At 57.2% G+C, this 56,728-nt stretch carries 52 protein-coding genes and 3 tRNA genes (1 of these 55 running past the window's edge); 25 read left to right on the top strand and 30 right to left on the bottom strand.

Annotation, left to right across the window (positions count from 1 at the left end):
- Positions 1-201: 201 nt before the first annotated feature.
- The 4 genes from DC3_RS16250 to DC3_RS16235 all read left to right on the top strand — a co-directional run bounded on the left by DC3_RS16250 (position 202) and on the right by DC3_RS16235 (position 3,836).
- A complete protein-coding gene (locus DC3_RS16250; RefSeq protein WP_146886106.1) occupies positions 202-1,764 on the top strand; it encodes an ABC transporter permease in 1,563 nt (520 codons plus the stop codon).
- Positions 1,739-2,683: an ABC transporter ATP-binding protein gene (locus DC3_RS16245; protein ID WP_146886104.1), complete on the top strand. Its 945-nt coding sequence runs from the start codon at positions 1,739-1,741 to the stop codon at positions 2,681-2,683. Before DC3_RS16250 ends, DC3_RS16245 begins: the two co-directional genes overlap by 26 nt.
- On the top strand, positions 2,680-3,312 hold the full coding sequence (locus tag DC3_RS16240) for a thiamine diphosphokinase (RefSeq protein ID WP_146886102.1): 633 nt from the start codon (positions 2,680-2,682) through the stop codon (positions 3,310-3,312). Before DC3_RS16245 ends, DC3_RS16240 begins: the two co-directional genes overlap by 4 nt.
- A gap of 101 nt (positions 3,313-3,413) precedes the next feature.
- Complete coding sequence (locus DC3_RS16235; RefSeq protein ID WP_146886100.1) at positions 3,414-3,836, top strand: hypothetical protein; 423 nt, start codon at positions 3,414-3,416, stop codon at positions 3,834-3,836.
- Between the two features lie 73 nt (positions 3,837-3,909).
- Here DC3_RS16235 and DC3_RS16230 read toward each other — a convergent pair whose 3' ends face one another.
- Positions 3,910-4,389: a GreA/GreB family elongation factor gene (locus tag DC3_RS16230; RefSeq protein WP_146886098.1), complete on the bottom strand. Its 480-nt coding sequence runs from the start codon at positions 4,387-4,389 to the stop codon at positions 3,910-3,912.
- Positions 4,390-4,564: 175 nt separating this feature from the next.
- Positions 4,565-4,933 carry a hypothetical protein gene (locus DC3_RS16225; protein ID WP_146886096.1) on the bottom strand — a complete coding sequence of 123 codons (369 nt, stop codon included), beginning with the start codon at positions 4,931-4,933 and terminating at the stop codon, positions 4,565-4,567.
- A 127-nt stretch (positions 4,934-5,060) separates the two neighbouring features.
- Here DC3_RS16225 and recO point away from each other — a divergent pair, with 127 nt between their 5' ends.
- A complete protein-coding gene (gene recO / locus DC3_RS16220) occupies positions 5,061-5,750 on the top strand; it encodes a DNA repair protein RecO (protein ID WP_146886094.1) in 690 nt (229 codons plus the stop codon).
- Positions 5,751-5,963: 213 nt separating this feature from the next.
- Here the strand turns inward: recO and DC3_RS16215 are convergent, their stop codons facing one another.
- From DC3_RS16215 to DC3_RS16205, 3 genes are read right to left on the bottom strand one after another with little or no spacing between them, the layout of a single operon-like run.
- Positions 5,964-6,641 (bottom strand): Type 1 glutamine amidotransferase-like domain-containing protein, encoded by a 678-nt coding sequence (locus DC3_RS16215; RefSeq protein ID WP_146886092.1) that lies wholly within the window; start codon positions 6,639-6,641, stop codon positions 5,964-5,966.
- A gap of 19 nt (positions 6,642-6,660) precedes the next feature.
- Positions 6,661-8,004, bottom strand: a complete 1,344-nt coding sequence (locus DC3_RS16210) for a phytoene desaturase family protein (protein ID WP_146886091.1) — start codon at positions 8,002-8,004, stop codon at positions 6,661-6,663.
- A 1-nt stretch (position 8,005) separates the two neighbouring features.
- Positions 8,006-8,845 carry a UbiA family prenyltransferase gene (locus DC3_RS16205; RefSeq protein WP_222594783.1) on the bottom strand — a complete coding sequence of 280 codons (840 nt, stop codon included), beginning with the start codon at positions 8,843-8,845 and terminating at the stop codon, positions 8,006-8,008.
- A 102-nt stretch (positions 8,846-8,947) separates the two neighbouring features.
- Between DC3_RS16205 and DC3_RS16200 the strand changes: the two genes are divergently transcribed.
- Positions 8,948-9,181, top strand: coding sequence for a hypothetical protein (locus DC3_RS16200; RefSeq protein WP_146886090.1), 234 nt, complete (start codon positions 8,948-8,950; stop codon positions 9,179-9,181).
- Positions 9,182-9,290: 109 nt separating this feature from the next.
- Here the strand turns inward: DC3_RS16200 and gatA are convergent, their stop codons facing one another.
- A complete protein-coding gene (gene gatA, locus DC3_RS16195; protein WP_146886088.1) occupies positions 9,291-10,742 on the bottom strand; it encodes an Asp-tRNA(Asn)/Glu-tRNA(Gln) amidotransferase subunit GatA in 1,452 nt (483 codons plus the stop codon).
- Between the two features lie 313 nt (positions 10,743-11,055).
- Here gatA and DC3_RS16190 point away from each other — a divergent pair, with 313 nt between their 5' ends.
- Positions 11,056-11,724: an SDR family NAD(P)-dependent oxidoreductase gene (locus tag DC3_RS16190; RefSeq protein WP_186816077.1), complete on the top strand. Its 669-nt coding sequence runs from the start codon at positions 11,056-11,058 to the stop codon at positions 11,722-11,724.
- Between the two features lie 3 nt (positions 11,725-11,727).
- On the opposite strand, the gene scpB is transcribed toward DC3_RS16190, so the two are convergent.
- Complete coding sequence (scpB, locus tag DC3_RS16185; protein ID WP_146886084.1) at positions 11,728-12,240, bottom strand: SMC-Scp complex subunit ScpB; 513 nt, start codon at positions 12,238-12,240, stop codon at positions 11,728-11,730.
- Positions 12,233-12,817: an L-threonylcarbamoyladenylate synthase gene (locus DC3_RS16180; RefSeq protein ID WP_186816076.1), complete on the bottom strand. Its 585-nt coding sequence runs from the start codon at positions 12,815-12,817 to the stop codon at positions 12,233-12,235. The genes scpB and DC3_RS16180 overlap by 8 nt, the downstream gene beginning before the upstream one ends.
- A gap of 23 nt (positions 12,818-12,840) precedes the next feature.
- Between DC3_RS16180 and pilC the strand changes: the two genes are divergently transcribed.
- Complete coding sequence (gene pilC, locus DC3_RS16175) at positions 12,841-14,064, top strand: type IV pilus assembly protein PilC (protein WP_146886081.1); 1,224 nt, start codon at positions 12,841-12,843, stop codon at positions 14,062-14,064.
- Positions 14,065-14,109: 45 nt separating this feature from the next.
- On the opposite strand, the gene DC3_RS16170 is transcribed toward pilC, so the two are convergent.
- The 3 genes from DC3_RS16170 to DC3_RS16160 are packed head-to-tail and all read right to left on the bottom strand — an operon-like array spanning position 14,110 to position 17,647.
- Positions 14,110-15,861, bottom strand: a complete 1,752-nt coding sequence (locus DC3_RS16170; RefSeq protein WP_146886079.1) for a tetratricopeptide repeat-containing diguanylate cyclase — start codon at positions 15,859-15,861, stop codon at positions 14,110-14,112.
- Between the two features lie 47 nt (positions 15,862-15,908).
- A complete protein-coding gene (gene pxpB, locus DC3_RS16165) occupies positions 15,909-16,550 on the bottom strand; it encodes a 5-oxoprolinase subunit PxpB (RefSeq protein ID WP_146886077.1) in 642 nt (213 codons plus the stop codon).
- A 2-nt stretch (positions 16,551-16,552) separates the two neighbouring features.
- A complete protein-coding gene (locus DC3_RS16160; protein ID WP_186816075.1) occupies positions 16,553-17,647 on the bottom strand; it encodes a prepilin peptidase in 1,095 nt (364 codons plus the stop codon).
- Between the two features lie 360 nt (positions 17,648-18,007).
- Between DC3_RS16160 and cysK the strand changes: the two genes are divergently transcribed.
- The 4 genes from cysK to DC3_RS16140 all read left to right on the top strand — a co-directional run bounded on the left by cysK (position 18,008) and on the right by DC3_RS16140 (position 21,142).
- The gene (cysK, locus tag DC3_RS16155) at positions 18,008-18,958 is read left to right on the top strand and encodes a cysteine synthase A (RefSeq protein ID WP_146886073.1); all 951 of its coding nucleotides are present in this window, start codon (positions 18,008-18,010) and stop codon (positions 18,956-18,958) included.
- A 450-nt stretch (positions 18,959-19,408) separates the two neighbouring features.
- Positions 19,409-20,140, top strand: coding sequence for a 5'-methylthioadenosine/adenosylhomocysteine nucleosidase (locus DC3_RS16150; RefSeq protein WP_146886071.1), 732 nt, complete (start codon positions 19,409-19,411; stop codon positions 20,138-20,140).
- Positions 20,137-20,475: a CidA/LrgA family protein gene (locus tag DC3_RS16145; protein WP_246130702.1), complete on the top strand. Its 339-nt coding sequence runs from the start codon at positions 20,137-20,139 to the stop codon at positions 20,473-20,475. The genes DC3_RS16150 and DC3_RS16145 overlap by 4 nt, the downstream gene beginning before the upstream one ends.
- Entirely contained in the window at positions 20,468-21,142 is a 675-nt protein-coding gene (locus tag DC3_RS16140; protein ID WP_146886069.1) for an LrgB family protein, read from the top strand. Before DC3_RS16145 ends, DC3_RS16140 begins: the two co-directional genes overlap by 8 nt.
- A 1-nt stretch (position 21,143) precedes the next feature.
- Here DC3_RS16140 and DC3_RS16135 read toward each other — a convergent pair whose 3' ends face one another.
- On the bottom strand, positions 21,144-22,145 hold the full coding sequence (locus DC3_RS16135) for a LacI family DNA-binding transcriptional regulator (RefSeq protein WP_146886067.1): 1,002 nt from the start codon (positions 22,143-22,145) through the stop codon (positions 21,144-21,146).
- A 121-nt stretch (positions 22,146-22,266) separates the two neighbouring features.
- Here DC3_RS16135 and DC3_RS16130 point away from each other — a divergent pair, with 121 nt between their 5' ends.
- Together DC3_RS16130 and DC3_RS16125 are read left to right on the top strand one after the other, a co-directional pair.
- Positions 22,267-23,217: an ABC transporter ATP-binding protein gene (locus DC3_RS16130; protein ID WP_246130701.1), complete on the top strand. Its 951-nt coding sequence runs from the start codon at positions 22,267-22,269 to the stop codon at positions 23,215-23,217.
- Positions 23,214-24,035 carry an ABC transporter permease subunit gene (locus tag DC3_RS16125; RefSeq protein ID WP_146886065.1) on the top strand — a complete coding sequence of 274 codons (822 nt, stop codon included), beginning with the start codon at positions 23,214-23,216 and terminating at the stop codon, positions 24,033-24,035. The genes DC3_RS16130 and DC3_RS16125 overlap by 4 nt, the downstream gene beginning before the upstream one ends.
- Before the next feature lie 255 nt (positions 24,036-24,290).
- Here DC3_RS16125 and DC3_RS16120 read toward each other — a convergent pair whose 3' ends face one another.
- On the bottom strand, positions 24,291-26,153 hold the full coding sequence (locus DC3_RS16120; RefSeq protein WP_186816074.1) for a primary-amine oxidase: 1,863 nt from the start codon (positions 26,151-26,153) through the stop codon (positions 24,291-24,293).
- A 212-nt stretch (positions 26,154-26,365) separates the two neighbouring features.
- On the opposite strand from DC3_RS16120, the gene DC3_RS16115 reads away from it, so the two are divergent.
- Together DC3_RS16115 and DC3_RS16110 are read left to right on the top strand one after the other, a co-directional pair.
- Positions 26,366-27,928 carry a histidine kinase N-terminal 7TM domain-containing diguanylate cyclase gene (locus tag DC3_RS16115; RefSeq protein WP_146886061.1) on the top strand — a complete coding sequence of 521 codons (1,563 nt, stop codon included), beginning with the start codon at positions 26,366-26,368 and terminating at the stop codon, positions 27,926-27,928.
- A 245-nt stretch (positions 27,929-28,173) separates the two neighbouring features.
- On the top strand, positions 28,174-28,887 hold the full coding sequence (locus DC3_RS16110) for a hypothetical protein (protein ID WP_146886059.1): 714 nt from the start codon (positions 28,174-28,176) through the stop codon (positions 28,885-28,887).
- A gap of 801 nt (positions 28,888-29,688) precedes the next feature.
- Here the strand turns inward: DC3_RS16110 and gcvP are convergent.
- The 6 genes from gcvP to clpS form a co-directional block, all read right to left on the bottom strand.
- Positions 29,689-32,571 (bottom strand): aminomethyl-transferring glycine dehydrogenase, encoded by a 2,883-nt coding sequence (gcvP, locus tag DC3_RS16105; RefSeq protein WP_146886057.1) that lies wholly within the window; start codon positions 32,569-32,571, stop codon positions 29,689-29,691.
- A gap of 239 nt (positions 32,572-32,810) precedes the next feature.
- Positions 32,811-33,329: an SMI1/KNR4 family protein gene (locus tag DC3_RS16100; protein WP_146886055.1), complete on the bottom strand. Its 519-nt coding sequence runs from the start codon at positions 33,327-33,329 to the stop codon at positions 32,811-32,813.
- 1 nt (position 33,330) lies between these two features.
- Positions 33,331-34,506, bottom strand: a complete 1,176-nt coding sequence (locus DC3_RS16095; protein ID WP_146886053.1) for a trans-sulfuration enzyme family protein — start codon at positions 34,504-34,506, stop codon at positions 33,331-33,333.
- A gap of 22 nt (positions 34,507-34,528) precedes the next feature.
- A complete protein-coding gene (locus DC3_RS16090; protein WP_146886052.1) occupies positions 34,529-34,933 on the bottom strand; it encodes a hypothetical protein in 405 nt (134 codons plus the stop codon).
- Positions 34,934-34,946: 13 nt separating this feature from the next.
- Complete coding sequence (gene clpA / locus DC3_RS16085; protein ID WP_146886049.1) at positions 34,947-37,193, bottom strand: ATP-dependent Clp protease ATP-binding subunit ClpA; 2,247 nt, start codon at positions 37,191-37,193, stop codon at positions 34,947-34,949.
- A complete protein-coding gene (gene clpS / locus DC3_RS16080; protein ID WP_146886047.1) occupies positions 37,190-37,480 on the bottom strand; it encodes an ATP-dependent Clp protease adapter ClpS in 291 nt (96 codons plus the stop codon). The genes clpA and clpS overlap by 4 nt, the downstream gene beginning before the upstream one ends.
- A gap of 212 nt (positions 37,481-37,692) precedes the next feature.
- On the opposite strand from clpS, the gene DC3_RS16075 reads away from it, so the two are divergent.
- The 3 genes from DC3_RS16075 (at position 37,693) to DC3_RS16065 (ending at position 41,217) form a co-directional block, all read left to right on the top strand.
- Complete coding sequence (locus tag DC3_RS16075; protein ID WP_222594782.1) at positions 37,693-38,685, top strand: HD-GYP domain-containing protein; 993 nt, start codon at positions 37,693-37,695, stop codon at positions 38,683-38,685.
- A gap of 183 nt (positions 38,686-38,868) precedes the next feature.
- Positions 38,869-40,506, top strand: coding sequence for an acyl-CoA carboxylase subunit beta (locus DC3_RS16070; protein ID WP_146886045.1), 1,638 nt, complete (start codon positions 38,869-38,871; stop codon positions 40,504-40,506).
- A gap of 261 nt (positions 40,507-40,767) precedes the next feature.
- On the top strand, positions 40,768-41,217 hold the full coding sequence (locus DC3_RS16065; protein WP_146886044.1) for a M15 family metallopeptidase domain-containing protein: 450 nt from the start codon (positions 40,768-40,770) through the stop codon (positions 41,215-41,217).
- A gap of 59 nt (positions 41,218-41,276) precedes the next feature.
- On the opposite strand, the gene DC3_RS16060 is transcribed toward DC3_RS16065, so the two are convergent.
- On the bottom strand, positions 41,277-42,458 hold the full coding sequence (locus DC3_RS16060; RefSeq protein ID WP_146886042.1) for a cytochrome P450 family protein: 1,182 nt from the start codon (positions 42,456-42,458) through the stop codon (positions 41,277-41,279).
- Positions 42,459-42,738: 280 nt separating this feature from the next.
- On the opposite strand from DC3_RS16060, the gene DC3_RS29990 reads away from it, so the two are divergent.
- From DC3_RS29990 to DC3_RS16050, 3 genes are all read left to right on the top strand, one after another.
- Complete coding sequence (locus DC3_RS29990; protein ID WP_281292542.1) at positions 42,739-42,867, top strand: hypothetical protein; 129 nt, start codon at positions 42,739-42,741, stop codon at positions 42,865-42,867.
- Between the two features lie 116 nt (positions 42,868-42,983).
- A complete protein-coding gene (locus tag DC3_RS16055; RefSeq protein WP_146886040.1) occupies positions 42,984-43,871 on the top strand; it encodes a helix-turn-helix domain-containing protein in 888 nt (295 codons plus the stop codon).
- An 84-nt stretch (positions 43,872-43,955) separates the two neighbouring features.
- Positions 43,956-45,197, top strand: coding sequence for an MFS transporter (locus DC3_RS16050; RefSeq protein WP_146886038.1), 1,242 nt, complete (start codon positions 43,956-43,958; stop codon positions 45,195-45,197).
- A 12-nt stretch (positions 45,198-45,209) separates the two neighbouring features.
- Here the strand turns inward: DC3_RS16050 and DC3_RS16045 are convergent, their stop codons facing one another.
- Positions 45,210-45,437: a hypothetical protein gene (locus DC3_RS16045; protein WP_146886036.1), complete on the bottom strand. Its 228-nt coding sequence runs from the start codon at positions 45,435-45,437 to the stop codon at positions 45,210-45,212.
- Between the two features lie 147 nt (positions 45,438-45,584).
- On the opposite strand from DC3_RS16045, the gene DC3_RS16040 reads away from it, so the two are divergent.
- Positions 45,585-45,896 carry a hypothetical protein gene (locus DC3_RS16040; protein ID WP_146886034.1) on the top strand — a complete coding sequence of 104 codons (312 nt, stop codon included), beginning with the start codon at positions 45,585-45,587 and terminating at the stop codon, positions 45,894-45,896.
- 12 nt (positions 45,897-45,908) lie between these two features.
- On the opposite strand, the gene DC3_RS16035 is transcribed toward DC3_RS16040, so the two are convergent.
- Positions 45,909-46,265, bottom strand: a complete 357-nt coding sequence (locus DC3_RS16035) for a glyoxalase superfamily protein (RefSeq protein ID WP_146886033.1) — start codon at positions 46,263-46,265, stop codon at positions 45,909-45,911.
- 50 nt (positions 46,266-46,315) lie between these two features.
- Here DC3_RS16035 and DC3_RS30235 point away from each other — a divergent pair, with 50 nt between their 5' ends.
- Positions 46,316-46,561: a sunset domain-containing protein gene (locus tag DC3_RS30235; protein WP_443090023.1), complete on the top strand. Its 246-nt coding sequence runs from the start codon at positions 46,316-46,318 to the stop codon at positions 46,559-46,561.
- Between the two features lie 406 nt (positions 46,562-46,967).
- Here the strand turns inward: DC3_RS30235 and DC3_RS16030 are convergent.
- Positions 46,968-47,042, bottom strand: a tRNA-Thr gene (locus DC3_RS16030).
- Between the two features lie 419 nt (positions 47,043-47,461).
- Here DC3_RS16030 and DC3_RS29785 point away from each other — a divergent pair.
- Entirely contained in the window at positions 47,462-50,950 is a 3,489-nt protein-coding gene (locus tag DC3_RS29785) for an Ig-like domain-containing protein (RefSeq protein ID WP_186816073.1), read from the top strand.
- Positions 50,951-51,091: 141 nt separating this feature from the next.
- On the opposite strand, the gene DC3_RS16020 is transcribed toward DC3_RS29785, so the two are convergent.
- From DC3_RS16020 to DC3_RS15990, 7 genes are all read right to left on the bottom strand, one after another.
- Positions 51,092-51,167, bottom strand: a tRNA-Phe gene (locus DC3_RS16020).
- 4 nt (positions 51,168-51,171) lie between these two features.
- Positions 51,172-51,247 (bottom strand) — tRNA-Asp (locus DC3_RS16015).
- Between the two features lie 71 nt (positions 51,248-51,318).
- Positions 51,319-52,083 carry a metallophosphoesterase gene (locus tag DC3_RS16010; RefSeq protein WP_146886029.1) on the bottom strand — a complete coding sequence of 255 codons (765 nt, stop codon included), beginning with the start codon at positions 52,081-52,083 and terminating at the stop codon, positions 51,319-51,321.
- Positions 52,076-52,567: a hypothetical protein gene (locus DC3_RS16005; RefSeq protein WP_146886027.1), complete on the bottom strand. Its 492-nt coding sequence runs from the start codon at positions 52,565-52,567 to the stop codon at positions 52,076-52,078. Before DC3_RS16005 ends, DC3_RS16010 begins: the two co-directional genes overlap by 8 nt.
- A gap of 131 nt (positions 52,568-52,698) precedes the next feature.
- On the bottom strand, positions 52,699-53,841 hold the full coding sequence (locus DC3_RS16000) for an ARPP-2 domain-containing protein (RefSeq protein WP_146886026.1): 1,143 nt from the start codon (positions 53,839-53,841) through the stop codon (positions 52,699-52,701).
- Complete coding sequence (locus tag DC3_RS15995) at positions 53,838-55,238, bottom strand: hypothetical protein (RefSeq protein ID WP_146886024.1); 1,401 nt, start codon at positions 55,236-55,238, stop codon at positions 53,838-53,840. Before DC3_RS15995 ends, DC3_RS16000 begins: the two co-directional genes overlap by 4 nt.
- 289 nt (positions 55,239-55,527) lie before the next feature.
- Positions 55,528-56,728, bottom strand: the 3' portion of a protein-coding gene (locus DC3_RS15990) for an HD domain-containing phosphohydrolase (RefSeq protein ID WP_146886022.1). Its footprint extends 602 nt past the window's final position; the window shows 1,201 of its 1,803 coding nt (coding positions 603-1,803); the start codon falls outside the window, past its right edge; the stop codon is at positions 55,528-55,530.

Genomic DNA, 56,728 nt, shown 5'->3' with positions numbered 1-56,728 from the left:
CTGGATTGAAAAGCATGCCAGGCGCACATCCAGTCCTCCTTCCTTAAGGGGGACAGCTTCAAGCAGAATGCGATAAGCAGGGGGATCTGGCCCCAAGCCCTCTCAAACGCCCACACCGTCCCCCAAAGCTGGCGGGGACCGTCCCGAGTGAAACGAGGGACAGGGGGATCTGGCCTCAGCAACCCCAGACAAGGAAACCTCATGCAGCGTCCCATGACCACCTTCCTCCTGGCCCTGATCCCTGTGGGATTTCTGGGCTTTTTTCTGGTGTATCCCTTTGTCCGGGCCATTCTCGCAGGGGTGGAGGCTGGTTTTGTGGAGCAGTTGCGCTCTGTGCTGGGGGAAAAGTACTACTGGGAACGGATCGGCTGGTCCCTGCAGCAGGCCACGTATTCCAGCGTTCTTTCTGCGCTGCTGGGGGTTCCGGCAGCACTGACGCTGGCAAAATACAATTTTCCTTTCAAAAGAGGCCTGATGCGTGTTCTGATGCTGCCCCTGGTGACTCCGGGCATTGTGGCTGCGATGGGGATTCTCAGTCTGGTGGGGGCCAGAGGGCTCACGGGCCTGCACCTGCAGGACACGGCTTTTCTGGTGATTCTGGGGAATGTCTTTTACAACCAGTCCCTGATTGTGCGTTTTGTGCATGCGGGCCTCATGCGCATTCCTGCAAATGCCGTGCAGGCTGCGCAGGTGCTGGGGGCAAGCCGCTTCAGGGTGCTCCTGAGGGTGATTTTGCCTCTGGTGCTGCCCCATCTGCTGGGGGCGTTCAGTCTGGTGTTCCTGTACTGTTTCAGCAGTTTCTCCCTGGCCTTGCTGCTTGGAGGACAGAAGTACAGCACGCTGGAAGTGGAGATCTACACCCTGACCCTGTATCAGCTGGACCTGTCGAGGGCGGGCATTCTGGTGCTGATTCAGTTTCTGATCACTGGACTGGCTGCCCTGGTTTACACGGCCCTGCAGAAACGCACATCCACCACCGGAGAATTTCGGGCCAGGGTCCTGCCTGCGCCCCGTGGAGTGCAGTGGCTGGAAGTGGCTTTCTGGGTGGGCCTGACCGGGGTGATTGCTCTGGCTCCTCTGCTGAGTGTGTTTCTCAAAAGTGTGCTTGGACAGGAGGGGTTCACCTGGCAGTTTTATCAGGGCATCCTCACTTCAGACACGCTGAAGGCCCTGTGGAACACCCTGCGTTTTTCGGTGGCTGCCATGCTGCTGTCTCTGGTTGTGGGTGGCTTGCAGGCCGTTGTGACCTTCAGGAGGGCCAGTCCTGCCGTGGATGCCCTGAGCATGCTGCCCTTTCTGGTGTCGATGGTCAGTGTCAGTGTGGGGTACCTGCTGGCCTACCCTGGCCTCAGTGGAAGCCTGACCCTGCTGATTGGTGCATACACGCTGCTGGCCTATCCTTTCGTGACCCGCACGGTTCTTGCAGGCCTCAGGACCCTCAGCCCTGCCATGGTGCAGAGTGCCAGGGTGCTGGGGGCAAGCCCCATTCGGGTCTGGATGCGTGTCACTCTGCCGCTTTTGAAAGGCAGCATCCGCACTGGCGCGGCTTTTGCCCTGGCAAGCGCCATCGGGGAGTTTGCAGCCACCCTGATTCTGCAGCGGCCAGAGTGGACGACCCTCAGCACCCTGATCTACCAGACCCTGGGGAGGCCCGGAGCACAGAACCTGGGGCAGGCTGCAGCATTATCCAGTATGCTTTTAGGCATCACCTATCTGGCGTTCCGGGTGCTTGAGGAAGATGCTGCAGGTCAGAACAGTTTCTAAACAATATGGTCAGACGCTGGCCCTCTCAAAGGTCAGTTTCAACATGCAGGACGGAGAGACCCTGGCCATCCTGGGTCCTTCTGGCTGCGGAAAGTCCACCTTGCTGCGTGTGCTGGCAGGGCTGGAGCACCCAGATCAGGGGGATGTTCTGTGGGACGATCAGGAGATCACCCACCTGCCTCCAGAAAAGAGACTGTTTTCGCTGGTGTTTCAGGACTACGCCCTGTTTCCGCACCTGAATGTGCTTGCCAACGTGATGTTCGGCCTGATTGAGCGCAAAACACCCAGGAAACAGGCCGGGCAGGTGGCCCTGGATTGGCTGGAAAAAGTCAATCTGCAGGGCCTGGAGCGCCGCAGAGTCACTGAACTTTCTGGAGGGCAACAGCAGCGTGTGGCGGTTGCCAGAGCCCTCGCCGTGAACCCCAGGCTCCTGCTCCTTGATGAACCTTTTTCGAACCTGGACCAGCAACTGCGGGAGGAGGTGCAGAACGAACTCCTCGCCACCCTCAGGGAAACCCGCAGCAGCACCATTCTGGTCACCCACGACCAGCAGGAGGCGTTCAAACTGGCTTCCCGGGTGATCGTGATGCGGGAAGGAAAAATCGAGCAGGTGGGCACCCCCAGCGACCTGTACCACCATCCTGAAAGCAGGTGGGTGGCGAACTTTCTGGGCCATGACAACGTGTTCGATGATTTTTTCATTCCCCAGTACGCTTTCAAGCTCGATGCCACCGAAAAAGCAGCCAGGGTGCTCTCCATCGAGCGTCTGGGCCGTGAAATTGCGGCCCAGGTGGACCTGCAAAACACCCAGTACACCATCCATTTCAGTGAGCGTGAGGCCTTTGACTGGCAGATCAGAGCGGGCTCAAGCCTGCCCCTGAGAATTGACCGGCAACTGGTGCAGAGGTTCCGGCCATGATCTGCTACGTGCTGATCAACGGCGAACTGCACCCCACAGCGCACATGCAGCACATCCTTGAAACCTCCCCCCCGGACCTGGTGGTGGTTGCCGATGGAGGCATCCAGCATGTTGAAACCCTGGGAGTGAAACCCGACGTATGGATGGGCGATTTTGATTCCACACCGGAAGAAGCCCTGCACAGGTACCCCGATCTGGAGCGCATCCCCTACCCCGCAGACAAAGACCTGCTGGATTCAGAAATTGCCCTGGAGTACGCCCTGGAGCGAGGTGCAAAAACCGTCATTGTCTGGGGCGCACTGGGAGGCAGGACAGACCACACGCTGGCTGCCATCCTGCTCGCCACCCGCTTTCCCCAGATCCAGCTCATGCTGCACAGTGGAACAGAGAGTGTCCATCCCCTGCACCCACACCAGCCTTTGATCCTCAGCACTGTCCTGGAGCAGACCCTCAGTGTGCTGTCCATCCTGCCCCTCCACCACCTGAACATCCGGGGGGTGCGCTGGGAACTTTTTGACGCGAATGTGGAACGCGGCTCAGGCTGGACCATGAGCAATGTGGCGGTGGGAGATCAGGTCAACATCTGGATTGAACAGGGGCTGGGCGTGGTGATTGTGCAACATGAATGATCTGATGCTCTGACATTCATGCAATCGCGACAATTTCAATAGGCCAAAATCCTCTGATCTGACATCATGGCTTTCTCTATGATGGAAATCAGGAGATATGTATGACCAGAGAAATGATTTTGAGTGGACACCGAACTGTAACTGTGATTCTTGGCCTGATTCTTTTGATCCATGTGCTCACGATCATTTCCAGTCTGCTGCAGGGAAATTTTGGGCTTCCCCAGTTGATTCGGGTGGGACTCACCTTCTGGCTGGCCTGGAGTGTTTATCGCGGGAGTGCTGTGGCCCGATGGATCATGGTGGTCCTGCTGGTGTTTGCAGCCATCACCACCTTCAATGGAGGCATGCACCTGACGGAATTGAGTGCCAGGGTCTCTGAAACCCTGCAAAACCCAGGGGCGCTGAAGGGCGTCATTTTCATGGCTTACGGGATGGCCACCGCTTATGGTCTGTCAGCCATTGCCCTGGCTTTCATGCCCAATGTGAAGGCCTATTTTGCTTACGTCCAGGGGCAGGCTTCCTGACGCCAGCCCCTTTGTGGGCACTCAACATGAAAAATCCCTCTCCAGCTGGAGAGGGATTTCAAACAGATGAAATTCAGTACTCGATCCCGAGCACCTTGTACTTCAGCTGGCGTTTGCCTTCGTCGAGGTTCACGACAAAGGAATCGCCGGTTCTGCGTCCAAGCAGCTGGGTGCCGACCGGGCTGTCTTCGGAGACGATGGCCCGACCGAGCACTTTGGCTTCGGAGGCACTGACCAGTTGCACTTTGAGCTGCTTGCCGGTCTTTTCGTCTTCGAGGGTGACGTAGGCTCCGAGGTTGACGCTTTCTTCCTTGAGATCCGCAGGAGAAATGATCTTGGCCCGAAGGAGCATGTCCTCAAGTTCTTCAATGCGGGTTTCAATGTTCAGTTTTTCGCGTTTGGCCTCTTCGAGACCATTGTCTTCCAGGTCATCGGCGGCTTCCATCTGCTCGCTGAGAATGCGAGTGGCTTCTGCGAGGCGCTCTTGTTCTTGTTCCAGCGTCCTTTTCAGGCGCTCAAAACCTTCCTGAGTGAGTTTTACTTCGCGGCTCACCGTTACCTCCGAGAGTGGGGTTCAGATTGATGCCCGACATTGTGCCACAGTTTTTGCAAATACACAATACACATTTGTCTGGTGCGGGTGAAAATTCGTGCGGGCGAAGGATCGTTTTCAGACCTTCACCCGCTTTGAGGGCTTCGCTGCTGGCTGTGCCACAGGAAGGAGAGGACTATTCGATGAGGCCCAGACGCTCAATCAGATGCTGCAATTTGGCCCTGGTGGTGCGGTTCAGACAGGCCGAGGTGCGCTCACACAGGCTGACGTACTGGAACAGGCCGTCACTGAGGCGGGCCCGGTAGAACACAGCATCCAGACGGCTCAGGGTGGTGTTGCACAGGTCACACATCACTGCGTGTTTGGCGTGTTTTTCCAGGGGTTCGAGTTCCAGCAGGCGGTCTCCGTAGACCACGGCCAGTTTCCCGCCATCTACAGCGTACAGGCCGAGGGTCGGGGCCGAGGGGCCCTCCTCCGGGTACAGTTTGCGGGCTGTGTCCGGGAAGAGTTCAAACAACAAATCTCGCTCGGTGTGGTCTGGCACCCTTCAATTATAGAGAATGCACCCGGTCAAAATAAGTGAGAAAATGAGGTATTTCTGGCTTCAGAACAGGGTAAAATAGACGTTGGAGTTTTGGTTTCTGCTCCCGGAGAGGACACCTGACAGACCCATGCGTGAACGCTACAAGAACATCTCGGGGATCATTCTGCGGCGCACCACCACCCCGAGCGGGGACATGATTGTCTCGCTGCTCACGCCCAGAGGCAAATTCAAGGGTGTGAGCCGCAAGGCCGCCCCCTCCCCCAGCACCCTCAAACTGAACCTCTTTCAGCACGTCACCGTGCAGATGTACAACAGGCAACAGGAAGACCTCGGCCTGCTCACCCAGGTGAAACTGGAAGGGGCCCTCTCGCAACTGGTGAAACCCGAAGTCTACCCCCTGGCCAGTTTTCTGTGTGAACTGGTGGACCATGTGGTGGAAGGGGAAATGGACATCCCCCAGACCTATGACCTGCTGGCCGGAGCCCTGCGCGGCCTGAATTCCCACCCTGATCCTGAATGGGTTTCGCTGGTGATGGGGTTCAAACTGCTGGGCAGTCTGGGCATGGCCCACCGCACCGAAGATGCAGATGGACCATTCTTTGATGCAGATCGGGGCGTGATCACCCGCAAAACCGGAGGTCTGCGCCTCTCTCCAGACAGTGCAGCTTTCATGACCTCGGTCCATCAGCGCAGTGTGCGGGACCTGATGGAGCATCCCCTCACCGACCGCAAGGACATCTGGATGGCCCTCGAAAAATTCATTGTGATCCACGCCGGAGTGCTGAAGTCTTTTGATGTGCTGCGCTCGGTGCAGTAGATCTTTCAGCGGTCAGCCATCAGCTTTCAGCAAAAGAAATCCCCATGCTTTTGCAACAGGCCATAAAAAGTTGATCCTGAGCTGGAAAAGCGTCTGTGATGTCTGGCTGAAGTAAAAGCGTACATGTGTTTTTGTGCTGACCGCTGAAAGCTGATGGCTGACGGCTTGCTGCAGGGACAACGACCCATCAGCGACTTTTCACTGTCCCTGACCCTACCCCAGCAGGATGGGGGCTTCAACTTTCAGCAGTTCGGGCTCCCCTTCAGGTCCGACCTTCCAGACCCCTTCACCGTAAGTGTGGACCAGTTCCCCGTCCTGGAAGCAGGCAGCGGCGTTCTCATCGAGGCCCCATGCTTCCTGCACGTACAGTTCCTGGGCGGCGGCCTGCAGTTCAGCCTGCCCTTCCCACTCGCTGAAATGGGGGAAAACCAGGGTGGTGAGAAATCCGAAACCTGGCAGGTAACGGGGCTGTTCAGGGCCTGAGCGGTCCTCTTCGGGAATCAGGCAGGTCAGGCAACTGAGGATGGCTCCAGCGGAAATCCCGATGTAGGGCACACCAGAGCGAACTTTCTCACGGATCAGGTCAGCGAGGTTTGAGACCACATAATGCTGCTGGTACAGGTAGGTGTCGCCCCCTGCAACCAGAATCCCGGTGGCAGACTGCAGGATCTCTGTGGCCTGCTCCAGGTTCAGCACCCCGTCTTCCTCACCGATGAAGCGCACTTCCTGGGCTCCGGCCTCCAGAAAAGTCTGCAAATAATGGGGAGCGTATCTGGGCCAATTCGCCCCTGCACACAGCACAGCAATCCGGGCTTCATTTCCGGCCAGTGCCATAAAATCCTGGACCACCCTTGGCAGGGCCGGGGTGTTTCCAAGCAGAAAAAGATGCATCAAAAATCCTCCTGTATGTTCATTTCATGCGCTGGTGCAGAATCAGGGCCCCGCCCAGTGTGGCTGGAATCCCTCCGCCCGGGTGCACGCTTGTTCCGGCAAGCCAGACGCCCCGGTAACGGTGTCCCGGCACATGAAACGGGCCAGCACGCCATGCAGAATTCAGCCGACCGTAAATCGCCCCTCCCCATGCCCCCCATCTGGAAAGCTGGAAGGGGTCCAGCAAAGCAACATCCTGCATTTTATCCTGAATGGAAACCTGAAGAACAGACTCCACCCTGTGGAGTTGCTCCTGCAGCCAGGGATGCCCGGCATCGAAACGCTGTCCATCTGGAGCTGCGGTCAGACCAATGGACAGCACAGGCAATCTGTTCTCTGGATAGATGTGGTGGGGTCGGTAATGGTTGACAAAAACCATCGGAGAGGCCGTCTGCCTGAGGTTTTGCAGGTCCCGGGCCAGTGCGCGGGTGCTTTCTGGAAGGATCACACTGTGAAAAGGCAGCTCCAGTTCTTCCTGCAGCACCGCGTACAGCACCACCCCACTGCAGCTCAGGCGTGCAGGTTTTTGCACCTGTTCACCCATCAGGACCCTCAGGCGTTCGAAGTCCAGGGTGGAGATGACTGTGCCAGAAAAAAAGCCTGCTGTGGTGTCAATGCGGTCTGGTTTCACTTTTGTGACCGGGGTGTGCTCCAGAATCTGCACCCCCAGATGCACACAGGCCGCCTTGAGGCGCAGCACAAGCTCATGGATGCCTCCCACGGGGACCCGCAGGTCCTGCAGCATGGCATGGGGCACCAGGGCGTGCAGGGCACTGGCCTCTTCCGGGGATGCCCCTGTGTTCAGTGCGTAAACGGCCAGGGCCTCTTCAAGGTCAGACTCAAGCTGCAGAGCACGCAAATAGGCACGAGCCGTCAGTTGCCCGCGCAGTTCTGAAAAAAGGTGTGCTCCAAGCTGGCGAAACTTTGCTGACTGCAAATCAGGAGGGGTATAGAGCAGTGCTTCAATGGTGGAGGTCAGCCTGGAAGCCCGCTTTTCGTAGTGGTCCCAGTCTTCACGAGGCTCAACAGGAGGCAGAGAAAGCGGTTCTTTGCCATGATGCACCCCCAGCGAGTCCAGCTGAACAAAAGGCAATGCAGCCCACTCTGGCAGACCAGCAGTCTGAAAAAGCCTGTCCCACACCCCAGGGAAACTCCAGACCGCAGGACCCGTGTCGATCCTCTGGCCCTGCAGATGGATGCGGGCACTCTTGCCGCCACAGGTTTCTGCTTCAAACAGGGTGACTTTGCGGCCTCTGGAAGCAGCAAGAAGGGCAGAAGCCAGGCCGGACAGCCCTCCTCCCAGGACAAGCACCTCTTTTGTCATCTCAGCGCACCAGGGAGGCCACCAGCAGCACTCCGGCCACCGTTCCAATCCACAGAGGGCTCAGCATGCTGCTGGGATAGAGTTTGCGGGCCTGAGCAGGGGTGGGGTTCAGGTGGAGTTTGTAGAGCAGGCGACCATTCACCAGCATGACGGCCAGGGCGACCAGCAGACTCAACTGACCGAAACACAGAAAAGCCACCGTGTACCACGCTGCACTCCAGAACATGGTTCCTTCCACGCCCAGTTTCACGGCGGTGTTCACAATGCCCACCTTCCGGTCATGGGGGATGTCCTGAATGGCATCAAAAGCCTGCTTGCCCACACTCCAGGCCATGGTCCCGCACAATGCCCACCAGGGCACCTCTGAACCCATCAAGAGCGGCACAAAAGCCATTGGAAAAGCGTAAGCTGCGTTGGAAATGGCATCCAGATAAGGTCTGGCCTTGAAACGAATGGGTCTTGCAGAATAGGCCACAAAAATCAGGGCGTAAAACAGCATCCACAGCAGGGCCTGCCAGGGCAGGACGAAGCAGAAATACACCACAAAAGGCACATTCAGCAACACCACCGCCCACAGGATCAGCTTCACATCCTCCGGGTAGATTCTGGCCCCCTGAAGCCCACCCTTGCGGGGGTTGAGGGCATCTTCCGCCTGATCGTAGATGTCATTGATGCCGTAAATCAGCAGGTTGAAAGGCAGGGTCAGCCAGAGCATCACCCACCAGAACCGCAGGTCCAGCGTGTAGAGGTGACCCCCGAGCCACAATCCGGTGACCGCCACCCCCAGCGTGTTGATCCACAGGGCCGGGCGCGACACCCAAAACAAATGCAACAGCTTCACTCGAGATCACTCCACCTGCAGTCCAAAATACCAGAAATTACGCCACACACCTGAAGGCAGGCTGAGTGCTTTAGTGGGCAGCAAAATGCTAAGCTGAAACCCATGGATCAAGTGAGATTTGTTGCTGATGCGCAGTTGTTCGAAGGTAACCGTGTGCAATTTGACGAACTCCCCGAAGCGGTACAGTCCAGCCTGAAAGCCCAGCTCGGCAGCTTCGAACTCTCCACCTACGACGTGGTGATCCTGGAAAACGCCACCATCAACGGCAGACCCCAGCCCAGCCCCTATGTGGCGGTCCGGCTGTCCAGCATCCATGCCATCAACCTTGAACCCTGATCCCCCTGCCTGTCCCCCTGTTTCTTGTCTCACTCAAAGCTGTCCCCCTAGAAGGGGGACAGTGCAAATGAAATGAGCACAGGGGGAACCTCTGCAGAACGCTGGGGGATTAAGGCGCAACCTTCAGATACGCCCCTGCAGTGGCTCTCTCAAAAGCGTCACTGACCGAGATCAGGCGCTCATCTTTGAGGGCCGGAGCAATGAACTGGATGCCGATGGGGAGTTCCCTGCCATCCACAGTTTCATACCCGGCGGGGACACTGATGGCCGGAACCCCTGCGAGGTTGATGCTGACGGTGTCCACGTCGCTCTGGTACATGGCGACTGGATCTGCAGATTTCTCGCCAAACTTGAAGGCCGGGAAGGGACTGGTGGGTGTGACCAGCACATCGAACTCCTGGAAGGCCCGGTGGAAGTCCTGGGCAATGAGCTTGCGGACCTTCATGGCCTTGGAGTAGTAGGCGTCGTAATACCCGCTGGAAAGGGCGTAGGTGCCCATCAGGATGCGGCGTTTGACTTCATGCCCGAAGAATTCACCCCGGGTGCGGCTCATGCTGGTGTTGAATTCATCTGCAGCAACGCGGCCAGAGTACACCATGCCGTCGTAGCGGGCCAGGTTGGAGGAGGCCTCACTGGTGCAGATCAGGTAGTAGGCGGCGATGCCGTATTCCAGCGTTGGCAGGGAGACTTCGCTGAAGGTGGCCCCCAGGCTTTCCAGCACTTCGCGGGTGCGGTCCAGTGCAGCCTGCACACCAGGGGTGTTTCCTGCCCCAAGGCTTTCTTTGATGTACGCAAAGCGCATGCCTTTGATGTCCTGACCGAGGGCAGAAACAAAGTCAGGTTTCACATCCAGGCTGGTGGAATCCAGGGGGTCTCTGCCACTGGTGGCATCCATGACCAGGGCGAGATCGCGGGTGGAAAGGGCAAAAGGTCCAATCTGGTCGAGGGAACTGGCAAAAGCCACCAGACCATAACGGCTCATGCGGCCATAGGTGGGCTTGAGGGCCAGGGTTCCCGTGAAAGCCGCCGGCAGACGCACGCTGCCGCCAGTGTCGCTTCCCAGGGAGATGGGGGTGAAACCGGCAGACACCGCAGCAGCACTGCCGCCAGAAGACCCACCCGGCACACGCTCAGGGTCCCAGGGGTTCACGGTACGCTTCAGGGCGCTGTTCTCGGTGCTGGACCCCATGGCGAATTCATCCATGTTCACCTTGCCCACAGGGATGGCTCCTGCCGACAGCAGGCGGTCCACCACCGTGGCGGTGTACGGGCTCCGGTAATTTTCAAGGATTCGGGAGGCACAGGTGGTGATGGTGCCTTTCAAATTCATGTTGTCCTTGATGGCCACCGGCACCCCGGCCAGCGGTCCAACAGGACTGCCCAGACGCACTGCTTCATCAATCTGGGCAGCTTTCTCAAGGGCAATGTCTTCTGTGAGGCTCAAAAAAGCCTGAATTTCTGGGTCTTTTTCCCGGATGGTTTGCAGGGTGCTCTGAGCCACCTCAACAGCACTCAGCTCTCCAGCACGAATTTTCTGGGCAATTTCAGCAGCCGTTCGCATACCTGAACACTATATCACCCGCGTTTATGGGGGTTTCGGGCACGTACAGAAGGGTTGTTGCCGAGGGCCGAGGGCGAAAAGCAGGCTGCAAGCCACACTGAAGCAAGCCGACAGCAGCAGTGACTTCGTGACTTCTCAACCAGCGAATTCAAGCATGGATTGGGGATCAGTCAGATCACAGCCCTCACAAAGCAAAAGGCTGTGGCTAAAGCATGGGTTGCTCTCGGCCCTCGGCCCTTTAGCATTCCTTGCCTTTCTTTGTCCTGTGTCCCTTCATGCAATCCCAGCGCAGGTGAAACGCTACGTTGAAACCATGAAACTTGCAGTGATCATTGGTGTCGGAGACGGCATCGGGCAGGCGGTGGCCACCAAATTTGCCCGGGCCGGGTATCAGGTGGCGATGGTGGCCAGACATGCCGAAAAGCTGGAGCAGTACAGCCAGCGCATTCAGGGCTCGGGGTACCAGGCCAGAGGCTATTCTGCCGATGCAGGAGATCCCCAGTCCCTGAAGGAAACCCTGAAGCAGATCCAGCAGGAACTCGGACCGGTGGACACGCTGGTGTACAACGCGGCGTCTCACCATCCGGGGGAACTGGTGACCCTTTCAGATGAGGCTTTTCTGGAGGATTACAGGATCAATGTGCTGGGTGCATTTGTGGCCGTGCGTGCTGTGCTCGAGGGCATGCGCACTCTAGGGGGTGGGACCGTACTGCTGACTGGAGGCGGCCTCGCCCTGCGGCCTCAGGTGGGTCTTGGGTCCCTGTCCATGGGCAAAGCAGGCCTGAGAGGGCTGGCTTTTCTGCTGGCAGAGGAGCTGAGGCCTTACAACATTCAGGTCAGCACCATCACGGTGATGGGGCATGTGAGTCCCACCACCCCCTTCTCTCCAGACCGCATTGCCGATAAATTCTGGGAGATTCACCAGATGCCTGTGCTGCCTGTTGAGGTGCAGATGGCCCCTGATCCAGAACCTGCCACCTGAACCTCATCCGCGCAGGAATTCTGTGAGGCCCTCGAGTTCCAGCGCAGGCAACTCGGAGAGGTCCTTGAGGCCGAATTCCAGCAGGAATTTCTCGGTGGTGCCGTACAGAAGGGGCTTGCCGATCACATCCTTGCGGCCCACCACCTTGATGAGTTCACGCTCCTGCAGGGTGATCAGGCTGCTGGCACTGCTGCCCCGCATCAGTTCGATGTCTGCGCGGGTGATGGGCTGTTTGTACGCCACAATCGCAAGCACTTCCAGGGCGGCCTGAGAGAGGGCAGGAAGAGGTGGAGGGGCCATCAGGGGCTCCAAGGCAGGAACGAGTTCTGGAGCCACAATCAGGCGGTACCCTCCAGCGACAGCTTCCACAGCAAGGCCCACCTGGCGCAGGGGTCCACTGAGCTCCTGCATGCTGCGGTGCACGGCCTCCTCGGGCACCCCCAGCAATCTGGAGAGTTCCTGGGGGCCCACCGGGCGTCCTGCAGCGAGCAGGGCTGCACCAATCACATCAAGCATCACGGACCTCCTCGATCTCCTGCAAAGCAATGGGGCCTTCCCGCAAAATGCGGCGTGCCACAAAATCATAAACGGTGCTGGATTGCCCTTTGCTGATCTCACCGGGAACAATCACATCGTAGAGCTCGTGCAGTTCCAGGGCCCTCTGGTAACTGAGGGCAGGAGGCTCCTGACTGCGGTTCAGTGAACTGGCCAGCAGGTATCCTCCGCACTGCTCCAGAAAGGCCAGGGTGACCCCATGGTCCGGCACCCGCACCCCGACTTTTCCTGCAGGAGCGACCCACTCTGGAAGCGTGGAGACTGCAGGCACCACCACCGTGAGGGAGCCCGGAAAAAACCTCTCACAGAGCTGTCTAAACTGCTGCTGATCGTTTCCCTGCAAAGCACACAGCTTGAGTGCATGCTCCCTTGAGGCACACAGCACCTGTGAGGGCTTGGAAGGGTCTCTGCCCTTCACCTGATAGAAGCGCTGCACCGCTGCAGCATTGAAAGGGTCGCAAGCCAGCCCCCACACGGTTTCCGTGGGGATGGCCACCAGACCGCCACCCTGGACGGTTACAAAAGCTTGATGATTCACTGTGCCCTGATCCATACTGAGATATGCCGACTTTCCAGTATAAGGTACGCTCGAACAATGGTCAGGTGATCACCTCCACCATCGAAGCGGAATCCATCGATCAGGTTCGCAATGCCTTGCGGCAGCGTGGGTTTTTCATCGTCGACATCAAGGCTCCGGCGACGGGTCTCAATGCGGACATCAAAATCCCCGGAATGGACCGTCCCCCCGGGCTCAAGGAAGTGGCCATTTTCGCCCGCCAGATTGCCACCATGATCCAGGCCGGTGTGCCCCTGATTCAGTCTCTGGTGATCTTGCAGAAACAAACCACCCACAAGGGCATGCAGGAAACCATCCGCAAGGTCCGTGGGGATGTGGAAGGGGGGCTCTCCTTCTCTGAGGCCCTGACCAAGTACCCGAAAGTGTTCAACCGCCTTTTTCTGAACCTGGTGCGTTCCGGTGAGGTTTCAGGAAACCTGGAAGTGGTGCTGGACCGGGTGAGCGGCTTTTATGAAAAAGAACTGGAGTTGCGCGGCAAAATCAAAAATGCCCTCACCTACCCGGCCATCGTGCTGGTGTTCGCCATCGGGATCACCTACTTCCTGCTGACCACCATCGTGCCGCAATTCGCCGGAATTCTGGATGAACTGGGGGCCGAGCAGCCACCCCTGACGCTGGCCCTGGTGGCCATTTCCAACTTTCTGCAACACCAGCTCTGGCTGCTGGTCCTGATCATTGCAGCCATCACTGTGGGTCTGCGGGCCTATTACCAGACCAAACAGGGCCGTGTGGTCATCGATACTTTAAAGTTGAAAGTGCCCGTGTTCGGGGCGCTGATTCAGCGTTCCACCATTGCAACCTTCAGCCGCACTTTCGGTCTTTTGATGTCCAGTGGTGTGAACATCATTGAATCTCTGGACATCACCAAGGGAACGGCCAACAACGTGGTTGTGGAGTCTGCCATCTCGAACGCCCAGTTGAGTGTGATGTCCGGGGACCCCATGTCAAACGCACTTGCCACCTCTCCTGTGTTCCCACCCATGGTGATCTCCATGATCAACATCGGTGAAGAATCGGGGGCGCTCGACCAGATGCTCAACAAAATTGCGGATTACTATGACCGCGAAGTGGAAGAGGCCATCAACTCCCTGACAGCCGCCATTGAACCCATCATGATCGTGGTGCTGGGTGGCATTGTGGGCTGCATTGTGGCCGGGATGTTCCTCCCCATGTTCCAGATCATCAACGCCCTCAGCAACAACGCATGATTTTGCCATGTTCCAGAACAGACCACTCAAAGTGGTCTGTTCTTTTTATTGTTGGGGCTCCCAGTCTGCTTCCGACAGCGGACTCACCGTCACCCGATTCTTGCCTGTGCGTTTGGAATGGTAGAGGGCTTCATCTGCAACGTGAATCATGTGCTCTGCACTGTCCACATTGAGGTTGTTCGCCACCCCAAGGGACAGGGTGACTTTCAGGTCCTCGTAAACCTGTGACCAGGGATGGTTGGCAACCGTGGTGCGGATGCGTTCAGCGACCATCTTGGCATTGTGGATGCCTGTGTGGGGCATCACCACCACAAACTCCTCTCCTCCGTAACGGGCGATGGTGTCACTGGTGCGCAGGGCCTGCTGCAGCAGGCTTGCCAGGGTCTTCAATACCACATCTCCAATCTGGTGGGAGAAGCGGTCATTGATGCTCTTGAAGTTGTCAATGTCCATGATCAGCACACTGAATTCCTGATCCTGCTGGCGCATGGAGGCAAAGACCTTTTCACAGTTCTCGTTCAGGTAGCGGCGGTTGTATACGCCGGTGAGGCCGTCTTTCTCTGAGAGTTCACGCATGCGCAGATTTGCCTCTTCGAGGTGTCGTTTCTTTTCAAGCAGAGCCTGCACTTCTTCCATGCGTTCCATCACCAGTTGCTCCAGTTCGGCGCTGCGGATGCGTTCCAGTTCTGCTTCGTGCTGCATGCGCTCCATTTTGCGCTGGTAGGCCATGACTTCAAGCTGTCGGTTCGCCTCTTCACTGCGGATCTCCCGGTCCAGCAGGAACATTTCCTCCATGTGCTCCAGGGCCTCCTGGTAACGCTCAAGTTGCCTGAGGGTCCTGACCGTCCATTCAAGGACCTCCAGCACATTTTCCTTGAAGCCCAGTCCTTCAAAGCCCTGTCGTGCAGTCTGGAAATGCGCCAGGGCTTTCAGAGGGCAATTGCGGGCCAGTTCAATCTCTCCCAGGGTGAGTTCGCTGTGGAAAAGCGTGTCCTCACTTTGCAGGTCTACAGTGTCCTGAATGGCCTGCAGTGCATGGTGCTGCGCTTCATCCAGCAGGCCCTGTTTCAGCAGCACCCGGGCCAGCAGATCATGCACAAGGCATTGCAGCAAAGGGTTGGGGTGAACTTTCAAGAGAAATTGCGTCTGTTCCAGTTTATCTGTGGCTTGCTGCAATGTCTGCGCTGTTTCTGGGCCCGATTTGAGCTGGGCCTCACTGAAAAGCAACTCGGCCTGATTGATCCACACACGACACAGTTCTGTGCTGTTCTGCTGTTCCTGGTGCAACTTCTCCGCTTCCTGCAACAGTTCCAGCGCCTGTGGGTAGCGGTGTTGCTGTTGCAGCAGCAGGGACATGTTGTTCAGGAGTTTTCCCCGGAACACTCCATCCTGGGAACGGCGCGTCATTTGCAGGGCCGCCTCATAAAAGGCGTAAGCAGCCGTGAGGTCCCCCAGCATTTGATGGATGCCTCCCTTCAGGTTCAGGGTCCTGCGCTGCTCGGCAACGGAAGCCTGGGAGAGTTCCTGCTGGTGTGCATCCAGGGTCTCCAGCGCCTCGTACATCTGGTTGCTCTGAAACAGCAGGGTGGCAAGGTTGTTGATGGCCTCTGGAAGGTCTTCAGGGCGTCCATTGTCCCGAATTTCCGTGATCACGTCCCGGGCAAGCTGGATGGCTCGCGGGTTGGACTGTCCAAGCTGGAGTTCCTGGGAGGTGATTTCCAGGGCGCATGCAATCCAGTCTTCTGGCACCACCACGGTCTGCAGCCGCATGTACAGCTCAGGGAGAGGCTCGCTCATGCCTCATTGTGCCACGCTGAACTTTGCAGAATTCTGAAGAGAAAATTTCAGAGCTGGTCCACCGGAATGAACTGGATGTGGTCTCCAGCGGAAAGCAGTACAGGAGGGTCCCTTTGCAGGTCAAAGAGCTTCACAGCAGTCCGTCCAATGATCTGCCAGCCTCCAGGGAGGTCCAGTGGGTAAACTCCGGTCTGGTTTCCGGCCAGCCCAACGCTGCCTGCAGGAACTTTCAGACGGGGGCTGGACCTGCGGGGCACCTGCAGGCGGGGGTCCAGGCCAGTCAGGTAAGGGAAACCCGGCATGAACCCCAGCATCTGCACGGTGTACAGACCTGAGCTGTGGAGCCCGATGACTTCAGAGGGGGTGAGGCCTGTGTGCCTGCTGACCTCCACCAGATCAAACCCATATTCAGGTGCGTAACAGACAGGAATCTCAATGGTTCTGGCTGAAGGGAGAGCAGACACATCCAGATCTCTTCCCAGAGCCATGACCCTGTCCAGCATCTGGTGGTAAGACCCTGTGAAAAACACGGTCAGGGTCAGGTAGGCAGGCACACACTCCTGGAAACCCTCAATGGAGTGGGCTTCCAGGCGGTCTTTGAGGGCACGGATCTGCCGGGTCACCACTTCGGAGGGCTGGTTGGCAAAACGCACCTCCAGTACGTGTTCGGCAATGCGCTGGATGTGCATCTTCAGTACCAGTGCATCACATAGGTGACCAGAATTCCGGCGGTGATGAAGGGGGCCAGAGGAATCTGTTTTTCCTTGAACACCACCCTGGAGAAAATCCCGAAAAAGATGCCCAGCACACCCATGACAATCAGGCCTTTCCAGAGCCCTGCAAGCCCAAGGAATGCGCCCATCAGGGCAGCAAGCATGACGTCTCCAAATCCCACAGCGATGGGGTCATACTGGTCATCGTCAACAAGTTTCTGTGTGGACCAGTACAGGGCCTGCAAGAGGACCACAATGCCCGCACTGAGCAGCGCATTGAAGATGGCATCTGGATAACGGAAATAATTGTTTTCCAGCGACAGCACAACGACCACCAGCAGTCCAATCAGGGTCAGGAAGTCAGGGATGCGCACCACCCTTTTGAAGATCAGGTTGAGGGCCACCGCCAGCAGTGCTGCACCCACTCCCCACCAGACCCCGAATGCTGCTCCAACCAGTGCCCCGATGTTGACGGTCATGAAGCCAATGGGGTACTCGGGATACCTGGGTTCACGGAACATGCGCATGATCCAGCTTCCATAGTTGTTGGCCAACACAAATCCACCAGCAGCCATGGCCGTGGCTTTAAGCACATTGGAAACAGGGGGCAATTTCAGGTCAGGATAGAGCAACCCTCCCATCCACACGGTCAGGATGCCCAGCGGAATCAGCAGCAGCACATGTTTGAATTCGATGGTGCGGTGCTCAAAGTCGATCCCACTGAACACCACCAGAATGGCCATGATCAGGCAGCTCAAAAGGGTCATGACCGGATGGAGGTCCAGGGGAAAAGCGTAAGCCAGTGCAGCAAAACTGACTGCAGTGAAGAGCTCCACCCAGAAGTACCGGGGAGGGATGCGTTTTCCACAGTGCCTGCATTTTCCACCCTGAGACAGATAAGAAATCAGCGGAATCTGTTCTGACAGGCCAAGGGGGTGCTTGCAAGACTCGTGCAGGCAGTGGGATGGCCCTCCCAGCGCTTCACCCCTGGGAATCCGGTGGATCAGGCGGTTCAGGTGTCCTCCCACAAAAGCGCCCAGCACAAAAAACAACACAACATAGAAGTATGGCATTCTGCTGACCATTCTACCCACTCTGTCTGCAAGCATAAGAACAGGTCGTGTGGATTGCCAGGGTGAACGCAAAAGTCGCTGATGGGTCGATGTCCTTGCTGAAAGCCATCAGCCCTCAGCTTTCAGCCGTCAGCACCAAAACACAGGAGTGCTTTCACTTCGGCCAGACCAGACAACGGATTTCTTCTCCAGCACAGTGCAAACCTTTCTGGGGCCTGTTGCCAAAGCATCAAGAGGTCTTTTGCTGACCGCTGAAGGCCATTGAAAGTGGCACCAACCCATCCGTGACTTTGCGCTCACCCTGCAACCGGAAGCCTTCTTCCCTTTTCTTTCAGGGTTAACCTTTAAAATACCTCTGACATGATTGACCGTCTGATCGGAAACACCCCCATCTTGCAACTGCGACACCACATCACCCCCGACATGGCAGAGGTGTTCGTGAAGCTTGAAGGCCTCAATCCCGGAGGGTCCATCAAGGACCGCACGGCACTGGGCATGGTGCTCGATGCCGAAGAACGTGGCCTCTTGAAAACCGGAGGCCGCATTGTGGAGCCCACCAGTGGGAACACAGGCATTGGCCTGGCACAGGTGGCTGCTGCACGGGGGTACCACCTGACCCTGACCATGCCTGCCCAGATGTCCGAGGAGCGCAAACGCACCCTGAGGGCTTACGGAGCAGAACTGGTGCTCACCCCGGCAGAGCTTCGCATGCAGGGGGCCATTCAGGAAGCAGAGCGCATTGCTCAGGATACCGGAGCCTGGATGCCCAACCAGTTCAACAACCCTGCCAATCCCCTGACCCACTACCGCACCACCGGGCCTGAGATCTGGGAGCAGATGGAGGGCCGCATCGATGCTTTTGTGTATGGCTCCGGAACAGGAGGCACCATCATGGGCACGGGGCGCTTTCTGAAGGAAAAAAATCCAGCTCTGCTGTTGATCGCTGCAGAGCCTGCCCGCAGCAACGTCCTGTCTGGTGGAGAGCGCGGTGAGCATGGCTTCCAGGGCATGGGCCCGGGGTTCATTCCTGGCAACATGGACCTGACCTTGCTGGACGACATCATCCAGGTGTGGGAAGAGGACGCTTTCCCCCTTGCCCGTGAACTGGCCCAGCATGAGGGGCTTTTTGTGGGCATGTCCTCGGGTGGGATGGTGCTTGCTGCGCTGGAGGTGGCCCGCAGGCTTGGCCCGGGGAAACGGGTGGTGACCATCGCCTGTGACACAGGTGCCCGTTACCTGAGCACAGTGCTGTTCTCCGAAAGTGGGGACACTCCTGCAGGTTACAAATACCGCAGCCGTGAACGGGTGTGATGGTCCTGGGTGTAAACGTTATGCCTGCCGCTTTCAGCAAAGCTGAAATGTTCATGAAGATGGCATATTTACAGTAAAGCTGTCCAGCTGAGTGTTTTTGATTTTTTCGCACAACGTGAATGAGTGTGTTACACATCTTGCTGTATAGATCCCATTGAAACCGCTTCCAGAGCTGTTGTATACTAAACTCAGTTCGGTACTCCTTCACAGCAACCTCTTCACCGTGCTGACAACTTCTCTTCGTCTTGCTAGCGATGTGCATCGTCTTGCCAACATCTTCCTTACGGTACCGGCAAAGCAATCCCCCCAATCGGGGGGCTTCTTTTTGGAATGGGGCGTCCAGAAATGATCCGTAAACACCACCTTTCTTTCGGCAGCTTCTGAAGGAAAGGTGTACCGCATGGGTGACGTGTCTCCGTGGGCCCTGCAGTTTTCGCTATCATCTTAGGCATGACGGTTCAAAACACCTCCCTTTCCGGCCAGCCCACTGCCACAGCCACCATCGGCATCATTGGCGCAATGGACGAAGAAATCCACCAGCTCACCGCAGACCTGCTCGACGGGCAGACTTTTCAGCACCAGGGCAGCACCTTCCACCAGGGCAGGCTCTTCGGCCAGCAGGTGCTGATCACCAAGTGCGGAATTGGCAAGGTGAATGCTGCCATGACCACCCAGGCCCTGCTGTCTCTGGGGATACAGAAGATCATCTTCACGGGTGTGGCCGGAGGGGTGACCCCAGGCCTGCAGGTGGGCGACATCGTGATCAGCACCGACCTGATCCAGCACGATGTGGATGTGACCCCACTGGGCTACCAGCTTGGCCTGATCCCCGACGAGCAGTTCAGCTGGAATGCCGACGAACAGTTGCAGGCACTGGCCCTGGAAAGCGCCCAGCAGATTGAGGGGATTCATGCTGTGAAGGGCCGCATTGCCAGCGGAGACCAGTTCATTGCCAGCAAGGACAGGGTGCGCTGGATGCACGATACCTTCCAGGTTGCAGCCGCAGAGATGGAAGGTGCTGCCGTGGCCCAGGTCGCCAGCAAGTGGGGGGTGCCTTTCGTGGTGATCCGCAGCCTGAGTGACACCGCCGACGGCGAGGCCAACGTGGATTACCGCTCTTTCATGCCTCTGGTGGCCATCCGCGCCAAAAGCGTGGTGCGGGGCATGCTGCAACGCATGTGATCCCATTGCTGAGGGGGTTCTGCATTCTGCTGGGGTTCAATGCCCTCGGAGAAATGCTCACCCGCCTGCTGCACCTCCCCATTCCTGGCCCGGTGGTGGGCATGCTGCTGCTCTGGGCTGCCCTCAACCTGAAACTGGTCCGTCTGGAGTGGGTACAGAAAACCAGCGAGCACCTGCTTTCCATTCTGGGTTTGCTTTTTGTGCCCGCAGGGGCAGGCATTGTGCTGTACCTGCAGGAGGGGCAGACCCTGCTCCTGCTGCTGATTTCTATGACAGGGGTCCTGTTTCTGGCCTCTTTCGTGATGACCCGCATTGCCGGGAGAGGTCATGACTGAAGTTTCGCTGCTCATCACCCTGATCGGATTTCTGCTGGGGATGGAACTTCAGAAGCGCTTTCCCCACCCCCTGGTCAACCCGACCCTGATCAGCATTCTGGGGGTGGCCCTCTATCTGGGCCTCACCCATGTGCCTTACGCCCAGTACAGGTTGCATACAGAGGCCCTGCAATTTCTGCTGGGGCCAGCGGTGGTTGCACTTGCTGTCCCACTGTACCAGCAGCGGGACCTGTTGAAAGCCCATCTGATGTCCATCCTGCTGGGGTTCCTGACTGGAGGGCTGACTGTGCTGCTGGTGTCCTTCTGGCTCGGAAAACTCCTGGACCTGCCCCCGGAAGCCCACCTGTCCCTGAGCACCATGAGCAGCACCTCCCCCATCTCTCTGGCGGTGGCCCAGAAGCTGGGTTTTTCCGGCAGCCTGTCTGCCATGGTCAGCATCTGGACCGGAATTCTGGGTGCCTTGCTGCTGCCCCCATGGCTGACCCGCCTTGGGGTGCGCTCTCCCCTGCTGCGGGGCCTGACCCTGGGCACCCTTTCACACGGAATTGGGACCGCCAGAATGGTCCAGGAGGGAGCCGTCAGCACAGCAGCGAGCAGCCTGGGCATGGGCCTGAATGGGGCCCTGACCGCCCTGCTGATGCCTCTGGTATGGCACTGGCTGCGCTAGATCAGCGCCTCAGAACCGAGCGGCGGATGATCAGCTCAGCCTCCAGAGGTGCAGGAAAAACCTCCTGTCCTTCAATGTTTCCGATCAGGATCTGGGCTGCCACACGGCCCATGCTGCGGATCGGGACCTGCACGGTGGTCAGTGGGGGGTGCATGTACTGGGCAAAGGAGATGTTGTCAAAGCCCACAACAGACACGTCTTCAGGGATCTGCTTGTTAAACTCCCTGAGCGCCTGATATGCACCAATCGCCATCTGGTCATTGCCACAGAACAGGGCGGTGAAATCCACTGCGCGGCCCAGCAGGTGCTGCAGGCCACGGTACCCTCCCTGCTCGCTGTAATCGGCATGGACGATCAGGTGGGGATCAAAGGGGATTCCAGCCTGATCCAGCGCACGGCGGTACCCTGAAAGCCTGGACGCTGTGACGTGCTGCTGTGCATCTCCGGTGAGGTGGGCGATCTGGCGGTGCCCGTTGTCAATCAGGTAACGGGTGGCGAGGAACGCCCCGACCTCATCGTCAATGGCCACACAGGGATAACTGTCCGTGACGGGCTGTCCGAGCAGCACCACAGGTTTACCGAGTGGGTTGATTTCCGCAATGTCTTCAGGGCGCAGGGAGTCTCCGTAGTAGATGACCCCATCGGCGTCGTTTTCGAGCAGATAAGCAAGCGCCTCTGCTTCCTTTTCCTTCACGGCCTGTTCGCTGGAGATCACCATGCGAAAGGGGGTGTCCCGCACCACATCCTGCACGCCCTCCAGAAAACTGCAGAAGTAGGGGCCACCCAGCCAGGGGATCAGCACCCCGACCCCTCCAAGCTGGTTTTTCACCAGGCCCCTGGCAAGTGGGTTGGGCTGGTACTTGAGGTCGGAGGCGGCCTGCATCACCACCTTGCGGGTTTCCTCGGAGATCGGGCCACTGGCATTCAGCACCCGGGAGACGGTGGAGACGGAGACCCCTGCAAGCGCAGAGACATCTTTGATGGTGATTCGGCGTCTGGTCATCAATCATCCTTGCTGAAGGCCACCAGGGTGCAAGAGGGACACCTTTCTGGCGTGGCTCGAATATACTGGCCTTGCTGAAAACGATTCTAGCGTGTCTCGCTGCCCCTGTGCCTGATCTCACATGGGCAGGTCCTGGGAGGATCTTCTGAACATCGTCACCACCACACACCTTGGCAAGCGCTTTGCAGAGAAGCAGGCGGTGCAGGACCTCAACCTGCATTTGAAACAGGGGGAGATTTTTGGTCTGCTGGGCCACAACGGGGCCGGAAAAACCACCACCGTGAGGCTGCTCAATGGCCTTCTGCATCCCACCGAAGGAGAAGTGCGGGTCTTTGGCATGGACCCCCTGAAAGAAGGAGAGGCCATCCGCAAACGGGTGGGGGTCCTCACCGAAACCCCTGCCCTGGAAGAACGCCTGACCGCCAGAGAGAACCTGCAGCTTTTCGCGGACCTCTATGACGTGCCTGTTCAGCAGGTTTCTGCGAAGATTGAGCAGGCCCTCAGGATTGTGGACCTGCTGGATCAGGCGGACCTCAAGGCAGGCACCTTCAGCAAGGGGATGAAACAGCGTCTGGCGATTGCCCGCGCCATCTTGCATGAGCCGGAACTCCTGTACCTCGATGAACCGACCTCCGGCCTGGACCCGGTCAGCAGCCAGCACATCAGTGATCTGGTGCTCACCCTGACGCGTGAAAAAGGCACCACGGTGGTGCTGTGCACCCACGACCTGAAAGACGCCCAGAAGCTCTGTGACCGGGTGGCGATTCTGGAGCACGGGCAGGTGAAGCTCAGCGGTCCTCCGGCAGAACTGGCCACCGGTCTGGGAGCAGGTGGAGCCCTGGATCTGGAGGTGGGTCCATCCCAGCAGGATCAGGCCCTGGAAATTTGCAGGACTTTTGCCAGTGCAGCCCGCAGTGGGGCAGGATCACTCAGGCTGGAGCGCATCCAGCGCAGTCAGGTTCCAGACCTGGTCCAGATGCTGGTGCATCGGGGCATTCTGGTTTATGGGGTGACCCCCCATCAGGCCACACTTGAGGACGTGTACTTCGCACTGCACAGGGAGGGCCAGTGAACACCCGCGCCATTCGGGCCGTGGTCCGCAAGGACCTGAAGGTCGCCATGCAAAGCAAACCCGTGATGCTGCCCCTGATCATCATTCCATTGATCTTTGTGGTGGTTTTCCCCACTGCGCTCTGCCTGCTGGCCCCGGTGGCTGCCACAGAAGCAGGGAGCCGCATGAACAACATGCAAGAACTCCTCGCCCAGGTCTCCCCTGCCCTGAAAAACATCCTGCTGGGCCTGGACCCTGCCCAGCAGATCGTGGTCTTCGGAACGGTGTACATGCTGGCCCCGATGTTTCTGCTGCTTCCCCTGATGGTCGCCAGTGTCTTCTCTGCCGACAGTTTCGCTGGAGAGAAGGAACGCAAGACCCTGGAAGCCCTGGCCTACTCACCCATCAGCGACCGGGACCTGTTTGTGGCCAAGGTGCTGGGGTCATGGATTCCAGCCGTTGCGGTCAGTGTTCTCGGGTTTGTGGTGTACACCCTGGTGGTGAATCTGGCCGGATACCCAGTGATGCAGCGCATTTTCTTTCCGAACATCTCCTGGCTGCTGCTGGTCTTCTGGGTCAGCCCTGCGGTGGCTGCGGCCAGTCTGGGGGCCACCGTGCTGGTCTCGGCAAAGGTGAGCACCTTTCAGGAGGCCTACCAGCTGGGAGGCGTGGTGGTCCTTCCGGTGATCATGCTGATGATCGGTCAGCTGACCGGGGTGCTGTACTTCAGCAGCTGGTTTGTGGCCCTGCTGGGTCTGGTTCTGTGGGGCATCGCTGCCCTGCTGATCCGGTACGGAGGCCAGTCTTTCCAGCGCAGCAAAATGCTCGGGAGCCAGTGAGGGTCAGCGCAAAGTCGCTGATGGGGCGTTGTCGCTGCTGAAAGCCGTCAGCCATCAGCTTTCAGCCGTCAGCAACAAAACACAACTTCGCTTTCACTTCAGCCAAATCAAGCAGCTGATTTGTCCTACAGCACAGTGCAAATCTTTCTTGCCATCAGCGAAAGCATCAAGCCATCTTTTGCTGATCGCTGAAAGCTGACGGCTGATCCTGTCGGCATGGCCAGACTTTGCGCTCACCCTGGGAGCCAGTGAAGCTCAGGGAATCATCGGATTTCTGGAGAAAAAGCCCACGGGTTCCAGTGTGAACCCCACCACATGGGCATTCATGACAGGCCACTCCTCCGGTCTGGGGATGTGGGTGACCCCCAGTGTGTACCACAAGACCACATCCTGATTCTGCAGGGGTTCGTCGTTCTGAACGTAATCCTGGACCCCTCCAGGAGCGGGGTTGTTGGTGGGGTGATCTCCGGCAGCGTACCGTTCCAGCGGGCTGAAACGGGTCATCCAGACGCTGTGTTCCACAAAGCCTGCTCTGGTGCGAAAAGGGGCATCTGGCGCAGCAATCAGGGGAGAACTTTTGCCGGGAACCAGGGCATACCCTGTCAGGTCTCCCAGGGCATTTATTCTTCCGCTCTGGACCACCCAGATGCGGGCCATTTCGGCACTGGCATCCTGCACCCCGGACTGCTCGCTCTCGATGGGTTCCAGCATGGCATGCATGGCGTTCCCCTGGGGGTTTTCCTCACCGGAGTCCAGGGGCATGGTGTTCAGGGCAGAGGGGCTGTTTTTCAGACCATCCACATCGAGGTCCAGCCGGAACGAGAAGAAATGCTGGTGGTGGAGCGCAACCAGATTCGGGGCCACTTTCATGCCTGCGGGATCTGCTGTGCTGCCCTTGGTTGCCATGATGCCGGTCAGGTGGACTTCTGCCCTGATGGTGCCGTCCTGGCGGAACACCCAGGTCAGCAGGTAATCGTAATTTCCCACTGTGGAAACAGAAGAGATGCAGAGTTCTCTGGCCCGTCTGGAAATCACCTTGCGGCTTGCGGGGTCCATGTGCCTGAAGAGCACCCCTCCATCCCGCTCATAGATGCCCACTGCTCTGGGCATCTGCTGTGGAGCTCCGTGCTGGGAGAACAGGATTTCGTTGCGCAGAAGGGCATGTTCAGGCACGTCTCCTCCTGCCGTCAGGGGGGAGGAGGTCAGGCCCAGACCGTACTCGGAAGCGTCAAAGGGTTGTCTCCAGTCGTGGTTGGGATCGGGGTCCCCATAAGGCACCACCATTTCGGACATCGACCCCCGGTACAGGATGGATCGGAAGGTCTTCCCTTCCATCCACCCGGCCTGATGGATCACCAATCCCTCTCTGGCATTCAGGGAATAGTTGAATTTCCAGCGGTCCCAGGTGATCTGGTGCCCCTCCAGGGTAATGTTGCTCCCGGAAGGTTGCCTTACGGTGAGGGGTTTGAGTTTTGAGGGGTCATTTCCCACAGATCCAGTGCCCTGCTCAATGGGCACCACACCCGAATCCGTTACAGAGAGAACCATGCGGGTTGCCACATCCACCCGGGCGACCACACCCTCAATCGGACGGGCATACCCATTCCAGGCCCCTGCCCGCAGGTAGGAGGTGACCACCAGCACCCTTGCCCCCTCCTCTCCCTCCTGAAAGCGACCCCCGGCGGTTTCCAGCATCACCTGATTCGGTGAGATACCCCGTTTTCGCATGGCCTCCAGCCATCTGGGGTCCCGTCCAACCAGTTGCTGGGCCAGCACGAAATCATCGGTCATGAAACCCGGTTGCACCCCCGGAAGGTCTTTGAAGCTGAGGATGATTTTCTTCTGGAGGTCGATGGTGGCCTCACTGGTCAGGTTCTTGCTGCGCTCATAGAGCACCACCCTGGCCTGTCTGCCTGTGGCCTTGCCCTGATGGACAAGCACCTTGTCCGGTTCACTCAGCGTGATCAGCGAAAAACGGGTGCTGGAATACGCCTTGCCATACAGCTTCAAGACATTCACAGCAGTGGTGATCTCACTGCTGCTGAGGGGCTCAAGGGGACCTGCGGCCAGGGCTGCACCACACAGCGAGAACATCAGCATCCACAGCGTTCGGGGCATACCAGAGATCATATCGGGTCTGGGTGTGCACAGACGGGCAGAAACACCAACCTCTGCAAATTCGGGTTCTGGAGCTGTTGTTCTCTTTGTTACCTGTTATCGAGTTGTTAAACTTAACCAAAAAATTGTGGGGAGTGCTACCATGGATCATCGTTCAGGGGAACGCTGCGCCTTCCGACACCTGTCCCCCAGAGCAAAAACAAGAGGTGGACATGCAGCTGGAATTTACCCCTTACATCCTCCCCTTTGTGGTCTCTCTGGTCACCACCATTGGCCTTGCGCTCTATGCCCTGCGGCATTACAACCCGGCGGCCAGGGTCTTTGTGCTGGTGATGACCTCCCTGAGCATCTGGACCTTCTGTTACATCATGGAGCTCTCCAGTGTCACCCTGCAGGCCAAGATCATGTGGGTGCAGATCAAGTACCTCGGGAGCACGCCTGGTCCGATTTTGTGGTTTGTGTTCTCCCTGTACATGACCAACAACCAGCACCTCCTGAAAGGTCCCCTCAAAACCGTCATGGTTGCTGCTGTGCTGACCACCTGGGCGGTGGTTTTCACCCACGGCCTGCACAACTGGATGTGGACCGACATCCAGCTCAAACCCGGCTTTCCGGAAACCCAGTCCGGGCACGGCTTCTACTTCTGGATTTATGCGGCGACCCTGTACCTGAGCATTCTGGGCAGTGTGGTGGTGTACGCCAACTTCTACCGCACCACCTCCCGTTTTTTCAAACAGCAGGCCCTGTGGCTCCTGCTGGGCGGCTTCATCCCTCTGGCAGGCCGCATGACTGAGGATGTTCTCGGCATGGACCTGATCCCCAAAGTGGATGAGGTGATCTTCTTCTTCCTGTTCTCGGGGATTTTCTTTGCCCTGGCGCTTTTCCGTTACGGTGCCCTCAAACTGGTCCCCATTGCCCACCACCTGGTGGTGAAAAACATCAACGCAGCAATTGTGGTGCTGGACCTGATGGGCCGCATTGTGGACCTCAACCCTTACGCACAGCGCATTCTGGGGTCCGAAGAGCAGACAGGCAGCATTGGCAAAACCCCCCAGGAGGTGCTGGGAGACAGCCTGAAATTGGCCACTTTTGACCAGGTTCCGCAGGAACTGTCCCTGGTGCGAGGGGAACAGGAAAGCTGCTTCTCGGTGCAGTACTCCCCCATCCGGGAACAGCGTGGTCAGGTCGCAGGACACGTGCTGGTGCTCTTTGACATCACCGAACGCAAGCAGGCCGAGATGCAACTGGCCCACATTGCCCGCACCGACGCCCTCACGCAGGTCACCAACCGCCGTTACTTCTATGAACTCGCAGAACCCGAATTTCAGCGGGTCAAAGGCAGTGATGGTCAGCTGGGCGTGGTCATGCTGGACGTGGATTACTTCAAGAAGATCAATGACACCTACGGCCACCAGATCGGCGATGAGGTTTTGAAGCACGTTGCGAAAGTCTGCAAGGGCAGCCTGCGCCAGACCGACCTCTTTGCCCGTTACGGCGGTGAGGAATTCATCTGTCTGGTCAGCGGAGCCAGTGCAGAAGACACCCAGAGCATTGCCGAAAAACTCCGTCAGGCCCTGGCGGACACCCCTCTGGAACTGCCCGAGCAGAAGATCTCCATCACGGCCAGTCTTGGGGTCGCTGTCCTGCATAACGCGGCAAAATCACTGGATGAATTGATCGGCAAAGCAGACGAGGCGCTTTACACCTCCAAGAAGGAAGGGCGCAATCGGGTGACCCTCTCGACGGTGCTGGGGACAGCGGAGATTTACACGTGAGCAGGTTTCTCTTCTGGGTTCAAACGTCTGGGCATCCCGGCGGCTTTCCCTGCCGTTCCAGGGGAACACCCGAATTGTAACAAATTTCATGATTTGAGGTTACAATTTAGACACAGAGGTGACAACTTCAGTGGAGGTATCTATTCATGAAAAAGTATTGTGTTCTCCTTGGTTTGATGGTTTCTCTGGTCGCCTGCAGACAGGACCCCACTCCACCCCCCATGTCACAGGCAGAATTGAAAGGGATGGCCACCTCAATGACGCCCCAGGTCCAGCAGATGGCCAATCTCGCAGCAACCCTCCAGTTTGGTGGCCTTCCCATGAGCCTGATGCCAATGGGCATTCAAAAGCAGGAGGACAGTTGCATTGTCACCACTGGAAACACTGCAGACACTGACAAAGATGGCATACCCAGCAATGTCACCTACACTTACAACTGCACCTTTGGCAGCAATGAAGTCAAAGGGACCGCTGTCCTGAAAGACAAAAACGATGCGGATGCCAAAAGCGGGGCCACCTACACCATTGACATGAACCTCAAGATGAGTGCCAGTGATCAGCAGGGAAATTTCACCCTCACGCAGGCCATCAAGGGCAGCATGGATTACACCCCCAAAGCCAACGGGGGGATCAAGTTTGAATACAGAACAAGCAACAAGATCAGTGCCACCGGGACCCACAACAACCAGACGGTCAATTACACGGGTGAGTACAGTTACAATCTGAACAGTGAAACCACACCTGACGCCACAGGTGTGAAATTGGTCTTCTCAGGCGACGCTTCTGGCAGCAGCAACCAGCAGGGTCACAGTTTCAGTGGAAGCACCACTTTCTCTGGTGATGTTCACTACAGCAACGGACACAACGGTTGCTATGGCATTGACAGTGGCAGCATCACTTTCAAGAGCGGCAACAACACCTACACCCTCAACTACACAGGCTGCAACATCACCCAGTAAGCTTCAAACATCAAAGAAGCCTCCCAGAGATGTTGGGAGGCTTCTTTGATGTTTGAAGCGGTTTACAGAACTCACACCAGTTCGGCTTCTTCTTACTCGCTGACCGGAGGGCAGGCGCACCCAAGGCAGAGGTCCTGCTCTACGTTCCGATTCCCATTGTTGGGTCATCCATACAAGACACCCTGCATGGTGGATGGTTCAAAATTCCAGGATACAGGTGATGGATTCTGCTTTCTTTTGACCATCCTCCTGGGTCTGTGTTTTTGTGCCTGTCCCCTGCAGAACGGTTTTTCTGGGCAAATCCGCATCACTCACTTCACAGGTGTATCTGGTTTTCTGGTCTGCAGTGTTGACCGTCAAGCTCAGGAATTTGTGTCTGGATGGGTCGTTTGCAGGTGTGGTTGCCGAAGCAGGAAGGATGTCCCCGTGTGTGTAATAAGAGGCTGTGAAACCTGAGGTTGTCAAATCAACCGCAAAAAAACTGGCAGGCGTAATGGTCTTTGGTGTTGCCCTCAAAGCATCTTTTTCTTTTCTGGCTGTCCCCTGCAGTGTCAGCACTGTTCCAGAGGCCTCTTTAAGGGTGATTTTGACGGCAGATCCCCCCGCATTTGTTGCCGATGGTGCACAGGCCATGAGTCCGATCATTGGAAAAATCAACAGAAGTTTTTTCATACTGCCCCATTCTAATCAGAAACTGCCGAAGCATGTTGTTTCAACAGTGGTCTTTTGCCCTCAGATGTGGGTTCAACGTCTCAAAAGGAAAAACCCCGCAAATGCTGCGGGGTCTCCTCTATTGCTGGTTTATACCAGTTCAGCTTCTTCGTACTCGCTCACCGGAGGGCAGGCACACACGAAGTTGCGGTCCCCGTACACGTTGTCCACCCGGTTCACGGTGGGCCAGTACTTGCTGACACGGGCGTGACGGCTGGGGAACACAGCGGTTTCGCGGGTGTAAGCACGGTCCCAGTTTGCGTCCGTCAGGTCGGCCATGGTGTGGGGGGCGTTGTGCAGGGCGGTGTCCTCTGCCTTGATCAGGCCGTCTTCCACTTCGCGGATTTCCTGGCGGATGCTGACCATCGCCTCGATGAAACGGTCAAGTTCGGCCTTGGGTTCGGACTCGGTGGGTTCGATCATCAGGGTGCCAGGGACAGGGAAGCTCATGGTGGGGGCGTGGAAGCCGTAGTCCATCAGGCGCTTGGCGATGTCCTCCTCGGTGATGCCAGTGGCTTCCTTGAGGGGCCGGATGTCGATGATGCACTCGTGGGCCACCCGGTCATGGCGTCCGGTGTAGAGCACGGGGTAGTGACCAGAGAGTTTGTTCGCAATGTAGTTGGCATTCAGGAGGGCAACCTCGGTGGATTTTTTGAGGCCTTCGTTGCCAAGCAGACGGATGTACATCCAGCTGATGGGCAAAATGGCACCACTGCCATAAGGGGCGGCACTCACTGCACCTGTGCTGCTCTCGTTCACAGGGCGCACCTTGTGGTTGGGCAGGTATGGGGCAAGGTGGGCTTTCACGCCGATGGGTCCCATGCCAGGGCCGCCGCCCCCGTGGGGAATGGCGAAGGTTTTGTGCAGGTTCAGGTGGCTCACGTCCGACCCGATCAGGCCGGGTTTGGCGAGGCCCACCTGGGCGTTCATGTTGGCCCCGTCCATGTACACCTGACCGCCGTGCTCATGGATCAGGTCGCAGATCTGGGTGATGGCTTCTTCGTACACGCCGTGGGTTGAGGGGTAGGTGACCATCAGGGCAGCGAGGTTTGCGCTGTGCTTCTCGGCCTTGGTTTTCAGGTCTTCGAGGTCCACGTTGCCGTTCTCGTCGCACTTCACGACCACCACGTCCAGGCCCATCATGCTGGCGGTGGCGGGGTTGGTGCCGTGGGCACTTGAGGGAATCAGGCAGATGTTGCGGTGGCCCTCTCCTCTGGCTTCGTGGTACTTCTTGATGACCAGGAGGCCTGCATATTCGCCCTGTGCACCACTGTTGGGCTGCATGGAAACAGCATCATAGCCGGTGATGTCTGCCAGCCAGTTTTCGAGTTCGGTGATCATCTCCAGGTAGCCTTCGGTCTGGTCGGCAGGCGCAAAGGGGTGGATGTTGCCGAATTCAGGCCAGGTGACCGGGATCATTTCTGCGGTGGCGTTCAGTTTCATGGTGCAGGAACCCAGCGGAATCATGCCGTGCACCAGGCTGTAGTCCTTGTTTTCAAGGTGCTTGAGGTAACGCAGCATGCCGTGTTCGCTGTGGTGGGTGTTGAACACGGGGTGCTGCAGGAAGGCACTGGTGCGTTCCAGACCTGCAGGAATGCCGGAGATGTCTCCATCCACAACCTTCTGGTCGAGCGTTCCCAGATCTGTGGTTTTGCCAGTCAGCACCTCGATCAGGGTCACCACATCGTTCAGGGTGGTGCTTTCATCCAGAGACAGGCCCACTTTGCCCTCTTCATAACGCAGGTTGATTTCTGCGGCCAGAGCACGGCTGCGGATCTCTTCCACGTTCCCTTCGAAAGTGAGGGTGTCGAAATAAGCCGTGTTGGGTTTGAAGCCTGCATCTTCCAGAGCAACCCGCACCAGACTGGTCAGGCGCTCGATGCGCTCTGCAATGGTCCTCAGGGTTTCAGGACCATGGTAAACAGCGTAAGCAGCGGCCATGTTGGCCAGCAATGCCTGTGCAGTGCAGATGTTGCTGGTGGCCTTCTCGCGGCGGATGTGCTGCTCGCGGGTCTGCATGGCCATGCGGTAGGCGATGTTGCCCCGGGTGTCTTTAGAGACCCCGATGATGCGCCCGGCAGCACTGCGCTTGTACTCGTCGCGGCAGGCAAAGAAGGCAGCGTGAGGCCCACCGAAGCCCATGGGCACCCCAAAACGCTGGGAGTTGCCGATCACCACGTCTGCCCCCATTTCGCCAGGAGCCTTCAGAACGGTCAGGGCAAGCAGGTCGGTGGCGACAGACACCAGTGCACCTTTGGCATGTGCAGTGTCAATGACGCTGGTGAGGTCTTTCACTTCACCGTAGGTGTTGGGGTACTGCAGTTGCACCCCGAACACGTCTGCATCTTTCAGGTCGGTTTCGGGGTTGCCCACCACCACTTCGAAGCCGAAGTACTGGGCACGGGTCTGGATCACATCCAGGGTCTGTGGATGCACGTCACTGGCAACGAAGTATTTGTTGCTCTTGCTCTTCTTGTTGGATCGCTTGGCCAGGGTCATGGCTTCTGCGGCAGCGGTGGCCTCGTCCAGCAGACTGGCGTTTGCCACTTCCATGCCAGTCAGGTCCATCACCATCTGCTGGAAATTGAGGAGCATTTCCAGTCGGCCCTGGGAGATCTCAGCCTGGTAAGGGGTGTAGGCAGTGTACCAGCCGGGGTTTTCCAGCACGTTTCTGAGGATCACGTGGGGAACCAGGGTCCCGTAATAGCCCATCCCGATGTAACTTTTGAAGACCTTGTTCTTGCTGGCCTTGCCTTTCAGTTCTGCAAGGGCCTCCACTTCGGTGTAGGTGCGGCCCACCTTGAGTTCACCCTCAAAACGGATGCTTTCAGGGAGGGTGGAGTCAACAAGTTCATCCAGGCTGTTCACCCCGAGGGTGTGCAGCATGTCTACAATGTCTTGCTCACTCGGACCGATGTGGCGCGAGATGAAGTCGTCTTGCTGGGTCAGGCTGTGCAGGGATTTCCGGGTCATGGTTCCTCCAGGGAAGCTCAGGTTCTAATATAATCGTATACGATTATTCGGCAAGAAGTGTGAACTCGGGAGGGGACAGGGGAGCGGAAGGCAGAAGGCTATTTCCATGATGCTTCAGCTTTCGTTTTGTGCAACAATCCAAATCAACAGAACCACCAGAAGGTGTTGCTTAAGCGGACAGGGCGTAGCGCGCTACGCCCCTCCATTGGTGGTGACAAAGCCTTCTGCCTTCTGCCAACTCAATAAATCGCATCCTCGTCCCACTCCACCTCAACATTGTCATACGCATCCCCATATCCCCTGAATTCCCGGTTCAACCAGTAATAATCTGGACGTGAACCGAGACTGCGCTCCAGAAATTCACTGAAGGACAGGGCAATGATCGGGGTGTATCCTTCCAGGGCATGGTTCACATGGTTGGTGTCGTAAATGCGACCCAGACGCTTTGGGTGCAGGTCGATGGAGAGGTATTCGCCGTCTGCATCCTGCGCAAAAACGTACCAGTATGAAGAGATGTCGTATTCATAATCCCTGCCCACAATCTTCTTGTTTGCTGGAACCAGATTGCGGGGTTCAAAAACCGACAGGTACCGTTCCTGCTTGTAGTACAGGCGGGTTTCGCCGCACTGGTTGTAGAACCACCTGAGGTCAAACGGCAGGACCTCGCCCCGGAGCAGGAAAAGCTCGTACATTCGGGGGCGAGACACCTTGTGTTCGGGGGCAGTTCGCATCTGCCGGATCAGGCGGTCTATCAGCATGTCACAGGTTTAGGGCGTCCTCCAGGTCGTTCAGAATGTCTTCAATGTCCTCAATTCCCACAGAGAGGCGCAACAACGTGGGACGGATGCCCAGTTCCAGTTTGCGCTTTTCATCAAGAGAACGGTGTGACGTGGTCCATGGATAACTGAGGGTCGTATTCACATCTGCCAGCGAAGGGGCCAGCGGGATCTTTCCGTGAAGCCTGCGGATGAAGGCATTGAGGTCTCCTCTGAGCTCAAAAGAGAGCATCCCTCCGAAACCGTCCGGGAAGAGGTCTCCAGCCAGATCGAATTGCGGGTGGTCACTGAGCCCTGGATGGTACACCGCTGCAACCCTGGGATGGTTGGAGAGCACATCGGCAACGGCCTGGGCATTCTGGGTGTGGGCCCGCATCCGGAGCCCCAGGGTTTTGAGCCCTTGCAGGGTGATCCAGGCATCAAAGGCACTGAGGGTGGCCCCCTGGCGGATCAGGCGCATCCTGGCCTGAGAGATCAAATCTTTTCGGCCTGCCAGCGCACCCCCCAGAGCATTGCTGTGGCCTGAAAGGTACTTGCTGAGGGAATGACTCACCAGATCTGCACCATGCTCCGCGGGTCGGAACAGGGCAGGGGTCGCAAAAGTGTTGTCCACACTGACCAGAACCCCTTTTGCATGGGCCATTTCAATCAGGGCAGGCAGGTTCACCGTGGTCATCAGGGGGTTGGTGAGGCTCTCCAGATGGATCAGGCGCGTTCTGGGGGTGATGGCCCGTTCCACAGCTTCCAGATCGGTGATGTCCAGCAGGGTCACCTCAATGCCCCATCTGGGAAGTTCCTGGGTCAGCAGGGTGTAGGTGCCACCGTAAGCCTGCTGGTCGGCAATCAGGTGGTCCCCCTGTCCCAGCACAGCCTGAAAAGCAGCAGCAATGGCCGCCATTCCACTGGCTGCGCACACGGCATCCTCCGTTTTTTCCAGCGCAGCGAGCGCCCCCTCGAGGGTCAGGTGGTTGGGGGTGTTGAAGCGGTAGTAGATTCCCCCATTGGAAGGGGTCTGTTCGGAAAAAACCTCTTCCATGTGGTCCAGGTCATCGAAGGCAAAAACAGTGTTCTGGTAGATGGGCTCCACCAGTGGACGGCTGGGGGTCTCTTTGGCATGCTCACCGGCACGGGCGGCAAGGGTGGTGGGTTTGTAGTTCATCTTTTACCAGTCTTTCAGAAACTCAGCGGATGTAGAAGATGTCCCGATACACTTCCGGGATCACCTGATGCTGAATCAGGTCATTGAGGACAGTTTTGCTCTTGACGGTGTAGGGCGTAAAAAGAAGGCCTTTTGGGAAACTTCGCGTCTGGAAAGACACGAGGAGCCCTTCACCACTCCCCACAGGGTAGGGCATGCGGCTCACAACCACATTGGGCACCTGAAAAACCATCCACAGGCACCGAAGGGTCAGGTGGGTCTCTGTGCATGCAGACACGTACAGCCAGAAACGCAGGGTCAGACCCATCCCACTGAAAAGCAGGAGAAACACTGCCACCGCAGGTTTCTCCTGAAAAATGAGTGGGAATCCCAGCACAAAGACAAGGGGGCCCACCATGAACACCAGTTCGTTGATCAGGCGCTTCATTGCAGCGAACAGGTCACGCTTTCTGAACCGGTGCCTGAGGCATCACCAGCTGCAGTTTGCCCTCATGCACCATCACACTGACCTCTCCTCCCCTGTTCAGTTTCCCGAACAATATGGCGTCTGCCAGGGGTTTTTTGAGGTGCTCCTGAATCACGCGGGCCAGAGGGCGGGCACCCATCGCCGGATCGTAGCCTTTTTCGGAGAGCCAGCCAATGGCAGTGTCGTCCACGTGCAAGATGACGTTTTTGGATTTCAGCTGCCCTTCGAGTTCACGCAGGAACTTGCTGACCACCAGATGCATGGTGTCTCTGGCAAGCGGTTTGAAGGCCACGATTCCATCCAGACGGTTTCTGAATTCGGGGGTGAAGGTGCGTTTGATGGCCTCGATGTCCTCGCCCACCCGCACGGTGCGTCCGAAACCCACCGGGCTTTTTGCGCTTTCTTCCGCTCCAGCGTTGGTGGTCATGATCAGCACCACGCCCCGGAAGTCGATCTGTTTGCCATTGTGGTCGGTGAGTCTGCCGTAGTCCATCACCTGCAAGAGGATGTTGTACACGTCCGGGTGGGCTTTTTCGATCTCGTCGAGCAAAACCACACTCTGGGGGTGCCTCAGGACCTGATCGGTGAGGAGGCCTCCCTGGTCAAATCCCACGTATCCGGGAGGGGCCCCGATCAGGCGGGAGACACTGTGTTTTTCCATGTACTCGGACATGTCGAAACGCAGGAATTCAGCCCCGAGCACACGGGCAAGCTGTTTTGCCAGTTCGGTTTTGCCCACCCCGGTGGGTCCTGCAAACAGGAAAGCTCCCACGGGTTTCCCTTCCTGCCTGAGGCCTGCACGGGCCAGTTTCACCGTGTCTGCAACCTCTTTGACGGCCTGATCCTGACCATAAACCACCTGCAGAAGTTCGGCTTCAAGGTCCTGCAGTTTGGTCTGTTCGGTCTTCTGGATGGCTCCGAGGGGCAGTCTGGCGATCTTGGCGACCACAGCCTCTATGTGTTTTGGGGTCAGGGTTCTGGCCCGTTTGGATGGGGGCTTGAGGATTTCCAGGGCTCCAGCCTCATCGATCACGTCGATGGCCTTGTCTGGCAGCCTGCGGTCGGTGATGTACTGGGCACTGAGTTCCACAGCAGCCTTTAAGGCAGGTTTGGTGAATTTGAGGTTGTGGTGCTCCTCGTAGTAAGGCGCAATGCCTTCCAGAATTTTGATGGCATCTGCCTGGGAGGGCTCTGGTACGTCAATTTTCTGGAAGCGGCGACCCAGGGCACGGTCTTTCTCCAGGTGCTTGTATTCCTCGTAGGTGGTTGCCCCGATGGTTCTGAGGTGGCCTTTGCTGAGGGCAGGTTTCAGCAGGTTTCCTGCATCCATTGCCCCTCCTTCCACCGCCCCTGCCCGCACAATGGTGTGGATCTCATCGATGAAGAGGATCACCTTGCGGCCTTCTAAAGCAGCAATCACCGCTTTCAGGCGTTCCTCGAAGTCCCCTCGGTAACGGGTTCCGGCCAGCAGTGCGCCCATGTCCAGCGAGTAAAGGGTCATGTCGGAGAGCAGTTCTGGCACCTCTCCCAGGGCAATCTTGCGGGCCAGACCCTCCACGATGGCGGTTTTGCCCACGCCAGGCTCACCCACCAGCACCGGGTTGTTCTTGGTGCGCCTTGCCAGAACCTGCATGGTGCGCTCAAGCTCCGACTCCCGGCCAATCATGGGGTCGATCTGTCCGGCCCTGGCCCGGTCGGTCAGGTCCACACAGAAGAGTTTGAGCGGGTCGTTTTCAGCGTTTCCAGGCTGGGCTGTGAGATCTGCAGAACCCATGCTGGCCCCTGCATCTGGAGTCACCTGGTACTTGCGTTTGCCATGTGAGATGAACTCGATGGCATCCAGGCGGGTCATGCCCTGTTCTTCGAGCAGGAATCGGGCCGTTGAGGTGTCCTCTTCCAGAATGGACACCAGCACCTGTGCTCCGGTCACCTGCTCCTGTGCCGCTGCACGCATCTGCCTGAGGGCACGCTGCAACACCCGGTCAAAAGCCAGCGTGGAGGTGGGACGGGCATCGTCATACCCTTCCATGCTGTCGAATTCGTTTTCCAGGGCCTCTTCCAGGATGCTGAGGTCCACACCGCAGGCCTGCAGGACCGGACGGGCATCCTCATCGTCCATCAGGGCGTAAAGCATGTGCTCCAGGGTGATGTACTCGTGCCCGTAACTGTGGGCAAGTTGCACGGCACGCTGGATGCTCTGCTCGAGGGTTTCGGTGATCATTCCGCCTCCATGATGCATTTCAGGGGAAAGCCGTGCTGTCTGGCATCGCTGTTCACCTGGTGAACTTTGGTTTCAGCCACTTCGAAGGGGTACACGCCGCACACCCCGGAGCCTTCCTGGTGCACGGCCATCATGATGCGGGTGGCCTGGGCCGGACTCTTGCGGAAGAAGTCCACGAGCACCCGCACCACATAGTCCATGGGGGTGTAGTCATCGTTGAGCAAGATGACCTTGTAGAGGGGCGGACGCTGCGTCTGGGTCCGCGTTTCAGTGCGAGCCTCTGTCATAGGCAGAGTCTAACCCATTGCCCCGTTCTGCACGGTGAGGCTTGTTAGAATGAGGGCTTCTGGGAGCAGAGCAAGTCTTCATTTTGGAATCGGTTCAAGAATCTGTGACGGGGGTGTACAGGGCAAGGGGTTAGGATGGAATGGGGAAACCCAGGTCCGGTCACAAGGGCCTTGCAGCATCGATGCCTGATCCAGACAGAGCGATGACACCCATGACCCCAGCAGAACCTTCCGAAACCACCATGCTCACCCCTGCCCAGAACGCCTCTACAGACCTGAAAACCCAGCGCTCAGGGGCTGCTTTTCGCCCTGCACTGCTGATTGCAGGAATTTATCTGGCCCTGTCGGTGACGTGGATTCTGGTCACGGACCGTCTGCTCTACACACAGCCTGTCGCGGGGTCCCTCCTTGAACGCATCAGCAGTGCCAAGGGCATCCTGTTCGTGATGTTTTCTGCCCTGTTGATCTACACCCTGGTGCGCCAGGCCACCAGGCAACTCATCCAGGCCAACCGTGCCCTTCAGGAACAGGCCCGCCGTCTGGAGGAACTCAATGCAGAGCTCACCCGGTCCCTCCAGACCCTGAAACAGCAGCAAGAAGAGTTGCAGATCACCCATGATGCAGCAGTTGAAGGCTGGACGGAGGCCATGGCCCTGCGGGACGATGAAACCCACGAACACACCCGCCGTGTGGCGGCCCTCAGCGTCAAACTGGGCCGTGTGATGGGCATGCAGGACCACGAATTGCGTGAGATCCACTGGGGAGGCCTGCTGCACGACATTGGCAAAATGGCAGTCCCAGACAGTGTGCTGCTCAAACCCGGCAAACTGACCCGGGAAGAATATGCACTGATGCAGGAACACCCCGTCTACGCCCGACGCTGGCTGGAACACGTGCATTTTCTGGGTCAGGCCCGCGACATTCCCTATTTTCACCATGAAAAATGGGACGGAACGGGATACCCGCATGGTCTGAAAGGTGAGGAGATTCCCCTCTACGCAAGGATTTTCGCCATTGTGGATGTGTATGACGCCCTGACCAGTGACCGCCCCTACCGCAAGGCCATGCCACAGGAGGAAGCCCTCGGGATCATTGAACAGGGCGTTGGAACGCACTTTGATCCTGAAGTGGCCCACCATTTTCTGCAGATGGTGAGGGAGCCGTCAGCTTTCAGCCGTCAGCCATCAGCAAAAGACCAGATGTGAAGCTCTGGTTTCTTTAAAACAGCATCCTTAAAGCTTTGCCTGCTTCTGCATGGTCAATCTTTTTTTGTTCTTGACCTCCTGACCCTTCCAGACCTCTATACTGAACGCTGTTCGCTGACGGCTGACCGCTTTAAAGCATGACGTTTTATTCACGACAGACATAAAATCTGTCATACTTTAAACATGAGTTCACAACCGAAGAGCTGGCCAGACGCCCTGGAAACACTGCAGACCACAGTGGCCCAAACCCATCTGGGAGGGGGCAAAAAAGCCATTGAGCGGCAACACCAGAAAAACCGACTGACCGCCAGAGAGCGCATCTCCCACCTCATTGATGAGGGCAGCACCTTTGATGAACTGATGACCCTTGCAGGCTTTGAAATGTATCAGGATGTGGGCGGATGCCCCTCAGGCGGAACCGTTGCAGGCATCGGGCAGATTCAGGGTCGTCCATGGATGATCATTGCCAATGACGCCACCGTAAAAGCCGGAGCCTTCTTTCCCATCACCGCCAAGAAAGTCATCCGGGCCCAGACCATCGCCCTGGAAAACCACATTCCTGTGGTCTACCTGGTGGACTCCGCAGGCGTGTACCTCCCCATGCAAGATGAAATCTTCCCCGATCAGGACGATTTCGGGCGGGTCTTTTACCTGAATGCCCGCATGAGTGCGCTGGGCATTCCCCAGATCGCTGCCATCATGGGAAACTGCGTCGCAGGAGGGGCCTACCTTCCGGTGATGTGCGACACCCTGATCATGACTGAAGGCTCAGGGCTTTACCTTGCTGGGCCTGCCCTCGTGAAAGCGGCCATCGGGCAGAACATCGACTCCGAAAGTCTGGGAGGTGCATCCGTTCACGCCGAGATCTCAGGAACCGTAGATTACAAGGAAAAAGACGATCTGGCAGCCATCCGCAGAATCCGTTCCCTGGCCGAGATGCAGACCCAGAAATACACCGCCCCCTGGGCCCTCAAACGCCGCACCCCCACCGCACCCCAGCTTCAAAAAGACCTCACGGAAATCGTGAGCCTGGACGGAAGCAAAACCTATGACGTGCGGGAGGTGCTGCGTGCCCTGCTCGACGACAGCCACTTCGAGGAATACAAACCCGAATACGGCCAGAGCATCGTCTGTGCCCTGGGCTGGCTCGGCGGCTATCCGGTGGGTGTTGTTGCCAATGACCGTCAGGTGATCCGCAAGAAACTGAAATCCGACGTTCCAGGCCTGCAGACCCGCATCGAGGTGGGAGGCGTGATCTACGGGGACAGTGCAGACAAATCTGCACGCTTCATCATGGAGGTCAACCAGATGGGCATCCCCCTGATTTTCCTCTCGGACGTGACCGGGTTCATGGTTGGCAAAGACAGCGAATACGAGGGCATCATCCGCAAGGGGGCAAAGATGGTCAATGCAGTGTCCAACACTGTGGTGCCCAAAATCACCCTGATCACCGGAGGCAGTTACGGGGCAGGCAATTACGCCATGAACGGCAAAGCCTACGGCCCAAGGTTCATCTTTGCGTGGCCCAGTGCCAAATACGCCGTGATGAGCGGAAACGCCGCTGCAAAAACCCTGCTGGACATCCAGTTGCAGGCCCTGAAACGCCAGGGCCAGGAACCCACCGATGAAGACCTGGCCACCCTTTTTGAGCAGGTCAAGGCCAAATACGACCAGGAACTGGACCCCAGGTACGCTGCAGCCCGATTGTGGGTGGATGAGATCATCCTCCCGGAAAGCACCCGTGAACGCCTGATTCGCACACTGGAAGCCTGCGCAAGCAGTCCGACAGGAGACTTCAGGACAGGGGTTTTTCAGGTGTAAGAGCAGGCCGAGAGCAAGATCAATTTCTGGATTCAGGGCATCAGGGGAAATGCAGGGGCGGGCCGTCGGCTCGCCCTTTGTTGACAGAAATGTTGATGTCATTTACAGAGGCAGACTGGCAAACACCCCGATCAATCCAGAGCAGAAGCACTCAGAAAAGCCCTTGGCCCTCGGCTTTTGGTAACGTCCCCGTCTTTTCAAGCTGCACGCCATGCCGCACAATAAAAGAACATCCTCTTTGCTGGACTGAAGGAGAACACCATGAAAGCCCAGAAGGTCAGCAGTCTTGAAGCGCTCCATCCCGAGTTCAGGCAGAATCTGGAAAGCTGGCTGCATGCTGTCCAGCAGAAGTTCCCACAGTACGAATTTCGCGTGCTGGAAACCCGCAGGAGCAAGGAAAGGCAGAAGAAACTGTTTTCCCAGAACAGCACATCCAGATGGGTCACCAGTTTTGATGGCAGCAGGCTCATCAGCATGCACCAGTATGGCTTGGCCGCTGACATTGGCATCCTCAACCGCAAAACCCGCAAGTCCGTCTGGGATTCACGGGTGTGGCGCACCATCTATGCTTACATTCCGCCCAGTGTGCATGGGCTGGAGGTGGGCGTGAAGGAGTTGACCCACCTGCAATTGCAAGGGGCCGGAGAACAGTACCGGGATGGAGAATTGCAGGACAAATACATCAAGAAGCTGGGCCTCACCCGCAGCTGAACATCACCTTCAGAAAAAAGGCCTCTGTTCAGAGGCCTTTTTTCTGAAGGTTGCTGGCTTCAGGACCAGGACACGATCAGGTCCCTGAACCCCCGGAACATGGTGCTGGGCCGACGTTCCACATGACGGATCTGGGGGAGTCCCAGAGGCAGCAGGTACTCGAAGGCAATCTGGGCTTCCAACTTGGCCAGGGGTGCGCCCAGGCAGAAGTGGATGCCCCGTCCGAAACTCAGGTGCTTGTTGGGGAGGCGGGTGACATCGAGGTCATCGGGGTTGAGGAACACCCGTTCGTCCCGGTTGGCCGATCCAATCACAGCGGCCACCTGCTGGTTCTTGCGGATCAGGGTTCCGGCAATTTCCATGTCTTCGAGAGCCGCCCGGAAGGTGGCCCGTTGCACAGGGGCATCGTAGCGCAGCAACTCATCCACACCCGAGGACAGCAGTTCAGGATGGGTTCTGAGCAGTTCAAACTGTTCCGGGTGTTGCAGGAGGGCATGGTACCCATTGCCAATCAGGTTGATGGTGGTTTCATGTCCAGCCAGCAGGAGCAGGAAGCAGGAAGACAGAATCTCTCCGTGGGTGAGTTTGCCTTCGCTGTCCTCTGCGGCAATCATCAGGCTGATCAGGTCGTCTTGCAGGTCCTGGCGGCGCACCTTGATGAGTTCATCGAAGTACCTGAAGATGCTCCCGAGGGCCATCTGCACTTCCTGATTGCTGCCGGGTCCAGAGGTCAGGATGTCTGCCCCATCAATCAGGGAGGAGGACCAGTCCCGGAAAAGGTGGCGGTCCCGGTCGGGAACCCCGAGCAGTTCCGCAATCACAATGATGGGGAGGGGAAACGCGAGGTGTTCAATCAGGGAGAAATTCTCCCCTTTTCTGGTGTGTGAAATGAGCTCTTCGGTGATGCTGCGGATTTTGGGTTCGAGGGCCGCCACCACCCTGGGTGTGAAAGCCTGACTGACCAGTCCGCGCAGGCGGGTGTGGTCTGGTGGATCGGCGTCCAGCATGTGGTGGGCCATCATACGCGGGGTGGGTGTGACCCGACTGATGTCCTTGGTGAAACGCTGGTCTTTGAGCACCATTTCGGCGTCCTCATGGCGGGTGATGAACCACATGCCTCCAGTGGCTCCGCTGTGACCGTACCAGAGGGCAGGAGACTGGTCGCGAAATTCACGGTAAATCGGATAGGGATTCTCCTGAAACTCTGGCGTGGTCAGCCGTTCAGCAAATGCAGGGGTCATGGCCCATTATTTCCTGTCTTGCATGAGAAGCCCTGCAGTCTGACCTCAGGGAGATCCCTGAAAGCACCACAGAGGAACTCTCTTGAGCAAAATGAGCATGTTCCACATCATGTGCGTGTTATCTATGAGAAGCATTTTACGCAACGAATTTGAGCTGCAGGCGCTGAAAAACACCTAACGCACCCCGTCCCAAAAGAAACAATGAGTGATTCGTGGGAAGTGAAGCAACTGTGCGAGGTTTATGACTTTCTGGCTTCAGCTGTTGGTTCTATTGTGAGGTATGGAAAGCCTGATTCTGCTCCTTGCCACACCAGTCGTTGGTACTGCCATCGTCTATCTGGTTTTACTTGCAGTGGAAGCGGCCCAGAAACACGCCCATTCTCGCCCCATCAAGATCAAACACCACTGAGTGCGGGGTCCCACAAATTCCATCCTGAGTTGAAAAAGTTGCGTTATGCTGGAAGTGTTGATCATCAACCCCTCCTCATGCCGCAACTTTTTTGTGGTGCCTTCAGGACCTGACCGATGCCTGCTCTCCTGACCCTGCCCGAAAATCAGCCTTTCAACGCAGACTTGCACACGCCCCTGTACCCGGACCATTACAGGGAGTATGCACCCCATCCCCTGCTGGAAAATCGGGTCAGAAGTTACTGGAGCATGGAAGAACTGCACACCCAGCAGACCGAGCAGCACCGCTTCTTTCCAGAGCGTCTGGTGCGTCTGTGTTTCTACCAGGGTGAAGCTTACCTGCCCGACCTGAATGCGGGCTCACGCCTTGAGCCCCTGCCCCAGGTGTACATGCTGGGTTTTCAGAAGGAACCTGTGCGTTTCATTTCGCGGGGCCTCACGCGGGTGGTGGGTGTGGAGCTCTTTCCGTGGGCAGCCAGGGAACTGATGCACCCCGGAGAAAACATCCAGAATGTCTTTTTCAAACCCATTCATGTGGCCCTGAGGGAACTTTCCCTGCTGGTGCTTGACCTGATCCAGCGCAACGACATCATCGGGGCTCTGGAAGCCCTTGAAGACTGGTTGCTGCGCAGATTGACCCTGCGGGAGATTGATGACCATGCAGGCATTCAGGCTGCACTGAGCCTGTACCAGATGCGGGGTCAGCTCAAAATCAGTGAACTTGCAGACCAGCAGGGGGTGTCGGTGCGCCATCTGGAAAGGCAGTTTCAGGAGGTGGTGGGCATCACCCCCAAATGGCTGTCCAGAATCATCCGTTTCGAGGAGGCCCACAATCGGCTGTGGGCCAACCCGCAAATCAACCTGACCGAGCTTGCCTTCGAGCTGGGTTATGCAGACCAGGCACATTTCTGTCGGGAGTTTCGCAGCCTCACCCACATCACCCCATCCCAGTTCTCCAGAGATGTGCGAAACCGTCTGCGAAACATGGACCCGCAGCTCCAGTAAGCAGGATGACTTAAGCATCTGTCTTTTCTGCCGATGTCGTTTTTTTTCAAGTGTTGCCCCGGAGGGTGTTGCTAGATTGGCAGCATGACTGATCCTCAACACACATCACCCAGACACCGTCATGCACTGCTCTTTCTGTTCATCAGTGCCTTCCTGGGGTCTCTGGGATTCACCCTGGTGGCCCCGGTGCTTCCCTTTCTGGTCTCCAGGTACATCACCGACCAGAACCAGCTGGCCGTCACCATTGGCTGGCTGACCATCTCCTATTCACTGTGTTCGTTTTTTGCTGCACCGGTGCTGGGTGCCCTCTCGGATCGCTATGGCAGGCGTCCAGTGTTGCTGCTCTCCCTGCTGGGGTCCGCCATCGGTTACCTGATTTTTGGCTGGGGTGGAGCCCTGTGGGTGCTGTTCCTGGGCCGCATCATTGATGGTCTGACTGCAGGCAACTTCAGTGCAATCTTCGGGTACCTTGCAGATGTCACAAAGCCAGAGGAACGTGGAAAATACTTTGGCATCATGGGGGCAGTGTTTGGCAGTGGCTTCATCATCGGTCCTGCAGTGGGGGGTCTGGCCTCCCACATCAGCCTGGAAGCCCCTTTTTATCTGGCAGCAGCAGTCACCTTCCTGAATGTGCTGTGGGGATTTTTCTTTCTGCCAGAAAGCCACAGAAAGGAACACAGGGTGGACATTCACTTCAAACAGCTCAATCCCTTCACCCAGATCGCAGGTCTCTTTCAGATTCCCTCCATTCGCATGCTGTTGATTGCCGGAGTGCTGTTCATGATTCCTTTCGTGATGATGCAGACCACCTTTGCAGTGCTGGTCAAAGACACCCTGCACTGGGGACCGGACCAGACCAGTCTGGCCTTCGTGATGGTGGGCATCTCAGACATTGTGGTGCAGGGTCTGCTGCTGGGCCTGATGATCCGCCTGATGGGCGAAAGTGGAGTGGCGCTGCTCGGCCTCACCCTCAGTTTGCTGAGCCTGGTGGGCATTGCCCTGCTTCCCTGGTATCCCAGTGGATGGCTGGTTTACGTCAGCATCACAGCTTTTGCGATTGGCGAAGGGGTGTTTGGTGCCTCGCTGGGCAGCCTGACCTCCAAAGCTGCAGGTCCCACAGCCCAGGGTCGGGTGCAGGGAGGCAGCCAGGCCCTCAATGCCCTCAGTCAGGTGGTCAGTCCAGGCCTCGCAGGTCAACTGTATTCCAGGGTGGGTCACTCTGCCCCCTACTGGACCGGTGCGGTGATGGTGCTGCTGGGTGCTCTTGCGCTGGGCACGCAACTGGGCAGCAAAACCCTCGTGCAGACAGAAGCCTCAGAGACCTGAACCGCTCCGAATTCACCCACAGGCCGTAAGCACATGTCTTGCGGCCTCTTCAAAACGCTTCAGGGTATAACAGGCCCCCAGAGGTTGCCAGCGCAGAGGAATCCCTGCAGACTTGAGGGCCACAATGGTTTCAACAGGGAGCACCATGCCCAACAGCAGCAGTTCAGGAGATGCAGGAGAAAGCGTCAGCAGATGTTTTTGCTGCTCAACCAGCGTTGGAGTGTGTTCTGCGGGACCCATGCCGTCCTCCTGGGTGTCCTTGGGGTTGTTTGCATTCTAGGACGCCAGCCCTCCTGCAAACAGATCCAGGGCATCTTCCTGAGGGTTTCTTCAGGGGAATTCCCCAGGTTTTCATGAGGATCATCCGCAAACCCGTAAAATTCAGGTATGATCACCGACCTGCAGAAACAGAACTGGCGCAGCCTGCTCAGTCCCTTCTTCTTTGAGCAGGTGGCCCATCTGGAAAGCCTGGATGTGGAATTCGCCTGGAAAGACAACACCAACAGACGTGTGGAACAACAGGACTACACAGGACCGGAACGCCGCAGAACCACTGAGGAGTTCCAGGCCATCTTTCAGGGCGAGGTGATTGCCTACCATCTGGCCGATGCAGAGCTTGAAACGGTGGTGGAATCCGTCATCACCCAGGCCGTGATGCACATGCGCGGAGCCGGGTACACCATCCCAACGCTGGAATAAAACAGCCCTGTTTCAACTTTTGCGGGTCAGGAACCTCAGCTGGTTTCCATCCGGATCAGTGAGGGTCATGCTGCGAACCCCGGGAATACCTTCATGGGGTGCTGATGTGATGGGTGCATTTCTGGACAGCAACCCTCTGTAATATGCGTCCACATCAGGAATCAGGAAATGCACCAGCCCTCCTGGCTCACAGTCTCCAGCATGCTCTGTCAGATACAGCAGCATCCCATCTTTCTGAACCTGCATGAAGACCGGAAATCCCACTTCAAAACGGTGCTCCCAGTCCACCTGAAAACCCAGATGATCCACATAAAAGGTGATGCTCGCTGCAGGATTGGTGATGCGTAAGGCTGGAATCACGCTTTGCATGGTCTCTCCAGTGTAGTGCACCCGGGCGGCTCTGTTGCATCCGTGAGAGAATGGGAGATGAAGCATCTGCTGCTGTTTGCACTTTGCCTGTGCACCCCTGCTGTGGCCCAGGGGTTGTTTTGGCCTCCAGAACCGCCTGTACCTCAAACCACCCCAGCAAAAGAACCATCAACAGCAAAGGAGAGAAGATTAAGCATCTTCCTTCTGGAGCCTGCCACAACCGCACCCATCCTGAGCGCTGCTTCAACACCCCCCAGAAGGCACAGAAAGCCGGATTCCGCGCAAGCAAAAGATGACCCCTGGGTCAGGGGTCATGGACAGTCCTTATTTATCGTTCAGCGATCACAGTTTCCTGTAGCTCTCGCGACTCCAGAATGAGAATCCATCTGGTCAGGAAGAAGAAAAGGGCAAGAAGAGACAGCAGAATCCAAAACATGGGGGTCACCACCTTCAAGACTGTGCGAAAGACATCGCTGAGGCATTGAGAACTTTAAGAACATTGTATACATGTGATCTTACAAAAACCATACATTTATTGTTTGGTTACACAAAACAGACACTTTCAATTTTCAATGCTGAAGGTGAACCCATCAAAAAGACACCGTGCTTCCTGGGCTCAGGGCCAGGGGTACTCCCGGACAGGGCACAGAGGCAGAACAGCCCAGGACATGAAAAATTCCCGCTTCTTGCGGGAATTTTTTGTGGAGCCAGAGGTCGGATTTGAACCGACGACCTACTGATTACGAATCAGTTGCTCTACCCCTGAGCTACGCTGGCACATCATTTTTTCTGTTTCGGTGTCTGACACATACTCCACAGGCAACGAGAACGGCAATTATTTTAGCATGCAAGCCCCTGCTTGGCAACACAGATCTGGCAGATCGCCCTGCACAAAAGGCACGACACGGATTCCCATGCCTTCCACCATGCCACATTTCACGTCTTTATGGGTCAGGTTCAACATCTCAGCCGTTGAACATGCATGAAGGGTGGGTTTTTTGACCTTTGAACTCAATTTTTCTGCTTTTCTCTTTCTTCAATCAGACCATGCCATTTTTCCCTGCTCAGGGATTCATTCAAATCCGTCACCTGAAAGAAAAAGAGGAAGGTGTAAAATGGACTTGGTCTCTGCCTTATCATTTGCAGCCCAGTTCAGCAGAGTTGTAGATTGTGTTTTTTCATGCAAAGGAGTGCTCATGATGGTCCGTCCTGTCCCATTTTTCCTCCTCTTTCTGGTGTTGCTGTTCACTGCCTGCAACCCCGTCACCCCCAGGCCTGCAGTCAAAATCCAGCCCGAAAGTGCCACCGTCGAAGTCGGCAAAACCTTCAAATTCACCGCCACCGAAACCGCCACCTGGATCAGCAGCAACACCACTGTCGCCACCATCGACAACTCCGGTCTCGCCACTGGCAAAGCCCCAGGCAAAACCACCCTCACGGCCACCACAACCGATGGTCGCAAAGCCACCGCTCAACTGGAAGTCAAATCCAGCATCACCATCACCCCACCAGGAGGTCAGCTGGCCCCTGGCAAAACGTTGCAGCTCAATGCCAGCGAGAGTGTCACCTGGATCAGCAGCAACACCACTGTGGCCACCATCAGTGCCACTGGACTGGTCACTGCCAAAGCACTGGGCAAAACCACCATCACTGCCACTGCCACTGCCACTGATGGTCGCAAGGCCACCGTGGAAATCGAGGTCAAAGCTGCCCCAGACCTCGCCATCACCCCTGCAGGTGGCGTTCTGACCCCGAACAAAACCCTGCAGCTGACCGCCAATGACACCGTGACCTGGACGAGCAGCAACACCACGGTGGCCACGGTGGACAACACCGGAAAAGTCACTGCCAAAGCACTGGGCAAAACCACCATCACTGCCACTGCCGCTGATGGTCGCAAGGCCACCGTGGAAATCGAAGTCAAAGTTGCCCCTGCCATCACGGTGATGGGCGGGGCCATTCAGGTGGGAAGAACCAGCCAGTTGGTCGCCAGTGAACCGGTGGTCGGATGGAGCAGCAGTGACACCTCCGTTGCCACAATTGACAACACTGGACTGCTCACCGGAGTCAAGGTGGGGGCCTCCTTCATCACTGCCACCACCGCAGATGGCCGACAGGCCATTTTGCCCATTGAGGTGAAAACAGCCCTTGTGATCACCCGGGACGACAGCAGGACTTTCCTGTACGCTGGAGACACCCAGCAGTACCGTGCCAGTGAACCGGTCACCAGTTGGAGCAGCAGTGACACCTCCATCTTCACGGTGGATGCCACCGGCAAAGTCACTGCATTGCGTGAGGGCACAGCCACACTGACCGCACAGACTGCAGAACCCAAGATTGCCACGGTCACCATCACAGTGAAAACCCGACTGGCCATTTCACCTGTTTCAACCACACTGGAAGTGGGGAACACAAGACAGCTGAATGCCAATCTACCGGTCACCTGGAGCAGCAACAGCAATGCAGTCACGGTGAATGCCTCAGGGCTCGTGACTGCTGTGGCCATTGGACAGGCCACCATCACTGCCACCAGTGCCGATGGCCAGACCGCCACAGTCACCCTGAATGTCATTTCATCCACGTTCTCAAGTGCCCAGATCACTGCATTTGGCCACACCAGTTGCGCCCTGAACGCTGCAGGAGAAGCCACCTGCTGGGGAAAAAACGATGTGGGTCAGATGGGTGCTGGATTCATTTCCCCTGCAGGTCCACCCACCCCTGTCACAGGAAACCTGAAGTTCAGCTCACTGATGGGCACCTCTGAAACGTTCATCTGTGGTCTGAGCACCACCAAAGACATCTACTGCTGGGGGGATGGGCTGACCACACCCACCATTCCGACTGGCCTCAGTGCAGGAATGAATGTGGTGTCTTTGATCGACACCAGCAACCTTGCCAGAACTCTGGTCTGTGGTCTGAATGCCGCAGGACAGGTCATTTGCAACGAATCTTATATGGGGCTCAATGGAATGACGGTCACCGCTGTGGCTTTTGGAGCCCAATCCATACTCGAGGAAGACCCACCACACAGCATTTGTGTCCTTGCCCCCAGTGGCACTGCGATGTGCTGGGGCAGCCCCATGTCTTTGTTTCCATCGACTCCTGAACCTGTTACAGGAAATCTGAACTTCACTGAGATTGGGGCCGGTCACCACCATTTCTGTGGTCTGACCACCAGTCAGAAAGTTTACTGCTGGTCTGGCAACATGACGCCCTCCCCCATCCTGCCAGACCTGAACTTTCAGGACCTGATCCCCACTGGGAGCGGCAGAATCTGTGCCTTTGCAACCAACAACAGGGCATATTGCTGGACCAAGAACAGTGAACCACAGGTTGTCAAAGATGCGAACAACACAGAAATTGTTTTTGCCAGCATCATTGGAGAAACAGGACTGCCCTGTGGCATCACCGCCACTCAGGAAACCTATTGTGGCGGAAACAAAGTGGCAACGGATGTCCCTCTGACAGCTGTGTCGGCCGGGAACAGTCATGTCTGTGCCATCCGTACAGACCAGAAAGTGGTCTGCTGGGGCAACAACGAATTCGAGCAATTGGGCGTTGCAGCCAGAAACTCGAGTGTTGGAGGTGTGTCCCTCACAGTCCCCCACAGAAACATCCAGGACTTCAAGGCTTTTTCACTGAAACGCAAACTCAGTTGTGGAATTGGTCTGGATGACCGGGGCTACTGCTGGGGAGAGTCTCCTGTCCAGGGGTTGCCCACGGCGGTGCCTGAGAACAAAAGCGTCATCAGCATTGCTGCTGGTTTTGTCCACACCAACAGCACGTACTACGCCTGCTGGGTGACGGTGGACCACACCGCCCAGTGCTATGGAGACAACAGCCGGGGGCAGTTTGGAAATGGAGGCATCAACCTCACGGGTCCCACGGTGGGCAACAACTGGGCTTCTCTGGTGGCAGGTTATCGAGCCCACACCTGTGGTCTCACCACCGATCAGAAAGCTTACTGCTGGGGCGAAAAAGGGGACCACCTGGGCATTGCTGCCATTCCTGACCCGGTCGCAGCAGTGCCTTATCCAGTGCAGGGGGGCCACACCTTTACCTCCCTTTCCACAGCTGAAAACCACACTTGTGGTGTGACCCCTGAACACACCATCTATTGCTGGGGTTCCAACTCTGAAGGACAGCTGGGCAACGGAACCCTGACCAGCACTGCCGTCCCCCAGCTGGTCTTCGGAGACCTGCAGTTCTCCACGGTGACCACTGGACAGAGCTTCACCTGTGCCCTCACCCTTGACCAGAAAGCCTACTGCTGGGGAGCCAACTTCGAAGGTCAACTGGGAGATGGCACCCAGTTCCGCAGCATTGTCCCCAAAGCTGTCAACACCGCCTTGCAGTTCACCAGCATTTCTGCAGGCAATGGCCTCAGTTCGTTGTCCGGCCCGGATCATGGTTACGTTTGTGCAGTGGCCACCGATCAGAAAGTTTACTGCTGGGGCAAAAATCTGGGGGGCAGGTTTGGAAATGGAACCATGACATCCGTTCACCTGACCCCTACACCTGCAGTTGGCCCTGTGCTGTTCAAAACTGTGGTGGCTGGAGTCTTTCACACCTGTGGAATTTCCATGGACAACAAGAGCTACTGCTGGGGAGCCAATAGCGACAATCAGCTGGGGGTTCTCTCCCTCCAGTCCTCCAGCACCCCGATTCTTGTGCCTCAACCCTGAACATCTTCAAATCCATCTGCAACAAAAAGGAGGACTGGAATTCCAGTCCTCCTTTTTCGTCTGGGTCTCGAGCTTTAGCTGTGCTCACCCAGGGCATGATCACCAAAAAAAACCCCAGATGGGAGTTCCATCTGGGGATTGTGGTGGCAAGGGGCGGATTTGAACCGCCGACCCAACGATTTTCAGTCGTTTGCTCTACCAGCTGAGCTACCTTGCCAGAGTGGCGGTCCGGACGGGATTTGAACCCGCGACCTACTGCGTGACAGGCAGTTATGCTAACCGCTACACTACCGGACCACTCTTGCGCTTCCGGGCGTGCCCTTCAGCGAAGAAAACTATATATGACCCCAGGATTTATGTCAACACCCTTAGGCTTTAAAGCTTAAGATTCTGGCTTCTGGTTTCTGGGAAAGGTCCGGCCCAAAGGTGAGTTCCAGAATTTGACCGGCTTCCAGCGCATCAATCATTGCGACCCGTTGCTCTGCGTCCATGTGGATGCCGTCTTTCATCACCGTATGACCATAAACCCCGAAGACATATCCGAACATCTCCACCCAGTCTGGGTGTTCCTCCCACCAGGTTTTGTGCTCCCGGGTGGAATAGAAGAACTCATCGAAGATGGCATGGGTGGGCATGGGTCCCACATGGGCAAAGTGGGTGCGCCCCACAATGATCTCTCTGGGGAAGCTTTCCATCCAGGTCCGCAACTCTTCAGGGAATTCCCGGCCGCCTTTGGAAGGGTCAAACTCATTGTGCTTGGTGCCAAACCCCGAGCCCAGGCTGAACTTGTGGGTCAGGGCTGCATCGTCGTGGTTGCCCAGCAGAATGTGCATGTTGCCCTCACAGGCATCGAAGGTGCGCTTCAGGCGGTTCAGTTCACGGATCTGGGAACGGGCTGCACTCGACAGGTGCTGGGGGTTTTCAGGATCAAAATTGTCGATGCCGGTCATCAGGGAGTATTCCATCAGGGTCTTGGGGTGGATGAGGTCCCCGGTCAGAACAAGCTGGTAATCTCCCGACTTCATCAGGGCGGTGGGGTTCCCCTGGTCGTCAATCAGGGGGGTGGCTTTGAGGGCACGCCAGAGGTGGCCCCAGCTGGCATGCACGTCTCCGATGGCGTAAACCTTAAGCATGGTGCCCGTTCTTCTTCAGGAGTTCCCTGAGGGCGACGTAGAGCTTGCGGCTGTCTTCGAGGGTTTCGCCGTAGCCTTTGTACTGCATGCTCAGTTTGGCCGCTTCCAGGCCCAGACCCACCTGGTTGCATTTTTCCATCAATTCATCAATGTGCTGGTGGGCTTTGGGTTTGGCAGGTTCAGCAGGTGCGGTGCTGGCCTGTGCAGTGGCCTCCCCTGTACCCATGCCCAGAACACGTGCTGCACTCAGCAAGGCTCTTTTTTCAGCCTCTTTTAGGCTTTCTGCCTGTCCCAGTCCATCACGGGTGATGTGTTGGATGCGAAGGCGTGCCCGGACGGTGGGGTGTTCCACATCGAACACATCGAGTTCCAGACTCCAGTCATGTGCAAATAGCGTGTTGAGGCGTTCCAGCACCTCGCTGCTCTCTTCGCGGATCAGAGGGGCGCGCAGGGTCTGGAGCTGCTCCGGGGTGAGGAAGTCCATACACGTCATTTTAGGGGATTTCTGCAGATTTGGAAGGTTGGAGGCATGCAATTTGCAGAAGGCAGAAGGCTGAAGGCAAAAAGCCGAGAGCCGAGAGCCAAGCGCCGAGGGCTAAAATCAGAAGGCTGAACTCAACGCTTTCTGGTGGCCCTTTTCAGCAACTCTGGATTGAGCAGGTACCCGAACCCTGCCCTCTGCATTCCCCGCACCACCTCATCCCGGGTCAGGTTCAGGGCCTGGGCTGTGGTGTCAATGTGCCAGTGGTGCTTCGCGAGCTGAGACAGCCACCATGCCCTTTTGGTCTGGTCTGCGCCAAGCTGGAAGGTCTTCAGGTACAGCACCTCGCCATTGCTGCGCACCAGACGCTCCCCGATGGTGTTGGTGGTGCTCAGGTCCAGATCGGTCATGAAGCGCTCCAGACGCAACTGGGCAGGCTTGTAGATCACCTCACGCTGGATGCTGCGGCCCAGCAAATCCAGGCCCATGCCCTGGGTGCTGAATTCGGCCCAGAGGGTTCTGGCTTCCTGCAAAGCAGAGCGCAGGTCAGACAGGGAACGGGCATTTTTCACGTCCAGTTTGACAGGCAATTCCTGATGGTTCAGCCACACTGCGTACCTGTAGATCAGCTCTCCATAGAAGTCATCGAGCAGGGTCTGGTGCAGGAGGCGGTAATCCTGAGGAGTAGGCACCACAAAAACACTGGCCAGTTTCTCTGCGGTGTAGATCAGGACACCCACCTGGCCTTCATGGATTTCGAAGGTGCGCAGGGCCTCTTCGAACCTGTACAGGCCCCTTCCAGAGACCGCTGTTTCACTGCGGAATCCCAGTCCATAGCGTTTCGCGTACTTCGAGTACTCGGGCCATGCGATGTCCGGTCCTCCGAAGTGCAGCCCCAGAAAAGCCTCCATGCTGAGGTGCAGGGGCAGCAGGCGAACCCTGTTGGCGTTCTGGCGTTTCACCATGCGGTGGTGGGTCTGGATGGTGAACCATTCGGGCGGACTCTTGCCCTGGGTGGCCCTTTTCAATTGTCCTCCCATGCTGACGGTGGCTTCATTGCCCTTCGCCCAGTCCAGGATGTACCCGTGAGGAATGAACGCCCAGTATTCGGTGCCATCGTCCAGTTTGACCTGGCTGTAGGCCTGCTGGTAACGCTCAGGGGTCATGCGCACGTCCAGGCAGGGGGTCTCACGCAGCAACGGCACCAGACGGAAGGCCCCGCACACCTGTGAGGGTGCGGCGCGCAGGCCGGTCAGGTTCAGGGTGTCTGTGCTCATGGCTGTCTCTCCAGTTGCCCGATCAGGGCGTCCACGCGGGACTGCAGGTAGGTTTCAAGTTCCAGCAGGGTGGTTTCTCTGGCACTGAACCTCGCGAAGGCCAGGGTGGTCGCGAGGTCCTCTCCTGCACGGATGCCCAGCGCAGGCAAGTCTTTTAAAAGGGGTTTCACCTGATAGGTCTCCGCATCAAATACAGGGCTCAGGTGGATGATGCTGGCCTTCCCACCCATTCGCCTGTAGGCCTGATAAGTCTGCTCGAATGCATCAGGCACATCGTTCTCGCAGGCATCGCTGACCACCAGCACTGTCTGGGCTCCCCATTCCAGAGCATCCAGCAGACGCTCTGCCAGGTAGGTCTGGCCTTTCGGATGGTTGAGCAAGGGATTTCCCACCGGATGGGTCCAGAATGCGCGGTACTGGCTGCAGGAGGCTCCCAGCAGAAAATCAGCGGACATCGCCACCGCCAGAGGACGGTTCTGCTTCATGCTGGACCCGCTGGATGAGTAGGAGTTGTCCAGGATTGCTGCAACTTTGTGCTCGGGCAGAGGGAGTCTTCCCGCGCGACGCAGGGTGGCCCGCGTGGCACGGGTCAGAAAGGACATCAGCTCTTCTCCCCTGCTGCGGCGTTCCTGCAAAGAAAGACCCAGCACGTAAGAGCACAACTCGGTGAGGCTGAGCTTCTCAGGGTTCAACTGGATTTTGCCCTCGCTGCTGTTTTGCACCCTCAGGCGTTCACGCTCGGTGAGTTTTCCCTCGATGCGCTTCAGGAAATCCTTTCTGGAAACACCATGCTTTGCCGCAAACCCCTCTGCAATGGAATAAGGCAGGTCATAGAGGGCTTCTTTGCTGTAGTGGGCGGTCCGATATTGCTCCAGCAGCGGGGTCTCAAAAGGTTTTTTCAGTCCCTCGAACAGGAAACGGGAAACCTCTCCGGTGCTTTTCATGTGGGCGTGCTGCATGGAAGCTTTCACCTTGTGGCGGTACTTCACAGCATCAAAAGGCAGGTCGTTGCGGCTCTGGATGAACCCCTCGATCACCTTGCGGGTGCGCCGGTTGTTGACCCTTGAGCGCTGCAAACGCTGAAGCAACTTCCAGGCCCTCTGGGAGGGCAATTGCCTGAGGGCAGCTGTGATCAGCTGGTTTTCGGTGGCCCGGAAGTCTGGCGGGCAGGCTTTCCCTGTGCTCAGCAGTTGAAAGATCACCTCTGCCTGATTGTGGTGGTTGATCCCTGCAGCCAGCGTTCTGGCGTACAGGGTGCGGTAGTTTCCGCAAATGTACTCATGAAGAAAAGTCAGGGACACCCGCTGCTCCTCCTCTGAACTGTAAAACTCCCGCTGTGCGGTGGCAGCAGCGCAGGCGTTCAGAAACAGGCTCAGGTCTTCGCGGGCAATGTCCATGGGTTTCTCCTTGAAAGTAGACAGCTCACAGTTGGCAGTGAACAGTTCACAGACTTCCTGAGCAAAAGCTTTTGCCAGACAGAAAAACTGTAAACTCTGAACTGTCAACTGCAAACTTCAAAAATACAGCCTGCCCGGGAAGTAGGCAGGGCGACAGAAGGTTCACACTACAGAGGTATGTCTCGGAAGTCGCCCATCAGTCCCACAGGCAGGCTGATGTTCTGATTGTAGAAGAAACAGTGCAGGATCGCACTGTCAATTTGCCTTACGCCATTGCTGCAGCCCAGCGTCACTCTCCAGATTGCACGGGCGATTCTGCATGGGTTTCGGTGATCATGCGGATGAATTCCTGGGTGATCTCGGGGTCCAGAAAAGTGCCCGATTCCTTCTCCAGAATGTCACAGGCGGTTTTCCAGTCGAAGGCTTTTTTGTAGGGGCGGTCACTGGTCAGGGCGTCGTACACATCCACCACTGCAAAAATCCGGGCCAGGTACGGAATGCTCTTGCCACTGAGCCCTTCAGGGTAGCCTGTGCCGTTCCAGCGTTCCTGGTGGTACAGCACCACATCCAGCACTGTCGGCCTCAGGGTGGGAATCTGCTGCAGGAGGTGGTAGCCAACCTGTGGGTGCTCCTGGATCAGTTTGCGTTCCTCCTCATTGAGTTTGCCGGGTTTCAAGAGCACCATGTCCGAAATGGCCACCTTGCCGACATCGTGCAGGTAGGCGCCCAGACGCAGGTCATCGAGTTCTTCCTCACTGACCCTCAGGCGTTTCCCGAGGCGGCCTGCCAGTTCGGTGACCCGTTCGGTGTGGCCCTTGGTCTCGAAATCCCGGTATTCCAGCACCAGACCCATCGCGCGCAGGGTTTCCTCCCTGGCCCGTTGCAGGTTGGCCATGTCCACCAGACGCCCGAAGGTCAGGCTGACCCGCTCAGAGACCACAGTGAGCAGCTTGCGGGTGGATTCCGAAGCTGTCATGCGTGTGGGCGCACCCAGCAGCAGGAATCCCAGCACTTCGCCATTGCCGTGAATGGGCAGCACACCAAAACTGGCCCACAGCTCAGCATTGCCCAGAAGCTGGTCCAGGGCAGGGGTGCTTCCAGACTGGTACAGTTGCGGACCCAGTTTGCGGAACATCAACAGGAAACGGATCTTGTTGACCCGCTGGGCGATCCCTTTCAATTCCTGCTCAAGTTCTGGCCCGCCAGACGACCACAGCATGACCCCCTGCTGACCCACAAACTTGATGTACCCCCCATAGCGGTACTCGGTGAGGGGAAGCACAGCCCTGAGCGCCCCGGTCGCCAGATCATCGGGATCATTGACGGTCTCGAAGTGATAGGTCAGGTTGAGGAGGGCCCCATAGCGCTCCTGTCTTTCCTGGGCATCAAGCTCTGCCTGCTTGCGGGAGGTGATGTCACTGGTGGTCAGGTGAAACTCAGGTTCACCGTTGCTGCCCAGGACTTTGCGGGAACGGGAAGACACCCAGCGG

Source organism: Deinococcus cellulosilyticus NBRC 106333 = KACC 11606, assembly GCF_007990775.1.
GTDB classification, from domain to species: domain Bacteria; phylum Deinococcota; class Deinococci; order Deinococcales; family Deinococcaceae; genus Deinococcus_C; species Deinococcus_C cellulosilyticus.
Note: the sequence above shows the minus strand (reverse complement) of the source record. Positions and strands in the feature narration are given on the sequence as shown.

Coding starts and splice junctions, on each gene's coding strand:
- DC3_RS16090 (WP_146886052.1), bottom strand. CDS start 34,933: ATGAAGCGCCTGATCAACGAACTGGTGTTCATGGTGGGCCCCCTTGTC.
- scpB (WP_146886084.1), bottom strand. CDS start 12,240: ATGCTTGATGTGATTGGTGCAGCCCTGCTCGCTGCAGGACGCCCGGTG.
- DC3_RS16130 (WP_246130701.1), top strand. CDS start 22,267: ATGGGCAGGTCCTGGGAGGATCTTCTGAACATCGTCACCACCACACAC.
- DC3_RS16075 (WP_222594782.1), top strand. CDS start 37,693: ATGACCCCAGCAGAACCTTCCGAAACCACCATGCTCACCCCTGCCCAG.
- clpS (WP_146886047.1), bottom strand. CDS start 37,480: ATGACAGAGGCTCGCACTGAAACGCGGACCCAGACGCAGCGTCCGCCC.
- DC3_RS29990 (WP_281292542.1), top strand. CDS start 42,739: ATGGAAAGCCTGATTCTGCTCCTTGCCACACCAGTCGTTGGTACTGCC.
- DC3_RS16215 (WP_146886092.1), bottom strand. CDS start 6,641: ATGCATCTTTTTCTGCTTGGAAACACCCCGGCCCTGCCAAGGGTGGTC.
- DC3_RS16115 (WP_146886061.1), top strand. CDS start 26,366: ATGCAGCTGGAATTTACCCCTTACATCCTCCCCTTTGTGGTCTCTCTG.
- DC3_RS30235 (WP_443090023.1), top strand. CDS start 46,316: ATGGGAGATGAAGCATCTGCTGCTGTTTGCACTTTGCCTGTGCACCCC.
- DC3_RS16070 (WP_146886045.1), top strand. CDS start 38,869: ATGAGTTCACAACCGAAGAGCTGGCCAGACGCCCTGGAAACACTGCAG.
- DC3_RS16210 (WP_146886091.1), bottom strand. CDS start 8,004: ATGACAAAAGAGGTGCTTGTCCTGGGAGGAGGGCTGTCCGGCCTGGCT.
- DC3_RS15995 (WP_146886024.1), bottom strand. CDS start 55,238: ATGGACATTGCCCGCGAAGACCTGAGCCTGTTTCTGAACGCCTGCGCT.
- DC3_RS16060 (WP_146886042.1), bottom strand. CDS start 42,458: ATGACCCCTGCATTTGCTGAACGGCTGACCACGCCAGAGTTTCAGGAG.
- DC3_RS16010 (WP_146886029.1), bottom strand. CDS start 52,083: ATGCTTAAGGTTTACGCCATCGGAGACGTGCATGCCAGCTGGGGCCAC.
- DC3_RS16005 (WP_146886027.1), bottom strand. CDS start 52,567: ATGGACTTCCTCACCCCGGAGCAGCTCCAGACCCTGCGCGCCCCTCTG.
- DC3_RS29785 (WP_186816073.1), top strand. CDS start 47,462: ATGATGGTCCGTCCTGTCCCATTTTTCCTCCTCTTTCTGGTGTTGCTG.
- DC3_RS16150 (WP_146886071.1), top strand. CDS start 19,409: ATGACGGTTCAAAACACCTCCCTTTCCGGCCAGCCCACTGCCACAGCC.
- DC3_RS16120 (WP_186816074.1), bottom strand. CDS start 26,153: ATGCCCCGAACGCTGTGGATGCTGATGTTCTCGCTGTGTGGTGCAGCC.
- gcvP (WP_146886057.1), bottom strand. CDS start 32,571: ATGACCCGGAAATCCCTGCACAGCCTGACCCAGCAAGACGACTTCATC.
- DC3_RS16040 (WP_146886034.1), top strand. CDS start 45,585: ATGATCACCGACCTGCAGAAACAGAACTGGCGCAGCCTGCTCAGTCCC.
- pilC (WP_146886081.1), top strand. CDS start 12,841: ATGCCGACTTTCCAGTATAAGGTACGCTCGAACAATGGTCAGGTGATC.
- DC3_RS16235 (WP_146886100.1), top strand. CDS start 3,414: ATGACCAGAGAAATGATTTTGAGTGGACACCGAACTGTAACTGTGATT.
- DC3_RS16160 (WP_186816075.1), bottom strand. CDS start 17,647: ATGCCATACTTCTATGTTGTGTTGTTTTTTGTGCTGGGCGCTTTTGTG.
- DC3_RS16000 (WP_146886026.1), bottom strand. CDS start 53,841: ATGAGCACAGACACCCTGAACCTGACCGGCCTGCGCGCCGCACCCTCA.
- DC3_RS16240 (WP_146886102.1), top strand. CDS start 2,680: ATGATCTGCTACGTGCTGATCAACGGCGAACTGCACCCCACAGCGCAC.
- DC3_RS16035 (WP_146886033.1), bottom strand. CDS start 46,265: ATGCAAAGCGTGATTCCAGCCTTACGCATCACCAATCCTGCAGCGAGC.
- cysK (WP_146886073.1), top strand. CDS start 18,008: ATGATTGACCGTCTGATCGGAAACACCCCCATCTTGCAACTGCGACAC.
- recO (WP_146886094.1), top strand. CDS start 5,061: ATGCGTGAACGCTACAAGAACATCTCGGGGATCATTCTGCGGCGCACC.
- DC3_RS16100 (WP_146886055.1), bottom strand. CDS start 33,329: ATGCTGATAGACCGCCTGATCCGGCAGATGCGAACTGCCCCCGAACAC.
- DC3_RS16245 (WP_146886104.1), top strand. CDS start 1,739: ATGCTGCAGGTCAGAACAGTTTCTAAACAATATGGTCAGACGCTGGCC.
- DC3_RS16050 (WP_146886038.1), top strand. CDS start 43,956: ATGACTGATCCTCAACACACATCACCCAGACACCGTCATGCACTGCTC.
- DC3_RS16065 (WP_146886044.1), top strand. CDS start 40,768: ATGAAAGCCCAGAAGGTCAGCAGTCTTGAAGCGCTCCATCCCGAGTTC.
- DC3_RS16045 (WP_146886036.1), bottom strand. CDS start 45,437: ATGGGTCCCGCAGAACACACTCCAACGCTGGTTGAGCAGCAAAAACAT.
- pxpB (WP_146886077.1), bottom strand. CDS start 16,550: ATGCACATCCAGCGCATTGCCGAACACGTACTGGAGGTGCGTTTTGCC.
- DC3_RS16135 (WP_146886067.1), bottom strand. CDS start 22,145: ATGACCAGACGCCGAATCACCATCAAAGATGTCTCTGCGCTTGCAGGG.
- DC3_RS16190 (WP_186816077.1), top strand. CDS start 11,056: ATGAAACTTGCAGTGATCATTGGTGTCGGAGACGGCATCGGGCAGGCG.
- DC3_RS16140 (WP_146886069.1), top strand. CDS start 20,468: ATGACTGAAGTTTCGCTGCTCATCACCCTGATCGGATTTCTGCTGGGG.
- DC3_RS16095 (WP_146886053.1), bottom strand. CDS start 34,506: ATGAACTACAAACCCACCACCCTTGCCGCCCGTGCCGGTGAGCATGCC.
- DC3_RS16110 (WP_146886059.1), top strand. CDS start 28,174: ATGGCCACCTCAATGACGCCCCAGGTCCAGCAGATGGCCAATCTCGCA.
- clpA (WP_146886049.1), bottom strand. CDS start 37,193: ATGATCACCGAAACCCTCGAGCAGAGCATCCAGCGTGCCGTGCAACTT.
- DC3_RS16200 (WP_146886090.1), top strand. CDS start 8,948: ATGGATCAAGTGAGATTTGTTGCTGATGCGCAGTTGTTCGAAGGTAAC.
- DC3_RS16055 (WP_146886040.1), top strand. CDS start 42,984: ATGCCTGCTCTCCTGACCCTGCCCGAAAATCAGCCTTTCAACGCAGAC.
- DC3_RS16170 (WP_146886079.1), bottom strand. CDS start 15,861: ATGAGCGAGCCTCTCCCTGAGCTGTACATGCGGCTGCAGACCGTGGTG.
- gatA (WP_146886088.1), bottom strand. CDS start 10,742: ATGCGAACGGCTGCTGAAATTGCCCAGAAAATTCGTGCTGGAGAGCTG.
- DC3_RS16250 (WP_146886106.1), top strand. CDS start 202: ATGCAGCGTCCCATGACCACCTTCCTCCTGGCCCTGATCCCTGTGGGA.